Source organism: Streptomyces caniscabiei, assembly GCF_014930365.1.
In the GTDB taxonomy this organism is placed as follows: Bacteria; Actinomycetota; Actinomycetes; order Streptomycetales; family Streptomycetaceae; genus Streptomyces; species Streptomyces caniscabiei.
This window is the reverse complement of the sequence record NZ_JABXWI010000012.1, coordinates 352,600-408,731: the sequence shown is the minus strand read 5'-3', so window position 1 is coordinate 408,731 and position 56,132 is coordinate 352,600. Positions and strand designations below refer to the sequence as shown.

Annotated in this window: 52 protein-coding genes (2 of these 52 only partly in view); 19 read left to right on the top strand and 33 right to left on the bottom strand. The window is 71.0% G+C overall.

What is annotated here, in order from left to right; translation table 11 throughout:
- Both HW837_RS32220 and HW837_RS32215 read right to left on the bottom strand, forming a co-directional pair.
- Positions 1-241, bottom strand: partial view of a response regulator gene (locus HW837_RS32220; RefSeq protein WP_060884149.1) — the 5' portion only. It extends 431 nt beyond the left edge of the window; 241 of the gene's 672 nt are visible here — the first part of the coding sequence; its start codon is at positions 239-241; its stop codon lies off the left edge, out of view.
- Positions 238-1,533, bottom strand: a complete 1,296-nt coding sequence (locus HW837_RS32215) for a sensor histidine kinase (RefSeq protein ID WP_193381515.1) — start codon at positions 1,531-1,533, stop codon at positions 238-240. Before HW837_RS32215 ends, HW837_RS32220 begins: the two co-directional genes overlap by 4 nt.
- Before the next feature lie 93 nt (positions 1,534-1,626).
- On the opposite strand from HW837_RS32215, the gene HW837_RS32210 reads away from it, so the two are divergent.
- Both HW837_RS32210 and HW837_RS32205 read left to right on the top strand, forming a co-directional pair.
- Entirely contained in the window at positions 1,627-2,202 is a 576-nt protein-coding gene (locus HW837_RS32210; RefSeq protein ID WP_045555891.1) for a GNAT family N-acetyltransferase, read from the top strand.
- A gap of 38 nt (positions 2,203-2,240) precedes the next feature.
- Positions 2,241-2,684: a cupin domain-containing protein gene (locus HW837_RS32205; RefSeq protein WP_093792926.1), complete on the top strand. Its 444-nt coding sequence runs from the start codon at positions 2,241-2,243 to the stop codon at positions 2,682-2,684.
- Positions 2,685-2,690: 6 nt separating this feature from the next.
- Here HW837_RS32205 and HW837_RS32200 read toward each other — a convergent pair whose 3' ends face one another.
- The 6 genes from HW837_RS32200 to HW837_RS32175 form a co-directional block, all read right to left on the bottom strand.
- Positions 2,691-4,337: a type IV secretory system conjugative DNA transfer family protein gene (locus HW837_RS32200; RefSeq protein ID WP_045555892.1), complete on the bottom strand. Its 1,647-nt coding sequence runs from the start codon at positions 4,335-4,337 to the stop codon at positions 2,691-2,693.
- A gap of 92 nt (positions 4,338-4,429) precedes the next feature.
- Positions 4,430-5,863 carry an ATP-binding protein gene (locus tag HW837_RS32195; RefSeq protein ID WP_045555893.1) on the bottom strand — a complete coding sequence of 478 codons (1,434 nt, stop codon included), beginning with the start codon at positions 5,861-5,863 and terminating at the stop codon, positions 4,430-4,432.
- Positions 5,864-5,929: 66 nt separating this feature from the next.
- Entirely contained in the window at positions 5,930-7,486 is a 1,557-nt protein-coding gene (locus tag HW837_RS32190) for an SCO6880 family protein (RefSeq protein ID WP_045555894.1), read from the bottom strand.
- Positions 7,483-8,820, bottom strand: coding sequence for an energy-coupling factor transporter transmembrane component T family protein (locus HW837_RS32185; protein ID WP_193381468.1), 1,338 nt, complete (start codon positions 8,818-8,820; stop codon positions 7,483-7,485). Before HW837_RS32185 ends, HW837_RS32190 begins: the two co-directional genes overlap by 4 nt.
- Complete coding sequence (locus HW837_RS32180) at positions 8,810-9,676, bottom strand: DUF8175 domain-containg protein (protein ID WP_193381469.1); 867 nt, start codon at positions 9,674-9,676, stop codon at positions 8,810-8,812. Before HW837_RS32180 ends, HW837_RS32185 begins: the two co-directional genes overlap by 11 nt.
- Before the next feature lie 204 nt (positions 9,677-9,880).
- Positions 9,881-10,189: a hypothetical protein gene (locus HW837_RS32175; RefSeq protein WP_033525053.1), complete on the bottom strand. Its 309-nt coding sequence runs from the start codon at positions 10,187-10,189 to the stop codon at positions 9,881-9,883.
- Between the two features lie 599 nt (positions 10,190-10,788).
- On the opposite strand from HW837_RS32175, the gene HW837_RS32170 reads away from it, so the two are divergent.
- Entirely contained in the window at positions 10,789-13,329 is a 2,541-nt protein-coding gene (locus HW837_RS32170) for a hypothetical protein (RefSeq protein WP_193381470.1), read from the top strand.
- Positions 13,326-14,189, top strand: coding sequence for an immunity 49 family protein (locus HW837_RS32165; protein ID WP_193381471.1), 864 nt, complete (start codon positions 13,326-13,328; stop codon positions 14,187-14,189). Before HW837_RS32170 ends, HW837_RS32165 begins: the two co-directional genes overlap by 4 nt.
- A gap of 5 nt (positions 14,190-14,194) precedes the next feature.
- Here the strand turns inward: HW837_RS32165 and HW837_RS32160 are convergent, their stop codons facing one another.
- Entirely contained in the window at positions 14,195-14,632 is a 438-nt protein-coding gene (locus tag HW837_RS32160; RefSeq protein WP_193381472.1) for a hypothetical protein, read from the bottom strand.
- A gap of 90 nt (positions 14,633-14,722) precedes the next feature.
- Between HW837_RS32160 and HW837_RS32155 the strand changes: the two genes are divergently transcribed.
- Complete coding sequence (locus HW837_RS32155; RefSeq protein ID WP_193381473.1) at positions 14,723-15,343, top strand: S1 RNA-binding domain-containing protein; 621 nt, start codon at positions 14,723-14,725, stop codon at positions 15,341-15,343.
- Between the two features lie 143 nt (positions 15,344-15,486).
- The gene (locus HW837_RS32150) at positions 15,487-16,128 is read left to right on the top strand and encodes a hypothetical protein (protein WP_193381474.1); all 642 of its coding nucleotides are present in this window, start codon (positions 15,487-15,489) and stop codon (positions 16,126-16,128) included.
- A gap of 15 nt (positions 16,129-16,143) precedes the next feature.
- Here the strand turns inward: HW837_RS32150 and HW837_RS32145 are convergent, their stop codons facing one another.
- Positions 16,144-21,024: a hypothetical protein gene (locus tag HW837_RS32145; RefSeq protein WP_196789301.1), complete on the bottom strand. Its 4,881-nt coding sequence runs from the start codon at positions 21,022-21,024 to the stop codon at positions 16,144-16,146.
- A 39-nt stretch (positions 21,025-21,063) separates the two neighbouring features.
- Positions 21,064-21,330, bottom strand: coding sequence for a DUF397 domain-containing protein (locus tag HW837_RS32140; protein ID WP_045555902.1), 267 nt, complete (start codon positions 21,328-21,330; stop codon positions 21,064-21,066).
- Between the two features lie 105 nt (positions 21,331-21,435).
- On the opposite strand from HW837_RS32140, the gene HW837_RS32135 reads away from it, so the two are divergent.
- Together HW837_RS32135 and HW837_RS32130 are read left to right on the top strand one after the other, a co-directional pair.
- Positions 21,436-22,443, top strand: a complete 1,008-nt coding sequence (locus HW837_RS32135; RefSeq protein WP_177261865.1) for a C40 family peptidase — start codon at positions 21,436-21,438, stop codon at positions 22,441-22,443.
- Positions 22,444-22,677: 234 nt separating this feature from the next.
- Complete coding sequence (locus HW837_RS32130) at positions 22,678-23,406, top strand: phosphatase PAP2 family protein (RefSeq protein ID WP_045555903.1); 729 nt, start codon at positions 22,678-22,680, stop codon at positions 23,404-23,406.
- A 180-nt stretch (positions 23,407-23,586) separates the two neighbouring features.
- Here the strand turns inward: HW837_RS32130 and HW837_RS32125 are convergent, their stop codons facing one another.
- Complete coding sequence (locus HW837_RS32125) at positions 23,587-25,158, bottom strand: FAD-binding oxidoreductase (protein WP_193381475.1); 1,572 nt, start codon at positions 25,156-25,158, stop codon at positions 23,587-23,589.
- A 672-nt stretch (positions 25,159-25,830) separates the two neighbouring features.
- On the opposite strand from HW837_RS32125, the gene pstS reads away from it, so the two are divergent.
- The 4 genes from pstS to pstB all read left to right on the top strand — a co-directional run bounded on the left by pstS (position 25,831) and on the right by pstB (position 30,039).
- The gene (pstS, locus tag HW837_RS32120) at positions 25,831-26,961 is read left to right on the top strand and encodes a phosphate ABC transporter substrate-binding protein PstS (protein ID WP_045555905.1); all 1,131 of its coding nucleotides are present in this window, start codon (positions 25,831-25,833) and stop codon (positions 26,959-26,961) included.
- A gap of 137 nt (positions 26,962-27,098) precedes the next feature.
- Complete coding sequence (gene pstC, locus HW837_RS32115) at positions 27,099-28,106, top strand: phosphate ABC transporter permease subunit PstC (RefSeq protein WP_045555906.1); 1,008 nt, start codon at positions 27,099-27,101, stop codon at positions 28,104-28,106.
- Entirely contained in the window at positions 28,103-29,158 is a 1,056-nt protein-coding gene (gene pstA, locus HW837_RS32110) for a phosphate ABC transporter permease PstA (RefSeq protein WP_045555907.1), read from the top strand. The genes pstC and pstA overlap by 4 nt, the downstream gene beginning before the upstream one ends.
- A 104-nt stretch (positions 29,159-29,262) precedes the next feature.
- On the top strand, positions 29,263-30,039 hold the full coding sequence (pstB, locus tag HW837_RS32105) for a phosphate ABC transporter ATP-binding protein PstB (RefSeq protein WP_045555908.1): 777 nt from the start codon (positions 29,263-29,265) through the stop codon (positions 30,037-30,039).
- A gap of 320 nt (positions 30,040-30,359) precedes the next feature.
- Here pstB and HW837_RS32100 read toward each other — a convergent pair whose 3' ends face one another.
- Together HW837_RS32100 and HW837_RS32095 are read right to left on the bottom strand one after the other, a co-directional pair.
- Positions 30,360-31,358: an inorganic phosphate transporter gene (locus HW837_RS32100; protein WP_045555909.1), complete on the bottom strand. Its 999-nt coding sequence runs from the start codon at positions 31,356-31,358 to the stop codon at positions 30,360-30,362.
- Positions 31,359-31,365: 7 nt separating this feature from the next.
- Entirely contained in the window at positions 31,366-31,986 is a 621-nt protein-coding gene (locus HW837_RS32095; RefSeq protein ID WP_045555910.1) for a DUF47 domain-containing protein, read from the bottom strand.
- A 188-nt stretch (positions 31,987-32,174) separates the two neighbouring features.
- On the opposite strand from HW837_RS32095, the gene HW837_RS32090 reads away from it, so the two are divergent.
- A complete protein-coding gene (locus HW837_RS32090) occupies positions 32,175-32,552 on the top strand; it encodes a metal-sensitive transcriptional regulator (RefSeq protein WP_045555911.1) in 378 nt (125 codons plus the stop codon).
- A gap of 172 nt (positions 32,553-32,724) precedes the next feature.
- On the opposite strand, the gene HW837_RS32085 is transcribed toward HW837_RS32090, so the two are convergent.
- From HW837_RS32085 to mshD, 10 genes are all read right to left on the bottom strand, one after another.
- A complete protein-coding gene (locus tag HW837_RS32085) occupies positions 32,725-32,910 on the bottom strand; it encodes a hypothetical protein (protein WP_045555912.1) in 186 nt (61 codons plus the stop codon).
- A gap of 106 nt (positions 32,911-33,016) precedes the next feature.
- Positions 33,017-33,850, bottom strand: a complete 834-nt coding sequence (locus HW837_RS32080; RefSeq protein WP_045555913.1) for an SCO4651 family lipoprotein — start codon at positions 33,848-33,850, stop codon at positions 33,017-33,019.
- Positions 33,851-34,311: 461 nt separating this feature from the next.
- Complete coding sequence (locus HW837_RS32075; RefSeq protein ID WP_045555914.1) at positions 34,312-34,755, bottom strand: NUDIX hydrolase; 444 nt, start codon at positions 34,753-34,755, stop codon at positions 34,312-34,314.
- Positions 34,752-35,825 carry a CHAD domain-containing protein gene (locus HW837_RS32070; RefSeq protein ID WP_045556363.1) on the bottom strand — a complete coding sequence of 358 codons (1,074 nt, stop codon included), beginning with the start codon at positions 35,823-35,825 and terminating at the stop codon, positions 34,752-34,754. The genes HW837_RS32075 and HW837_RS32070 overlap by 4 nt, the downstream gene beginning before the upstream one ends.
- Entirely contained in the window at positions 35,806-38,040 is a 2,235-nt protein-coding gene (locus HW837_RS32065) for an RNA degradosome polyphosphate kinase (protein ID WP_177261870.1), read from the bottom strand. Before HW837_RS32065 ends, HW837_RS32070 begins: the two co-directional genes overlap by 20 nt.
- A 479-nt stretch (positions 38,041-38,519) precedes the next feature.
- Positions 38,520-39,500, bottom strand: coding sequence for an ABC transporter permease subunit (locus HW837_RS32060; RefSeq protein WP_045555916.1), 981 nt, complete (start codon positions 39,498-39,500; stop codon positions 38,520-38,522).
- Positions 39,497-40,501, bottom strand: a complete 1,005-nt coding sequence (locus HW837_RS32055) for an ABC transporter permease (protein WP_193381477.1) — start codon at positions 40,499-40,501, stop codon at positions 39,497-39,499. Before HW837_RS32055 ends, HW837_RS32060 begins: the two co-directional genes overlap by 4 nt.
- A complete protein-coding gene (locus HW837_RS32050; RefSeq protein WP_045555918.1) occupies positions 40,498-41,445 on the bottom strand; it encodes an ABC transporter ATP-binding protein in 948 nt (315 codons plus the stop codon). Before HW837_RS32050 ends, HW837_RS32055 begins: the two co-directional genes overlap by 4 nt.
- Positions 41,442-41,846: a GntR family transcriptional regulator gene (locus tag HW837_RS32045; protein ID WP_045555919.1), complete on the bottom strand. Its 405-nt coding sequence runs from the start codon at positions 41,844-41,846 to the stop codon at positions 41,442-41,444. Before HW837_RS32045 ends, HW837_RS32050 begins: the two co-directional genes overlap by 4 nt.
- Before the next feature lie 112 nt (positions 41,847-41,958).
- Complete coding sequence (mshD, locus tag HW837_RS32040; protein WP_045555920.1) at positions 41,959-42,888, bottom strand: mycothiol synthase; 930 nt, start codon at positions 42,886-42,888, stop codon at positions 41,959-41,961.
- 305 nt (positions 42,889-43,193) lie between these two features.
- Between mshD and HW837_RS32035 the strand changes: the two genes are divergently transcribed.
- Entirely contained in the window at positions 43,194-45,008 is a 1,815-nt protein-coding gene (locus tag HW837_RS32035; RefSeq protein ID WP_045555921.1) for a bifunctional metallophosphatase/5'-nucleotidase, read from the top strand.
- A 131-nt stretch (positions 45,009-45,139) separates the two neighbouring features.
- Here the strand turns inward: HW837_RS32035 and HW837_RS32030 are convergent, their stop codons facing one another.
- A complete protein-coding gene (locus tag HW837_RS32030; RefSeq protein WP_196789302.1) occupies positions 45,140-45,847 on the bottom strand; it encodes a TioE family transcriptional regulator in 708 nt (235 codons plus the stop codon).
- A gap of 123 nt (positions 45,848-45,970) precedes the next feature.
- Between HW837_RS32030 and HW837_RS32025 the strand changes: the two genes are divergently transcribed.
- Positions 45,971-47,101 (top strand): erythromycin esterase family protein, encoded by a 1,131-nt coding sequence (locus tag HW837_RS32025; protein ID WP_143110718.1) that lies wholly within the window; start codon positions 45,971-45,973, stop codon positions 47,099-47,101.
- Here HW837_RS32025 and HW837_RS32020 read toward each other — a convergent pair.
- Positions 47,098-47,406: a hypothetical protein gene (locus tag HW837_RS32020; protein WP_045555923.1), complete on the bottom strand. Its 309-nt coding sequence runs from the start codon at positions 47,404-47,406 to the stop codon at positions 47,098-47,100. The two genes, HW837_RS32025 and HW837_RS32020, sit on opposite strands and share 4 nt — an antisense overlap.
- Positions 47,403-47,630 carry a hypothetical protein gene (locus HW837_RS32015; RefSeq protein WP_193382467.1) on the bottom strand — a complete coding sequence of 76 codons (228 nt, stop codon included), beginning with the start codon at positions 47,628-47,630 and terminating at the stop codon, positions 47,403-47,405. The genes HW837_RS32020 and HW837_RS32015 overlap by 4 nt, the downstream gene beginning before the upstream one ends.
- A 150-nt stretch (positions 47,631-47,780) precedes the next feature.
- On the opposite strand from HW837_RS32015, the gene HW837_RS32010 reads away from it, so the two are divergent.
- Both HW837_RS32010 and HW837_RS32005 read left to right on the top strand, forming a co-directional pair.
- Positions 47,781-48,620, top strand: a complete 840-nt coding sequence (locus tag HW837_RS32010; RefSeq protein WP_045555925.1) for a helix-turn-helix domain-containing protein — start codon at positions 47,781-47,783, stop codon at positions 48,618-48,620.
- Positions 48,604-48,804: a DUF397 domain-containing protein gene (locus HW837_RS32005; RefSeq protein ID WP_045555926.1), complete on the top strand. Its 201-nt coding sequence runs from the start codon at positions 48,604-48,606 to the stop codon at positions 48,802-48,804. Before HW837_RS32010 ends, HW837_RS32005 begins: the two co-directional genes overlap by 17 nt.
- 31 nt (positions 48,805-48,835) lie before the next feature.
- Here HW837_RS32005 and HW837_RS32000 read toward each other — a convergent pair whose 3' ends face one another.
- From HW837_RS32000 to HW837_RS31985, 4 genes are all read right to left on the bottom strand, one after another.
- Positions 48,836-50,296, bottom strand: coding sequence for a sensor histidine kinase (locus HW837_RS32000; RefSeq protein ID WP_045555927.1), 1,461 nt, complete (start codon positions 50,294-50,296; stop codon positions 48,836-48,838).
- Positions 50,293-51,033, bottom strand: coding sequence for a response regulator transcription factor (locus HW837_RS31995; protein WP_045555928.1), 741 nt, complete (start codon positions 51,031-51,033; stop codon positions 50,293-50,295). Before HW837_RS31995 ends, HW837_RS32000 begins: the two co-directional genes overlap by 4 nt.
- A 180-nt stretch (positions 51,034-51,213) precedes the next feature.
- A complete protein-coding gene (locus HW837_RS31990; RefSeq protein ID WP_045555929.1) occupies positions 51,214-51,396 on the bottom strand; it encodes a hypothetical protein in 183 nt (60 codons plus the stop codon).
- An 88-nt stretch (positions 51,397-51,484) separates the two neighbouring features.
- Positions 51,485-52,600, bottom strand: a complete 1,116-nt coding sequence (locus HW837_RS31985; protein ID WP_045555930.1) for a S1C family serine protease — start codon at positions 52,598-52,600, stop codon at positions 51,485-51,487.
- A 157-nt stretch (positions 52,601-52,757) separates the two neighbouring features.
- On the opposite strand from HW837_RS31985, the gene HW837_RS48995 reads away from it, so the two are divergent.
- Positions 52,758-53,270: a hypothetical protein gene (locus HW837_RS48995; RefSeq protein WP_234442430.1), complete on the top strand. Its 513-nt coding sequence runs from the start codon at positions 52,758-52,760 to the stop codon at positions 53,268-53,270.
- Positions 53,271-53,408: 138 nt separating this feature from the next.
- Here HW837_RS48995 and HW837_RS31975 read toward each other — a convergent pair whose 3' ends face one another.
- The gene (locus HW837_RS31975) at positions 53,409-54,431 is read right to left on the bottom strand and encodes a LacI family DNA-binding transcriptional regulator (RefSeq protein ID WP_045555933.1); all 1,023 of its coding nucleotides are present in this window, start codon (positions 54,429-54,431) and stop codon (positions 53,409-53,411) included.
- Between the two features lie 94 nt (positions 54,432-54,525).
- Positions 54,526-55,305, bottom strand: a complete 780-nt coding sequence (locus HW837_RS31970; RefSeq protein ID WP_045555934.1) for a winged helix-turn-helix transcriptional regulator — start codon at positions 55,303-55,305, stop codon at positions 54,526-54,528.
- 159 nt (positions 55,306-55,464) lie between these two features.
- Here HW837_RS31970 and HW837_RS31965 point away from each other — a divergent pair, with 159 nt between their 5' ends.
- On the top strand, positions 55,465-56,132 hold the 5' portion of the coding sequence (locus HW837_RS31965) for an alpha/beta hydrolase (protein WP_193381482.1). 262 nt of this gene lie beyond the right edge of the window; only the first 668 of its 930 coding nucleotides appear in the window; it begins with the start codon at positions 55,465-55,467; its stop codon lies off the right edge, out of view.

Genomic DNA, 56,132 nt, shown 5'->3' with positions numbered 1-56,132 from the left:
GGATCAGGACGCGGGTGCGGTCGCCTGCCGAGACGATGCGGCGGGTGGCCTCGATGCCGTCCAGGCCGGGCATGCGGACGTCCATCAGGACCACGTCGGGATGCAGCTCGGCCGTCATACGGACCGCCTCGCTGCCGCCCGGGGCCTCGCCGACGACCGTCATGTCGTCCTGGCTCTCCAGAAGCATGCGGAAGCCGAGCCGCTGGAGGGGTTGGTCGTCGGCGATGAGGACGGTCGTCACTGCGGGGATTCCTCCGGGAGGTGTAGGTGGACTCGCCAGCCGCGTCGCGGGTGGGGGAGAGGGCCGGCCTCAAGTGTGCCGCCGTACAGGGCAGTTCGCTCGCGCATGCCGGGGAGGCCGCGGCCGCCGTTCGTCGAGGAGGGCGGGGCGGGGGCGGTGCGTGAGGTGTCGGTGAGGGTCAGGGAGACGGCGCCGGATTCGGCGTAGGAGATGAGGAGGTGGGCCGTGGCGTCGGGGCCCGCGTGTTTGAGGGTGTTGGTCAGGCCTTCCTGGATGACGCGGTAGACGGTGAGCTGGCGGCCGGGGGAGAGGGCCGGGACGCCGCGGACGGTGCTGTGCACGGGAAGGCCCGCGGACCGTACGCCGGTGAGGAGGCGGTCGAGGTCGGTGAGGGTGGGCTGCGGGGTCAGATCGGGCGGTGGGTTGGGGGCGGACGTGTCCTCGGGGTCGTCGCGCAGGACGTCCAGGAGGCGGCGTAGTTCCGCGAGGGCCTGGCGGCTGGTGGTGGAGATGGCGTGGAGGGCCTCGGTAGCACGGGCGGGGTCCTTCGGCGCGGCGTAACGGCCGCCGTCGGCGAGGCCGGTGATGACGGAGAGGTTGTGGCCGATGATGTCGTGCATCTCCCGGGCTATGCGGGCGCGTTCGGCGGCCGCGGCGAGGCGGAGCTGCTGGTCGCGTTCGACTTCGAGCTGACGGGCGCGTTCGACGAGGGAGGCGAGGTACTCCTTGCGGGTGCGCACGGCGATGCCGGCGACCGCCGCGAAGGCCAGGGCCGTCGCGGCGGGGCCGATGTTCTGGTTGAGGCCCTGTTCGGCCGGGTAGCGGAAGCCGCCGACGACGTAGGGCAGGAGAGCCAGGGCGTAGGACCAGAGCAGGGTGCGGTGGCGGGTGCGCAGGGCGACGTGGAAGACGGTGAGCAGGCAGAGTTCCCCGGCCTGGAGGGAGGCGCCGGTCCAAGTGTTGACGAGGGCGAACGGCAGCGTCGTCAGGAGCACCGCGAAGGGATGGGTGCGGCGCCGGAGGAGCGGGAGGGTGAAGCCGAGGGAGAGCGTGACGATCAGCCAGTCGGGGAGGGTGGGGTCCTCGGCGACGTTCTGCCAGCCGTCGCTCGTGTAGTCGATGAGGGCGGCCGTCACGAAGAAGCCCGTGACGAGCAGGTCCCAGAGCAGAGGGCGGCGGCGGTCGAGATCCCGCGCTCGTTCGGTGACGTCGCGGAAGTGGTGGGTGAGGGGCTGGGGGCCCGTCGGCCGCCGGTCGCCGTCGGTGTCGGGTGTGGTGCCGTCGCTCGTCACGTGGGCATCCTCGTACGTGGGCGGGGCCGGGGCGTGCGACCGGGGCCGGAAATCCGGTGAAGGGTGTAGTACCCAGGTACTACCTTGGCCCGCATGAAGCTGCCTGCGCGTGCTGAGAGTCCTGCTGTTCCCGAGGGGTACCGGATCCGGTCGGTCCGTGCCGGGGAATGGCGTGAGGTGCGGGAGCTGAGGCTGGCCGCGCTGCGGGATCCGGTGGCTCATCTCGCGTTTCTGGAGACGTACGAGCAGGCCGCGGCCCGGCCGGACGGGTTCTGGCGGGAGCGGGCGGAGGGTGCCGCCGACGGGGTGGGGGAGCGGCGGCAGTTCGTGGTGCTGAGCGGGGCCGGCGAGTGGGTCGGGACGGTGACCGTGCTCGTGGAGGAGGCCGGGACCCGGGACTTCTTCGGCGAGGTCGTCGAGCGGCGGCAGGCGCATCTGGTGGGCGTGTTCCTGCGGGACGGGCACCGGGGGAAGGGCGTGGGCGAGGCGATGTTCGCGGTCGCGGTGAGGTGGGCGCGGGAGGCCGGGGTCGAGCGGGTGCGGTTGTACGTGAACGAGGGGAACGGGCGGGCCGCGGCCTTCTACCGGCGGGTCGGGTTCGTGGGCAGCGGGGTGTCCGTCGAGGGGGACGAGGGGCGGGAGTTGGAGTACGTGCTGCGGTCGGCGTAGGCGTGGGGCGCGGCGGCTCGGGTGTTAGCTTCGGCGGCATGGACGACAGCGTGTATGTGGGCAATGCGGGCAAGGACGCGGCGCTGGACCGGGGTTGGCTGCTCGGGCACTTCAAGGCGGAGGGGGATCCGCGGCGGAGTGAGGCGGTGGAGATCAAGTGGGGGGTGCATCCGCGGGGCGACACGCGCGCCCAGTGGGTCCGGGGTGAGGAACGGACCGCCCTTCAGGTGCTGATCAGCGGGCGTTTCCGGGTCGACTTCCCCGGTCGTAGCGTGGTGTTGGAGCGGCAGGGCGACTACGTCGTCTGGGGGCGCGGGGTGGACCACTCCTGGGTCGCGGAGGAGGAGTCCGTGGTGCTGACCGTGCGGTGGCCGTCCGTGGCGGGGTACGCGGTGCCGGACTTGGCCGCGGATACGACCCGGGGTGCGACCGGGGATTCGGGCTCGGCCACGGACTCGGCTGCGGGCGGGGACGCTCGCTGACGGTTGTCAGGGCAGCGGGAGTTCGGTGTTGGGCCAGCGGGATCTGGCCTGTTCACGGGAGCGTAGGAGCGCAAGAGTCGGGAGGCCCTGGTCGGCGCCGTCGGTCAGGAGGGCCGGGAGCTGGGGGAGTGGGGCCACGGCCGCCACGTCGTCCAGGACCAGGGTGAGTGGTGGGTCGAGGCGGCCGGAGGATGACCGTTCGGCCATGCGCCGGCCGCGCTCGACCACGCTCGAGGCGAGGGCCGTCAGGAGAGGCATCGCCGAGGGGTTCGCCTTGGGGTCCTCGATGGGGTCGCCGACCACATAGAGCGTTCCCCCCTCGTGCACGAAGGAATCCAGCGCCAGGGAGTCGGCTCGGTTCGGGGCGCAGGCTTCCCGGACGTTGACCGTGGAGAGGGCCGAGAGGGCGCGGGCCGTCAACTGCTGGGCGATGTCGCGGCGTTCGGGGTGCGAGGTGAGCGCCGACTCCAGTTCGCCGGCCGCGCCGGGGGCCGCCTTCGGGTTCGTCCGCAGGGTGCGGACCGCTTCCTGGACGTTGCTGCCCTGGGCCCAGCGGTGCAGGTGGCGGATGGTGCGGGTGTCTATGGCGGCGGCGTGCAGATAGCTGCGCAGAAGCGTCTCCGCGGTGTCCGCCACCGCTTGGTCGATCCTGGCGGTGGGGCGGACGGGAGCGAGGAGGGCGATGGCCCTCGCCAGTGCCGTCGGCTTGTCCTCGCAGCCGGAGATCGGCGACCAGTGCAGGCGGGCCGGGGTGTCACAGCGGTGTGAGGGGTCGTAGAGGAGGACCGGGCCCAGCTTCGCGCGGGCGTCCTTGGTGTCCGACCAGAGCGTGGGGTCGGAGGTGACGACGAGGGCCGGTCCTTCGGCGTCCCGTACGGCCTGCGCGGCCACCGGGCGACGGGACTCGGCGGGGCCGAGGACGACCGTGGGGGCGGGGTCCGCCCAGCCGGTGCCGGCGCCGGTTCCCGGGTGGGTGCCGGTGGGTGCCGTACCGCCGGTTGCGGACGGCAGGGGGGTGGTGGCGTACGCGCCGGCCGGGGGCGCGAGGGACGTGGCCGGCGAGCCGGCGGGGGTGGGGGCGGCGCCGACCTCGGCCGCCGCAGGGGTGGACGGAGGGGCGGGCGTGTGGGGCGCGCTGTGACGTGGCTCGGGGACGGAGGGAGAGGCCGGGGGTGCCTGCTCCACGGAGGTGGGGGCCGTGCTCTGGACGTGGTCGGTGGCGGGGCCGGGGTGCTGGAGCGGGGCGCCTGTCGTCGGTCCGCCATGCTTCTGGGCCCGTGTGGCCTTGTCCCTGGCGCGTACGGCGCGCCAGCGGGCCAGGGTGCCCATCGTGAATACGGCCAGGACGAGCAGGACCATGAGCTGGCTGATCAAGAGGCCCCAGAAGAGGCCGTAGCCGGAGAGCTGGGCGGCGGGGGTGTCCGGCCAGGCGCCGGGGAGGTCCTGGGGAGCGGAGACCAGGCTGCGTACGGCCAGGGGTGTGCGGGTGAAGGTGACGCCGTCGGGCCAGGCGCCGTGGGCGAAGAGGCCGGCCAGGCCGGTGGCCGTCCACACCAGCAGGGTCAGGCTCACCAGGAAGCCGAGGAGGGCGACGAGCAGCCCGTCGGGGATGCCGCCTCCGCCCTGCTGGGGGTGCCGGTCGTCCGGTCTCATCGCTCGCCGCCGTGCATGCCGTGTGTCCTGTCGCCGTGCATGTCGCCGTCCATGCCGTTGCCCTGCTCGTTCCCGGTCATCGATGGTGCCGCTCAAGCCACCGTCGACTCGGAGGAGCCGTATCCGTCGACCTCGCTCAGCCGGTGTTCGACGAACGCGGCCGCCCGTTCCTCCGCCTCCAGTTCGGCGGCGTGCAGCGCGTCGTCGTCCAGCAGGTGGTCGACGGAGGACTCGGTCATCGCGCGGTCGGTGAAGACGAGGGGGCGTTCGGTCTCGGTGATGAGGTGTTTGACCACCTGCACATTGCCGTTGACGTCCCAGACGGCGATGCCCGGGGTGAGGGTGGGGATGATCTCCACCGCCCAGCGGGGCAGGCCGAGGACACGGCCCGTCGCTCTGGCCTCGTCCGCCTTCTGGGCGTAGATCGTCCTGGTGGACGCCATCTTCAGGATGGCCGCGGCCTCCTTGGCCGCGGCGCCGTCGATGACGTCCGACAGGTGGTGGACGACGGCGACGAAGGACAGACCGAGCCGTCGGCCGAACTTCAGCAGGCGCTGGAAGAGCTGGGCGACGAAGGGGCTGTTGATGATGTGCCAGGCCTCCTCGACCAGGAAGATGCGCTTCTTCCGGTCGGGGCGGATCCAGGTGTGCTCCAGCCACACGCCGACGATCGCCATGAGGATGGGCATGGCGATGGAGTTGCGGTCGATGTGGGACAGGTCGAAGACGATGAGCGGCGCGTCGAGGTCGATGCCCACGGTCGTCGGGCCGTCGAACATGCCGCGCAGGTCACCGTCGACCAGGCGGTCCAGGACCAGCGCCACGTCCAGGCCCCAGGCCCGTACGTCGTCTATGGCGACGTTCATCGCCTCCGCGGACTCCGGCTCGGGGTGGCGGAGCTGGTCGACGATGTCGGTGAGGACCGGTTGGCGGTCGACGATGGTCTCGTTGACGTAGGCGTGCGCGACCTTCAGGGCGAAGCCGGAGCGTTCGTCCAGGCCGTGGCCCATCGCGACCTCGATGATCGTGCGGAGCAGCGCGAGCTGGCCCGTCGTGGTGATCGAGGGGTCGAGGGGGTTGAGGCGGATGCCCATGTCGAGGGCGGCCGTCGGGTCGAGGCGGATGGGAGTTATTCCCAGCTCCTCCGCGATGAGGTTCCACTCGCCGACGCCGTCCTCGCCCTGGGCGTCGAGGACGACGACCTGGCGGTCGCGGAAGCGCAGCTGCCGCAGGACGTACGTCTTCTCCAGGGCCGACTTGCCGTTGCCGGACTCGCCGAGGACGAGCCAGTGCGGGGCGGGGAGCTGCTGGCCGTAGAGCTGGAAGGGGTCGTAGATGTAGCCCTTCCCGGAGTAGACCTCGCGGCCGATGATCACACCGGAGTCGCCGAGGCCGGGCGCGGCGGTCGGGAGGTAGACCGCCTGGGCCTGTCCGGTGGAGGTGCGGACGGGGAGGCGGGTCGTCTCGACCTTGCCGAAGAGGAAGGACGTGAAGGCGTCCGTGAGGGCGGACATCGGGTCCCGCATCAGTGCCTCACCTCCAGGTGCGGTTGGGCTCCAGGGGCCCTCGGGTGGTCCCGCATCGCGATGGCCCTACCTTCGGATTCCGGTGGCGAACGGGAGCGTGTTGACGAAGGCCCGGTGGTGCTCGCGGTCGCACCACTCCAGCTTGAGGTACGACTTGCCGGCCGAGGCCCTTATCGTCCGCTTGTCGCGCGCCAGGGCCTCCGGGGAGCGGGAGGAGACGGTGATGTACCCGACGAGGTTGACGCCGGCGGCGCCGCTCGCGAGGTCCTCGCCGCGCTGGTCGAGGCGGGAGTGGGAGGCCACGTCGCGCGGGTCGACGGTGCGGTTCATCTTGGCGGCGCGGGACGCCTCCGCCTCGTCGTTGGTCTTCTCCGTCAGCATGCGTTCGATGGCGACCTCGGTGGGTTCGAGGTCCATCGTGACGGCGACGGTGCGGATGACGTCCGGGGTGTGGACCAGCAGGGGCGCCAGGAAGTTCACGCCGACCGGGGTCATCGGCCACTCCTTCACCCAGGCCGTGGCGTGGCACCAGGGGGCGCGGGTGGAGGACTCGCGGGTCTTGGCCTGGAGGTAGTCCGGTTCCATCGCGTCCAGTTCGGCCGGCCAGGCGTTGCGCTTGGTCATGGCCTGGATGTGGTCGATGGGGTGGTCCGGGTCGTACATGGAGTGGATGAGGGAGGCGAGGCGGCCCTGGCCGAGCGGCTGCCGTACACGGATGTCGGCCTCCTGGAGGCGCGAACAGATGTCCGTCAGCTCACGGGCCATGACGACGGCGAGGCCGGCGTCCTTGTCGAGCTTGCGGCCCTGGGGGCGGGCGGCGCGGGCCATGGCGTGGCCCTCGGCGGCCAGTTCGCGGGAGTAGTGCATACAGGCGACGAGGTACGCGCGGTGCTGCTCGCTGCTGGTGGAGACCATGGACTGCAGCTGGTCGTACGACTGCTGGAGCCAGCCGGGGGAGCGGTCGTCGCCGCGCTGGGCGACGTCCTTGGCGTGGGCGTCCGGGTCGGCCGGGAGCGTGCGGGCGAGCATCTGGAGGCGGGTGACGAAGCCGTCGCCGTTGGCCACGTGCTTGAGGAGGGTGCCGAAGCGGTCGACGAGGGCTTCCTGGTCCTCGGAGTCGCGCAGGCCGACGCCGGGGCCCTCGATCTCGATGGCGGCGGTGACGGTCCGGCGGTCGGCGTGCAGCAGGACGGCGATCTCGTCGGGGCCGAAGGGCGCGGCGAGCCAGGTGATGCGGCCGATGCCGGGCGGGGGGCCGACCTCGACCTCACGGCCGTCGATGTGCGTGCCGGCCTCCATGTTGGCGGAGCGGTATGTCGTGCCCCTGCGCAGGCTGCGCTTGTAACTGCGGTTGATCTCGAACCACTTGTAGAACGTCCGCCGCTTGTACGGGACGTACACCGCGGCGAGCGCCAGCATCGGGAAGCCGGTCAGCAGGGCGATGCGGGGGACGAGCACCGGGACGAGGAGGCCGCACATCATGCCGAGGAACGCGCCCGCGATGATCAGCGCGATCTCGCCGGACTCGCGGTTCCGGCCGATGATCGCGTTCGGCCGGGCGCGGCCGATCAGATATGTACGGCGGGGCGTGACCGGATGGAGATGGTGGGACTCGGTCGTCAACGCCCTTCACCTCCCGTGCGGTTGCTGTTGCGGGTGTTGCCGGCGTGGGGGGTGTTGACCGGGCTCGTACGGGGCGGGGGTGCGGCGGAGGGGACAGTTCCGCCGCCTCCGCTCGCGCTGCGCGAGCTGTGGGCGGCCACGCCGCCGGATGCGGGGTTGGACGGGCGGGGGGTGCTGCTTCCGCCGCCGCCCGAGCCGTTGTTGTCGGCCCGGGAGCTGTGGGTCTTGATGCCCTGGGCGACGAGGGTGGCGGGGGAGCTGATCACGGCGGCGGCCTTGCCTTCGGCGCCGCGCATGATGCGGTTGTTGCGGGAGTTGGCGATCTCGTCGCCGAAGCCCGGGACGAAGCGGTAGATCATCGCCGAGGCGAAGATGGCGAGCAGGATGATGGCGAGGCCGGAGACGACCGCGGCGAGGGAGTCGGGGCCGTCCTCGGTGGTCAGGGCGCCGGCGAGGCCGAGCACGATGACGATGACGGGCTTGACCAGGATGATCGCGATCATGATGCCCGCCCAGCGGCGGACGTGGCCCCAGAGGTCCTTGTCGACGAGGCCGGCGTAGACGACGACGCCGAGGAGGGCGCCGACGTAGAGGAGGACGGCCCTGAGGTACAGCTCCAGGTACAGCACGCCGGCGGCGACGATGGAGACCAGCGACACCAGGATCAGCATGATGGGGCCGCCGCCGATGTCGTTGCCCTTCTTCAGGGCCTCGGAGAACGTGCCGAAGAACGTGTCCGTCTGGTTGCCGGTGGTCTTGGCGATGATGTCGCTGACGCCGTCGGTGGCGGAGACGATGGTGTAGAGGATCAGCGGGGTGAAGGCGGACGCGAGCACGGTCAGCCAGAGGAAGCCGACGGCCTCCGAGATCGCCGTCGTGAACGGCACGCCGCGGACGGCTCGCTTGGTGACGGCGAGGAGCCACAGCACGAGCGTGAGGATGGCGGAGGCCGCGAACACGACCGCGTAGTGCTTCAGGAACGTCATGTTCGTGAAGTCGACGCTCGCGGTCTCGTTGACGGCTTCGGAGAGCTTGTCGACGGTCCAGGAGGCGGCGTCGGCGCAGCCTTGGGCCAGGGAGGAGAGGGGGTCGAGGGTGGTGGTGAGGTCTTTGGGGGTGGTGCCCGACCCGCCACCTCCGCCGCCACCTCCGCTGTCGCTCTCGCAGAATTCCCTGGCTGCTCCGGAGAGCAGCGAGCAGGAGTCGCCACTGGGCGAGGACGAGGGGGATGGTGTGGGTGCGGCGACGGCACGCGTCGCCAGCAGCACGACTGCGGTCTGTACGGCTGTGAAGGATGCGGCGACCTTGAGTACGCGGCGTGGCCTACCGGGCATAGGTGAACCCTCCGTACTCCTCGACGGCCTTCGAGATCTCGTCGGACGTGGAGACCTTGTTGTCGCCGTTGACCGGCGCGGGGCCTTCCTTCTGCGCGAAGCTGTCGACCTTCCAGTCGTCGTCCTCCCAGCGCAGTTGGAGGGCCATGGTGAACCAGTCGCTGGTGACCGGGGTGGTCGTGTTCTCCGACGCCATGCCGAACACGCCTGTGCACCAGACCTCGACGGTCGCGGTGCTGTCCGAGTAGCTCGTGGTCGTGGTGCCGACCGGCATGGTGCGTGAGACGTATGTGCTGCCGGACGGTGCGTTGCCGTCCTTGTCCAAGCCGACCTTGTCGAGGAAGTCCGTGCTGTACACCGTGTTCAGGCGGTCTTCCAGTTCGGCCGACTTGTCGGCGGCGAAGACCTGCCGCACGATCTCGCTGCGCCGAACGGGCTTGAGGATGTCCGCCGAGACCAGCACCACGGAGTAGTTTGCCGCCGCGGACTCGGCGCCCTGCTGGTCGTGGGCGAAGCCGGAGGGGATGCCGCCGGTCTTCGTGGTGACCGGTCGCTCCCCCGAAGCCGCCGTAGGCGCAGTCTCCGGCTTGTCGGCGGTGGAGCCTCCGGAGGTGTCGGAGCCCCCGCCTCCCCGGTTCGCGAAGGCGATCGCGGCGATGAGGAGGACGACGACGCCGACGACGGTGACGAGGCTTCTGGAGGAGGAGCGGGGGCGGCGCGGGGCGCCGCCGTAGGGGTCGCCGCCGCCCTCGGGGAGGCGGGTCCGGGTCTGGCCGGTGCCGGCGTACCCCCCGTACGTCCCGTCGTCCCCGGAGCGCGAGGACTCGCGGTACCCGTGCTCGTCGCCGAGACTCATGCCGCGGTCGCCCCTTCAACTTCGACGTCGTATTGAAAGGCGTAGCAGTACGACGGTAGCCGCGCTGGTTCCCGCGCGGGCGCGGTGTGGAGACTCGACATCAGGGAAACGCAACCTCAGCCGGTGGGCACGACGGACGGATGGGGTGGGAGGGGAACCGGGCGAGGCCGGTGGACCGGCCGGGGCGGGTGCCGGCGGCCGCGGCTACACGGCCATGCCGTACACGATGGTGAAGAGCGTGCCCAGTGAGCCGATGATGAAGACGCCGGTGAGGCCGGCGATGATGAGGCCCTTGCCCTGTTCGGCGCTGAAGGTGTCGCGGAGGGCGGTCGCGCCGATGCGCTGTTTGGCCGCGCCCCAGATCGCGATGCCGAGGCAGAGGAGGATGGCGACCGCCATCACGACCTCGATCATCACGCGTGCCTCGTTGCCCAGGTCGCCGAAAGGCCCCCAGTCCGGGGCGATTCCGCCGATGATGGTGGTGATGTCGCCCTTGTCGGCCGCAACGAACATGTAAGTCACCGCCCCTAGTGGGTAGTTCTGTCGTCCTGTGTGGTGTGCGGCACGTGCGCCGCCTCGGCGTCCGCTCCGCACGCCTCCGCGCGGGTGCGCAGAGGTCGGGCCCATTCTCGCCGACAATGAGGCTGTCGTATGTCGACTTGGCGTCATTGATTGGCGGGTTTCGTACGGATCCCTTGCCTCCGGCCCACGCGGGACCCTAACGGGGGGCGCGGAACGGTAAACGAAGGGTCGTATCGTCACTCTGTGTATCACGGCAGGTCACGCCGGGCAATGAGGATCAAGCGGAACCTGTGGTGTGGTTCCGTCGTTATTCCCCTCTTGTGGCCTCAGGGGGCCGGGCCTGTCCCGCTTCTGACGGGGTGTCGGCTCGGTGTGGTCCGTGGGTTCGAGTGTGCCTGATGTGGGCGTAAGGGTCGTGTGTGGGGCCCGGTCCTCCCTGAGGGGCGAGCTTTGGCCAAAAGCGCGTGGGATCGCGATCGCAATTTTGGTACAAATGATCGAGTGGTGCCTCTGTGTGTCCTGGCGTCAGGCGTGAGGGCTGGGCGCCCGGTTCAGGGAGCGAATCCGCGAGGGCGTCCACGGGGGTAGGCGTGAGCGAGGACAGGCCCGTTGTCTCGGCCGAGATACCGGAGTTCACGGGAAATCTGGAGCAACTGGAGACGGACGCCGGGGACATCGCGTTCGACGGGATGGCGATCGGTGCCGCCGGGTTGCTGATCGACGCCAACTTCCATCTGCTGGAACCTTTCTACAAGGCTCCCGAGGCCGATCAGCTCTTCGCGACGACCGCGCCGGTCGCGGCGGCCGGGTACGACCTCCAGACCGAGCTGGGCACGGTCTCCAAGGCGCTGCTCGACTACGCGGCCGAGGTCCGGCCCCTGGTCGACCGGCTCAACACACTGCGCGCGGAGGCGGCGGCGTTCGAACGACGCGTCGCGGACGACGAGGACTGGGTCGCGGACGGCGACCTCATCGACGAGAACACGGCCCGGCGCAACGCGGTGAACGCGGCCTGGGCCGCCTTCCAGGCCGCGGAACGGGCCTGTTACAACAAGATCGTCGCGCTGGTCGGCGGGGAGCCGCTCGTCGTCGGCGACGGTTCGAACAAAGAGAACATGTACGGCTACCGGGGCGAGGATCTGAACAACGCCGGTGGTCTGCCGTGGGGGGACGTCGTCGAGGAGTCGAACCCCTGGTACTACTTCCACGAGCATGCCTGGGACTTCACGGTCGGCTTCGTCGTGGACGGCGTGTGGGGCACGATCAAGGGCCTGGGCACGCTGGTCGGGTTCAGCGGCTGGGACGCGGCCGGACAGGCGTGGGTCGGCCTCGGCAAGCTCGCCACGGGCATCGTCATCACGGCCGTACCGGTGGTGGGCGCCGCGTACTGGCTGGCGCCCGACGACAAGCTGCCGTCCTGGCTGCGTGACTCCCGTACGGCCGTCGTGGAGACCGGCAAGGCGCTGATCGCGTACGACGAGTGGGGGAAGAACCCGTCGCGGGCGGCGGGAGCGGTGACCTTCAACGTCGTGACCACCATCTTCACGGGTGGGGCGGGTGGTGCGGCCGCGGCGACCGGCAAGGCCGGTGCGATCGCGAAGGCCATCTCCTTCGCGGGCAAGGCGGGGCGGATCGTCGACCCGATGACGTACATCGCGAAGGGCATCGGCGGGACGGCCGTCAAGATCAGTGACGTCATGGCCGGGCTGCGGGGGATCACCGACGGCACACACATCAGGCTCGGCGAGGGCACGTACCAGATCGCCGACGTGCCGAACATCGCCGACGACCTCCCGGCCGGCCTCACCCCCGAGAACTCCGTCCGCATGACCACCCCCGAGGGCGAGATCGTCTACCTCGACACCAAGACCCTCGTCATGCACAACGCCGACGGGACGATACGGGAGTCCCTGGACGACATCCGGCATGAGGGGACTGCGGAGCAGCGGGCGGGAGATGGCGCGACTCGAGGGGATCAGCCCGCGAGCGCGTCGAGCGGGCGGGAGCCGGTGGGGGTCGGGGCGGGCACACGAACGGGGGACGAGGCCGCGGTCGGCCGGGGCGGAGGGTCCGCCCCCGCGGGTGGTGGGCGGGGCGGCGACCCTCTGCCGCCGCGGGTGACCGGCTCAGGCGGCTCGGGCTGGCTGGACGACCTGGGGCGGGTCGGTGACGACGCGACCGGGCCGAGTGGCCGGACGGGTGCGGGGGACTCCGGTGGAGGCGAGCCGGAGACTCCACGCCCCGACCGGGCCGACGCGCGAGCTGTCATGCAGCGGCATGTGGATCTCGCCAACAACGATCCGCGCTGGTTCAAGGAGCATTACCGGTCCAACGGGTACCGCAGGTCCGCCTCTGCGGAGGTGTTCGGGCAGCGGTTGCCTGTTCTGGTCCGGGATCCGGCGGACCCCTCCAAGTGGATTTCCAAGAGCGACCTGCCGCCTGCCATCCAGGCGAAGTACATGGACCCCAACCCGCACGGGAATGGGCTCCGAAAAGGCGTCGAGAGCAGCGTTCTGAAGCGTCTCGACGAATGGGCCTTGTCTCGGCGCGACGCCGTCGCGGCCGACACGGCAGCGGAAAGGGAGCTGGCCCGCGCGGAGAAGGAGTACGCGGCCAACCGCACGCCCGAGGCGGAGGCGGCGATGGATGCCGCCGAGGCCAAGCACTCTCCGCTGCACGGGGCCAAACTCAAGCAGAGCGAGCTGTTCGGTGAGCGGGTGGCGGAGCATCATGCCGTACCGGAGCGCTACTCGGGGGCGAAGCGGGTCGACGACGGAGCCTTTGGGAACAACCGGTTCGATCAGATCTATGAGAAGCGCGGCGGCGGTTATGTCGTCGTCGAGGCAAAGGGGTCGCTGACCGCGAAGACCGGTGAGCGAACGAGTCACCTGGGAAATCGTGTCGAGCAGGGCACCCGGGAGTACTTCGAGACGATTCTGCAAGAGATGGACAAGCGGGCCGCCCGAGCAGGGGACCGTGCCGAGGCAGAACTCGCGAGCAAGCTCCGAAAGGCGTTTGTCAGGGGCAAGGTGGACTATGTCCTGGTCCGGGCGGATGCCGCTCCGGACGGCAAATATGCTGGCTATGAGATGAAGCAGTTCCAGATCGGCAAGCCCAGGAGCAATCGATGATCACCCGAGTGCCACGAGCCGAAACGCCGCCGCCCGGGGATCCGACGAGCTTCATCGCGTCGTCCGACCGGATCCTGCTCGATGACATCGCCGACCTCTCGGAGTATCCCGACGGTTTCGGACTGACGTTCAGCAGCGCCGTGAGCAATGCGGAGCTGCACTGTCTCCACGACCCGACCGCCGACAAGTCCGAGACCTGGGAGGCCTGGGTGGCCGCCATGCAGGTCGGCTCCGCGCTGTTCGCGGCGGCCGTCACTACGGAGGAATCCGTGGAGTGCAGGATCGCCCACGAGTCACGCACACTGCCGGCCATCGGCCCCCAGCACTTCACCGACGCGGGTAACTGGGTCACGGCGTTCTGGCTGGCGATCGTCTGCCGTGACCAGGAGCGGATGACGAGCCTCTGCGAGGTGCCGGTCGCCATCCTGCGGGCCTCGGGAGCGGTGTACGACGACTACGTCTACGACTGGGTGGACGCGTTGCAGGCGTACTGGCTGGAACGACCGGGGCTGGGGGACAAGTTCACGGCGGCGTTCGAGGGCACCGACCCGGAGCGGGTGCGGGTCGCTGATCGAGAGCTGATGCTGCAGATCCTCTACCCGCCGCTCAACCTGTTTCTGCAGTTCCTCAAGCGGGACGAGGAGCAGTTCAACGCCGCGCTGGTGCAGGCGCTCCGTCTCCACAAGGAGTACTGGAACGCCGACCAGGACAGGCGGGAGTCCATCAGCGGCACCGTCGCCCTCGGCCCGCTTGCCGTCGCCTGCCTCGCCTACGACGTGGGCATGCCCATCCAGGTCGAGTCCGAGTACCTGCCCAGGCACCTCCTGGAGCGTTCCTGGGTGGGCGAGTTCGAGACGTGAGCCGGTTACGGCAAACAGGGGCGGCTGAGCTTCGTTTCCGGCAGGCGGCTCAGGGGTGCCTTCATCAGGTCCCCCGACCTGTTGAGGAGCAGTTCGGGGATCTCGTCCTCGTAGAACCGGATCTGGCCGATGGTGCCTTCGGTGGTCGAGTGGAATGCCAGCATCTCGATCAGGGAGACGACCTGCGGCATGGTTTCGGCGTGTACTTCCTGGCGGACCGTCAGGGCCCAACCCTGTTCCGTTCGGATCAGCTCGCCGGTCAGGACGCCACCGATGCGTCTGGCGAGGCCTCGAGCGGCCCAGACGGGGTGGTCGTCGAGGTTGTCCGCGTGGCCGTCGCCCGGTTCTTCGAGGCCGAGGTGCCGGCGCAACTCGGAGAGCACCGCGTCCGGCACTGTGGCTGCCAGGTTCATGGAGACGTCGACTGTGTAGAGGTCGGCCATGAGGCTCAGGGTACTGAGGGGGTCGGCCGAGCCGCCGGGCGAGTTCGCGGCCTGAGCCGACGGGGCCGAAGGTAAGGGGCAAGGGGCGAAGTGGGCGGGGAGAGCGGTGGGCCCGTGCGGTTGGGGGCTGAGGGGGCTCCGGAGTTGTGGGCGTTTCTCGGGGGGCTTCGGGTGGGGGACGTGCTTGGGGGGACCGTTGCGGCGGTGGAGCGGTTCGGGGTGTTCGTCGCGCTCGATGACGGGCCGGAGCATCCGTTGTTTCCGGGGGTCGGGTTCATCACCGTTCCGGAGTTGTCCTGGCGGCGCGTCGGGGACGTGTCGGAGGTCGTGAGGGTCGGGCAGCGGGTCGACTGCGAGTTCCTGCAGTTCGACACCTGGAACGGGGAGGCCCGGCTGTCGTTGCGGGCCTTGCAGCCCGATCCCTTGCAGGAGTTCGCCGACCGGGTCGGGGAGGGGCGGAGGCTGTCCGGGCGGGTCACGAAGGTGGTGCCCTTCGGGGTGTTCGTCGAGGTGGGCGAGGGGATCGAAGGGCTGGTCCACCTGAGTGAGCTGACCGTGGAGCCCGTGGAGTCGCCGGACGGGGTCGTCCGGGTCGGGGACGAGATCACGGTGGTCGTCACCGAGGTCGACCGGGTGCGGCGGAGGGTGGCGCTGTCCCGCGTGCGGGCCATGGGCGGCCCGGACACCGGGACGCCGGGCTCAGGCGCGTGAGGCGGGCCGGGCGTCGGTGAACTGACTCGTGGGGAGGGCGAGATCGACGTGTGAGTCGGTGGGCGGCGGACCGCCGAGAACCCGCGAGCCGATGTGGCACCACTCCGGCAGGGGCAGCTCTCGCGACGGATACGCTGCCCGGCATGATCACCCGCATACGACGTCTGTCGGCGCCGCGCGTGGCCGCGTCTCTTCTTCTGCTCACCCTTGTCGGCTGCGGTTCCGGCGGTGGGGCGGGGCCCTCCGACGACAAGCCTGTGGCGAGTGCTTCCGCTTCTCCTCGGGCCTCGCCGTCGCCCACGTCCAGTGTGAACGAGGACGGTACGGCGAAGGCGGGGAGCAAGGCGAAGCTCGGGGAGCCGGTTCTGCTCCGCTATGAAGGGGGGACGAAGTCGGGCGTTCTCGAGGTCACCGTCACCGGCATCGAGAAGGGTGACAAGGCGGATGTGGCCTCGCTGGGGCTGGAGGGCGACGCCAAGAAGATGACGCCGTACTACGTGCGGGCGACCATCAAGAACGCCGGCAAGAACGATCTCTCCCATGCGGCTGTCGACCCGCCCGGCGGGCTGCTCGGCGATGGGACCGCGGCCCGGCAGCTCCTGGTCATCGGAACGTTCGCCCCCTGCGACTCCTACCCGAAGACCAAGAAGTTCCCGCCCGGTGCCTCGTACGAGACGTGCGCACCGGTCTTCGCCGACCCCGGCACCGAGGTCACGGGTGCGGCTTGGACGGGTCAGGGCTACCCCGACTTCCCTCCCTCCGCGGGAGTGACCTGGACACCGTGAGGCGATACGCCGGGCTCAGGCGCGTGCGGCTGTCCAGGCGGCGGTGAACAGTTCGTGCGGGGGGACCGGGGGCAGCAGGTGGGTGAAGGGGCCCTGCAGGCGGGTCGTGGTGGAGTGCGGGGCCCGGTGGAGGGCGAGCTTGGGGGTCTCCAGGGGGAGGTGGGGGGACTTCAGGGCGGTCCACGGGCCCGGAACGAACACCGTGCGGCCCGCCCTCGGCCGCTTGTCCCGCTGCACCGCGCCCACGGCCAGCAGCTCCGACTGGGCGGCCCTGTGCCGGGCGGGCGTCCAGTCGTTCCAGCGGCGGATGTTCTGGTCGGTGGGGCGGGCGAGGGCCAGAAGCTGGAGGTGGAGCGCCGCCGCGTCGCCGCTGACGCCCAGGGTGTCGGCGGCCTCCTGCACCAGGCCGGGTGTGCTCAGGGCCGGGTTCAGCTCGTAGCCGCCCGGCGGTACGGGGGTCGTGGAGACGCGCTCGGTCATCCGGACGAGGCCGCCGGTGAGCAGCTCCTCGATCTCGCGGATCCTGCTCAGCAGCCAGGGCAGGGTCAGTTCGGCGCAGAGATGCTCCGCCCGCTCCAGCCGGGCCGGGGCGGCGAGCGCCGACGGCCGCAGGAACACGTCGCCGTGCGGGACGGAGACCACGAGGAGGCCGTCGTCGTACACGGCGGTCGTCGCGGTGGCGTTCACCCGCAGAGGGTGCGGGCAGGGGAGGACCGGGGCGGCGTAGGGCGCGAAGCCGGGGGTGTCGGGCGCCGCGGTGGCGAGCCCCTGGTGCCGGGCCAGCGGCACGAGCGTGCCGGGGGCGTCCAGCAGGGTCCGCAGCAGGTCGAACAGCCGCACCGCCCCCGCCGCCACGGGGTCGCCGACCGGGCGCTCCGTGAGGGCCCAGGCCACGAGGGTCAGGAGTCGCCGGTCCGGGAGGGTGTAGAGGCCGACCCGAGCACCCGCCGTGCCGTCGGGGCCCTCCTCGTGCAGGTCGAGGCCGCCGCCGGTGGTGCCGGCCAGGACGAAGCCGGGGGCGCCGAGACCGGTTCCCTCGGCGGGCACCTGGGCGGTGGTGAGGGCGCGGGCCCAAGGGGCGGGGAGACCCAGGTCCGCGTCCAGCGCGTCGGCCAGGGTGTCGTCCACGTACGGGGTGGCGCCGAGCAGGTGGACCCACACCTCGGCCATGCGCTCCGCGGCCGCGACCGTGCCGCCGTCCTCCCACAGCTCGGCCGGGTTCTCCGGGACGCCCGCCGCGAGGACGGCACGGCGGCCCGCCGGGCCGAGGCGGTGCCAGAAGGAGTGGTACGCGTCGGCGACCGGCTTGCTCGCCTTGTACGGCTTCGAGCGCAGCATCCGCCTGTCGTCGTCGTTCCGCTGCCGCCGGGGCAGCCCGGCCAGGACCAGCATCGCGATCGGGGCCCGCACCCCCGTGCGCCACGAGAAGGCCTCCAGCGCCCGTGTGGGCAGCGACAGTGGACCCCGCCGCTCCAGCAGGTCCAGCAGCTCCGGCAGCCGCGAGGCGTCGTCCCGCTCGACGGCGACCGTGTCGTGGGCGTCGCCCGGCTCGGAGGCTGAGGCTGAGGCTGAGGCGGGGGTGGCGGGTTCCGGCGACGGCGCCGGATCCGCCGCCCGTTGGACGAAGCGGGCCGTGCCGCCGCGTTCGGCGGCCGTGGTGATCAGGTGGCCGGCGGAACGGGACGCGCTCAGTGCCGGCAGCGGTGCGCGGCCGGTGCGCCAGCGCCCTCCCCGCTCGGCGAACGGCTGCCCGCTCCAGGTGCGCAACAGCCCGGCCAGGGAATCCCGTTCCTCGGCGGAGGTGGTCTCCATCGCGGCGCGCCAGGCCACCGCGTCGATACGGCCGAGCAGGGCGGGCCAGTCCAGCGGCTCGGCGGGCAGGGCCAGCCGCCGGGTCTCGTCGTCGATCTCGCCCCGCAGATACCGGCCGTCCGCCGCGACCGAGGTCAGCGTCGCGGGGCGGGGGCCGGGCACGGGGGCGTCGTAGGCGCGGAGTTCGGGCAGGAGGCCGTAGAGGGCGGGGGCCAGGGCGGTGTCCGGGATCTCGGCCGGCAGGGTCACCACCGGGCCCGACCGCATGATGCGCACCCGCCGGGACAGCTCCTCGCGCCGCCGGAGCACGTCGGCGGCGAGCAGCGCCACCCGCACGACGCCGTCCACGACCCTCGGGTCGGTCACCTCGGGCAGCAGCCGGGCCAGTCCGGCACGTACGGCCGCCTCCGCGGTCCCCTCACCGGCCGCCTCCGCCGGGCCCTCGCCTGCGGTCGTCGGTGCCGCCTCGCGTGCCGCTGCCGCTGCCGTTCCACGGCTCGCCCCCGGCTTCCCGACGCTCGCCCCCGCCGTCCCCCCGGCCGCCGTGTCGAGCAGCGCGCGTACGACGTCGGCGTGGGTCGTGCGGAGGGACTTGGAGGACTGCTCGTCGCGTGGGGTGAGGAAGTGCCAGTACGCGGGCGGGGGGAGGGGGCCGACGCTGTGGGCCGAGGGTGTGCGGCCCCGGTGGCGTTCGGTGGCGGGGAAGCCGTGGGTCTCCCAGAGCAGGGAACCGTCGGTCACGGCGTGCACCCGGACATGGCGCGGCTCCACCAGGACGGCGTCCTCGCCGCCCGCGGGCAGCCGGAGGATGCCCCACGGGTGCAGGCCCGGCCGGGTGCTCACGAACCGGCCCTCGCGGCCGTCGACGGTCCGCAGCAGGAAGTCGGTCGGGGACGGGCCCGCGTACGGGGTGCGGTACGCGATGTGGCAGCCGGTCAGGCGGCCGCGCCGGCCCAGGGGCGACGGCGGCGCGTCGTCGGGCAGGGCCGCCAGGGAGAGCGAGTCCATGAACACCGCCCGGCCGGGCGGTACTTCGGTGTCGCGGTGGAAGTCGGGCAGCGTGCGGTCGCCGGTGCGGGCGCCCGTCGACGGGTCCACCCGCTCCCAGTTGCCCCGGAAGACATCGGCGCTCCAGAACCGCTCGCCGTCGCTCATCTGCAGTTCACGGTGGCCGATTCCGGACCGGTCGCCCGGCCGCAGCACGCGGTCGCCGTCGTGGCGGCCGCCGCCGTCGGGGCTCGCGAACTGGAAGCCGAAACCGCCGTCGATGAGCCCGTCGTACGGGCGCAGACCGATGCGCTGCTCCGGCTGGAAGACCTCCTCGGGCCGGTCGGCCCAGTAGGCGTGGCCGCCGAAGGAGTCCCGCCGCGTGGTCGTCCAGGCCACCAGGAACCGTCCGCCCGCGAAGTGCACGGTGTGGCTCGTCGTGCCCTCGGGGAGCGTGAAGGCGCAGTCGCCGCGCCGGCCGGTGTGGTCGACGGCCACGGCCCGGTCGTCGCCGTAGACGGTCAGCACGGGCCAGGTGCAGGTCACGCCCCGCACACCGCCACCCCCGCCGTCACCCCGCCGGGCACCGCCCTCGGCCCCGCCTTCGACGGAACCCTCGGCACCGCCCTCGACCGACCCCGCGACCCCGTCGCCCGTCCCCGTGCCGAACTCTGCCAGGGCCTCCTCCAAGGCCGGCCAGCCCAGTTCCTCCGGCAGTCCGGCGGTCAGCGCTCGGGAGAGCGGGCCGGTCAGGTCCAGGTCGGCCAGGGCCTCCTCGATGCCGTCCAGGGCCGTCGCCGTCGGACGGTCGAGGAGGCCGGTCAGTTCGTCCACGGCCTCGTCGGCCGCCGCGATCCCGCCGCCGCGCAGCTCGTCGATCAGCTTCTCGATCCGGGTGCGCACCTCGGCGGCGATGGCCGTGTTCTCGGGGAGCCGGGTGATGGCCGTGCCGCCACCGCGCCGGCCGGCGTGGACCGTGCCCTCCAGCCGGGAGCCGAACACCGGATCGGCCGCGAGGGCGGACAGATCGCGCCGTGAACCGCTGCCCCAGAACCGCAGCCCGATCGAGTCGCCCGGGTCCTCGACCGCGATGCCCTCCGCGAGGCAGGCGTCGAGCAGATCGGCGTCCAGCTCCGGATAGCGGTAGCGGTCCTCGTGCAGGCGCACGGGCGCCTGCGCCGCGCGCAGCCGGGGCGCGAACAGCGTCAGCAGCTCGAACAGCTCGGGTGGCATCGGCTGCGAGGTCACACCTCCGGACACGCGCGCGTGCTTGTACATCCGGGCGTACCGCGCGAGCCAGCCGTCGACCCCGCCCTCCGGTGCGATGTGCCCGGTGACCACGGCCTCGGCCGCGCCGGAGCGCAGCAGCACCCGCAGCCAGGCCGCCGCGTCGCCCCGGGAGTCCGGGAAGACGTCCAGCAGGGCGGCGTTCACCTCGTCGCCCTGGGGGTGCTCGGCCAGCAGCGCGGCGACCGCGTCCAGCAGCGCGTCCGGTACGGCCTTGTCCCGGGCCGCCCCCACCAGCGCCGCCAGCACCCGGGCGTCCTCGTCGCGGCCCAGCCCGGCCGCCTTCGCCGACGCGCGCACCCGTCCCGCGAGCGTCGCGGGCAGTTCGCCCGGTGACGCCGCCCAGGCCGTCAGCACCCCTACGTACTCCGTGTGGGCCTCCCGCGCGTCCAGCGTCTCGGCCAGTCGGCGTTGGTGGTCCGTCAACTCCTTGGCCGGGAGGGCGCCGTGCCGTGCGAACAGCAGGACGTTGGCCCGGTACCACGCGTCGTCCACCGGCAGTGAGTGGTCCCGCTCCGCCTTGCGCGCCAGCGCGAACGCCTTTCCCGCGTACCGCGCGCTGCTGCCCGTCAGCCGGTGGCCCACGGTGTCCCAGAACCACGGCAGATGCGCGACCGGCAACGTACGCGCGTGCCGCTCCATGTCGGTCAGGAAACGGCCCGGCTTGCCGTACGTCACCCGCAGCCGCGTGTCGGCCGCCCGCAGGGCGTCGAGCGCGACGGGCTCGCCGGCCGGGTCGTGGGCGCGGGCCCAGTCGACGTGCACGGTCGAGCGGTGCGGCTGGGTGGGAAGTGGGACGTCGACCTTCATGACGAGATCCTGGCACGCCCCACTGACAACGCCGCGGGCCTACCGGTCGGTCGGCCCGTATCCCTCCACACCCTCCACGAAGTGGTCGAACTCGCCTGCCTGGACGCCCAGTACGAAGGCGTCCCACTTTCTGCGGTTGGTGGTGACGACGGTGGCGGGGTCGCTCGTCTCGCGGAGGTAGACGGCGGCCTCGGGGTCGTCGGGGCCGTCGCCCTCCGCGAAGGCCAGCTCGATCCAGGGGCCGGGGCCGGTCGCGCCCTCGGGGGCGGCGCGGATCCAGTCGAGGTCCGGGGGGATGTCGGACACGGGGCGGCTCCTTCTGCGTCGTCGTGGTCGTTCGAGTGATCATTCCTAAGAAAGCGGGCCGCCTCTACACTGACCGTCGGTGGACTGGCGCGCGGTGAGGGGCGGTTGACGGTGCGTAAGGCGTGGATCGTGGTGATCGCTGCCGGCAGTGCCGGGCTCGCCTTCGTGATGGTGCTGGTCGTGGGTGTCTATCTGGTCGCCGGGAATCTCGCCGCCGGGATCGGCGGAAAGTCGGTCGGGCTGGCCAAGGGAGCTGTTCCCGCCGCTTATCAGTCGCTCGTGCAGAAATGGGGCAATCTGTGCGAGGCCATCAATCCGGCCCTGCTCGCCGCGCAGCTGTACCAGGAGAGCGGGTTCAATCCGAAGGCGCAGAGCCCCGCCGCCGCGCAGGGGATCGCGCAATTCATTCCGGGGACCTGGGCCGCGCACGGACTGGACGGTGACGGGGACGGCGACCGTGATGTCTGGGACCCGAATGACGCGATTCCATCGGCCGCGTCGTACGACTGCTCGCTCGCGAAGTACGTGAAGGACGTACCCGGCGATCCGACGGCGAACATGCTCGCTTCCTACAACGCGGGGGCGTACGCCGTGATCAAGTACGGGGGTGTTCCGCCGTACAAGGAGACCCAGAACTACGTCAAGACGATCACGACGCTGTCGGAGAGTTTCGCGGCTCCCACGACCCGGGTCGATCCCAGCGAGCAGGCGGCAGGGGCCATCGCGTACGCGCAGAAGAAGCTCGGGACGCTGTATCTGTGGGGCGGTACCGGTACCGCTGAGCAGGGCGGACGCTTCGACTGCTCGGGTCTGACGCAGGCCGCGTACGAGAGTGTGGGGATCACGCTGCCGCGGGTCGCGAACGATCAGTACAACGCCGGGCCGCACCCCTCGCGCGAGGAGCTGCTGCCCGGGGATCTGGTGTTCTTCTCCGACGACCTCACCAACTCGCGGGCCATTCGGCACGTCGGGATCTATGTCGGAGGTGGATACATGATCGACGCGCCGCGGACGGGGGCGGTGATCCGGTTCGACCCGATTGACACCCCCGACTACTTTGGTGCGACCCGGGTCACCGAAGATGGCGCGAAAGCGCTGCCTACGGCGGTCTGACAACGCCGTAATTCTCCGTGAACCACTGCCCTGAGCTGCGCAGACGTGTCTCTCTTCGATAACGTCTGCGTGATCATTCAGTGGAGGGTGGAACGCATTGAGAAGGAGTGTGCGTTCCTATTTGACGTAGCGCGTCGACGCACACGCGGAAGCACTACGTACACCACGGGGGTGGCAAAGCGCGGCGCACGAACGGTGCGGTCGCGAGAACGATGACGAAAGGGCCGCAGCACGATGGCTGGACTCGCCGCGCATGCCGCTACCTCACTGGCCGCTGAATCCGGATCGAATCCCGACGTCGAGCTGCTCTACGACATCAATGGTCTGGCCAAGGACGCGCCGACCTGGCTCGACCGGGTGATGGAGTTCGTGGGGGAGTACGGGCTCCTCTTCGCGATGGTGCTGCTGATCCTGTGGTGCTGGTGGGGCGTGCGGAAGCGGGGCGGGGAGGATGCCGCCGCGTCCGTGGCCGCGTTGGCGTGGGCGCCGCTCGCCGCCGGGATCGCCGTGCTGGTGAACGTGCCGATACGCGGGTTCGTGGAGCGGCCCCGGCCCTTCCTCGATCACGAGGGGTTGGAGGTGCTGGTCTCCGGCAAGACCGACTACTCGTTCGTGAGCGATCACGCGACGCTGATCATGGCGATGGCGGTGGGGCTGTTCGTCGCCAACCGGAAGTTCGGGATGGTCGGGCTGGTCATCGGGCTGCTGGGCGGGTTCATCCGGGTCTACATGGGTGTGCACTACCCGACCGATGTGATCGGCGGGTTCGCGCTCGGGACGGCGGTCGCGCTGTTGCTGTCGCCGCTCGCCATGGCTCTGCTCACGCCGCTGATGAAGGCGGTGGAGCGGTCGCCTCGGGTGGGGTGGCTCGTGCGGGCTCGGGGGCGTGATGGGGGGCGTGCGGTGATTCCGGGGGCGCGGGTGGAGTCCGCGTCCGTGGAGGAGCGGGATCTGGCGGCCTGAGGGTTCGCCCGGGATTTCTTTCGCCCCCGCCGCCCCTACCCGTCCCGTCCCCAGGGGCTGTGCCCCTTCGACCCCCCTTGAGCGCCCGATGACTCGGGGGGGCTTGTTTGGCGGGTGCGGGTCCGTGGGGGCTTCTCGCGCAGTTCCCCGCGACCCTTACGGGGCACTCCTCACGGGAACCTACAGAGCCTGCGGGAACGTGAAGAAGCGGTTCGGGTCGTACTTCTTCTTCAGGGTGGTCAGGCGGGGGGCCGCGTCCCCGTAGTACGACTTCTTCCAGTCCTTGAGGGTGGGGTCGGTGTAGTTCTGGTAGGCGGCGCCCGAGGCGTGGCGGGTCATGGACTTGTGGGCCCCGGTGAGCCAGGACTGGGCCGCCGTGCCGGCGGTGCCGGCCTTCCAGGAGGCGAGGTACTGGGCCAGCATCCGGGAGCGGCGGTGGACGAACGCCGTGGCCGTGGGGGAGACCCGGTTGACCTGGCCGCCGAGGGCGGTCAGGGCGATGCTGCCGGCCCCGCCCTTCACGCCCGCGATCTGGGTCAGCAGGGTCTGGATGCCCGCCGGGGCGATCGAGCGGTCGAAGAAGTCCGAGCGGGCGGCGTACGTCTCCCGGCGCAGGGCGCCCTGCGGGTTGCGGCCCGGGGTCGAGCCGGGCAGATGGCACTTGGCGTCGGTCGAGAAGGAGCCACAGCCGGCGTAGCCCTCCATGGCGTCCTCGTACGAGCGGCGCTTCAGGGAGACACTGCGGGCCGGGGTGCCTACGCGGTCGGCGAGGCGGTCGAGGGCGTTCTCCAGGTCGCCGTAGGAGCCGAGGGAGAACGCGGCGACGGCGACGGTCGGGCTGCCGCCGTTCTCCAGGTGGCAGGAGGACCAGATCTCGTCGGCCTGCGTCGGGCCCCACTCCTGCCAGGCCTTCAGTACGGCGGCGGCCTTCGACCACGGCCAGGTGAGGTAGGCGGTGACGCCCTGGCGGGCCGGGTGGGTCCGGAAGCGGAGTTCGGTGACCACGCCGAAGTTGCCGTTGCCCGCGCCTCGTAGGGCCCAGAAGAGATCTTTGTTGGTGGTGGCGTTCGCTGTGAGTTGCTTGCCGTCGGCCGTGATCAGCGTGGCCTGGGTGAGGCTGTCGCAGGTCAGGCCGTAGGCGCGGGAGGTGACGCCATGGCCGCCGCCGAGGGTGAGGCCGGAGACGCCCACGGTCGGGCAGGAGCCGGCGGGGATGGTGACGCCCTTCGCGGCCAGGGCGCGGTAGACGTCGATGAGCTTGGAGCCGGCGCCCACGACCGCCTCGTTCGCGGAGGCGCGGACCTTGTTCAGCTTCGAGACGTCTATGACGAGGCGGCCGTTGCCGGAGGACCAGCCGGCGTAGGAGTGGCCGCCGTTGCGTATCGAGACCTTGAGGGCGTGTGCCCGGGCGTAGGCGAGGGTCGTGCGGATGTCGTCGGGGTGGGCGACGTAGGCGACGGCGGTGGGCTTCAGGGTGTCGAAGCGGGTGTTGTAGAGCTGGCGGGCTGTGGACCAGGCCTTGTCGCCGGGGCGGACGAGGGGGCCGTCGAGGTCTCGGGCGAGGGCGGACCAGTTGGCGGTGGTGGGGTTCTTGGCGGTGCCGCTGGTCGTGGTGGTGGTTGTCGTGGTGGTGCGGAGGGAGGTGTCTGTGGCGCGCGTGCCGGGGGTGGGGGTGGGGGTGGGGGTGGTGCAGGCGGATGCCGTGAGGGTGGTGATCGCGGCCGCGCCGCCGAGGAATGTGCGCCGTTCCATGTGGGTCTCCCGGTGCGCCGTATGTGGGTTCGTGGAACGAGACGGGGTGGGTGGGGTGCGGGTTCCCAGGATCTGCCGCTCGGCTCCGCGCTCGGCTCCGCGCTCGGCTCCGCCGTGGAGCGCCTGAGGGGGCGGGGGTGCGTGTGCGTCGGCGGCCGTCCGTTCGTTGTGGCTGGTCGCGCAGTTCCCCGCGCCGGTGCGGTTCGTGGAGACGGTGCGTGTTCGTTGTGGCTGGCTGGTCGCGCGGTTCCCCACGCCCCTGGGGGGCCTGCGGGCCTCGGAGGCGGTTCTTCCGTCCCGTGGGGGGCGTGGAGTGGTGGGGAACTGGGGATGGTTTCTCTCTGTAGCTGATTGGGTGCGGAGAGTTAGATGGTTGAGGGGGAGGTGGTGAGGTGTCGGGACCCTCGCGTGTTCTGGCCGTGAGCGTTCCGTTACCTCACCGCACTGTCGGCAGGGGTTCACTCGCCGTTCACTTCCGTCCATTGGCGGCTTCACCTGATCTGCCTAATTTCGGCCTTACCCGGTGCGGGATGTGGACCGAAATGCGGCCTCACAGCCCGTGACGACAGCAGTCTGAGGGACCGAAGGCATCAGCGGAACGGTTCCCGAGGCTGATACGACGACTTCGCACGCCGCCACGTGGACGGCGGCTCCTGGAAGGAACCCCCGAAAGTGAAGCTTCAGCGCAAGAACCGGCTGCGCGCCCTTTCTCTCGGTGCTGTCGCCCTCACCGGCGCCCTGACCCTCACCGCGTGCGGGTCCGACGACACCAGTGGTGGCGCGAGCGGCACGGGCGAGAGCACGGCCGCCGCCGGCAACATCGACTGCGGCGACGCCAAGGGCCAGCTGCTGGCCGATGGCTCCTCCGCGCAGAAGAACGCGATCGACGCCTGGGTGGCGCAGTACCAGAGCACCTGCAAGGACGTCGTGATCAACTACAAGGGCAGCGGTTCGGGCGCGGGCATCACCGCGTTCACCCAGGGCCAGGTCGCCTTCGCGGGCTCCGACTCGGCGCTCAAGCCCGAAGAGGTCACGGCCTCCAAGGAGATCTGCAAGGGCGGTCAGGGCATCGACCTGCCGATGGTCGGCGGTCCGATCGCCGTCGGTTACAACGTCCCGGGTGTCGACAACCTGGTCCTGGACGCCAAGACCCTCGCCCTGATCTTCGACAGCAAGATCACCAACTGGAACGACAAGGCCATCGCGGCGCTCAACCCCGACGCCAAGCTGCCCGACCTCAAGATCCAGGCCTTCCACCGCTCGGACGAGTCCGGCACCACGGACAACTTCACCAAGTACCTGATCGCCGCGGCCCCCGACAACTGGAAGTACGAGGGCGGCAAGGCCTGGCAGGCCAAGGGCGGCCAGTCCGCGCAGGGCTCCTCCGGTGTCGCGCAGGGCGTGAAGGAGACCAAGGGCGCCATCTCCTACATGGAGCTCTCCTACGCCAAGGACGGCATCACCACGGTCGACGTCAAGACCGAGGCCGCCGAGCCGGTCAAGGCGACCGTCGAGAACGCCACCAAGGCCATCTCCGAGGCCCAGGTCGTCGGCACGGGCAAGGACCTGGCGCTGAAGCTGAACTACAAGCCCACCGCCGAGGGCGCCTACCCGATCACCCTCGTCACCTACGAGATCGTCTGTGACAAGGGCAACAAGGCGGACACCCTGCCCGCCACCAAGTCCTTCCTCACCTACATCGCGTCCGAGGACGGCCAGGCGCTGCTCTCCGAGGCCGGGTACGCCCCGATGCCCGAGGAGATCATCACCAAGGTCCGTACGACCATCTCGGAACTGAGCTGACCCGAGTGCGGTCCGGTCCCCACCGGGACCGGGCCGCACCGTCCGGTGCACCGCCGCCAGGAGTCTCCCGCCACCGCGGACGGCTCCGCCCCGAGCCGCCGCCCCCACGGCGACGGCTCCGCAGACCGGAGAACCTGATGGACATATCGCTCAAAGACACTCCCGCACCCCACACCCCACCGCCTGCCGAGACGGCAGAGGACAAGCGTGCCGCCCGTGGCGTCACGCGCCTCGGCGACCGCGTCTTCCTCGGCCTGTCCCGCGGGTCCGGCATCTTCCTGCTGGTGCTCATGGCGGCCATCGCCGTGTTCCTCAGCTACCGGGCCGCGCTCGCCATCAGCAAGGACGAGGCCAACTTCTTCACCACCTTCGAGTGGAATCCCACCGCCGTCCCGCCGGTGTTCGGCATCGCGGTCCTGGCCTTCGGCACCGTCGTCTCGTCGGTCATCGCGATGGCCATCGCGGTCCCGGTCGCGGTCGGCATCGCGCTCTTCATCACGCACTACGCCCCGCGCAAGCTGGGCGGCCCCATCGCGTACGTGATCGACCTGCTCGCCGCCGTGCCGTCCATCGTGTACGGCCTCTGGGGCATCCTGGTCCTCGTACCGCAGCTCGACGGGCTCTACGGCTGGCTGAACGACTACCTCGGCTGGACCGGCATCCTCGACTGGCAGGGCGGCGCCCCCCGCTCGATGCTCACCGTCGGCATCCTGCTCGCGATCATGATCCTGCCGATCATCACCAACGTGAGCCGTGAGGTCTTCCGGCAGGTCCCGCGGATGCACGAGGAGGCCGCGCTGGCCCTCGGCGCCACCCGCTGGGAGGTCATCCGCATGGCGGTGCTGCCCTTCGGGCGCTCCGGTGTCATCTCCGCCTCGATGCTCGGCCTCGGCCGCGCGCTCGGCGAGACCATGGCCGTGGCGATGGTCCTGTCGTCCAGCTTCGAGATCAACCTCAGCCTGCTCGACCCGGGCGGCGGCACCTTCGCCCAGAACATCGCCAGCAAGTTCAGCGAGGCCACCGAGATGGGCCGGGACGCCCTCATCGCCTCCGGTCTGGTCCTGTTCGTCATCACCCTGCTGGTCAACGGCGCGGCCCGGCTGATCATCGCCCGCCGCAAGGAGTTCTCGGGGGCCAACGCATGAGCAACGCATCTCTCTCCCCGAAGGGCCCGAGCACCCTGCGTGCCGCGTCCCTGCCCAAGTGGTTCCCCTGGGCGGTCGCCGCCGGCTCGGTCGTGCTGGGCCTCGGCATCAGCGCCGCCGCCGGCCTCGAGAGCTCCATCCAGTGGGCCCTGATCGCGGGCATCCTCTTCGTCCTCGGCTCGTTCGCGATCGCCGCGCGCGTCGAGGGCAAGCGACAGGCCAAGGACCGGGTGGCGACCAGCCTGGTCTGGGTCGCGTTCCTGCTGGCGGTGCTCCCGCTGGCCTCCCTCATCTGGGAGACCGTCAGCCGTGGTGTGAAGGTCCTCGACGTCTACTTCCTCACCCACTCGATGGGTGTGGTCGCCACCTCCCAGCCCGGCGGCGGCATCTACCACGCCATCCTCGGCACCCTGGAGCAGGTCGGCATCGCCGCCGTCATCTCCGTGCCGATCGGTGTGCTGACCGCGATCTACCTGGTCGAGTACGGCCGGGGCAGGCTCGCCAAGGCGGTCACCTTCTTCGTCGACGTCATGACGGGCATCCCGTCGATCGTCGCGGGTCTGTTCATCCTCAGTACCTGGATCCTGATCCTGGGCATGGGCCCCTCCGGCTTCGCCGGCGCGATGGCGCTCACCATCCTGATGCTGCCGGTCGTCGTCCGCTCCACCGAGGAGATGCTCAAGCTCGTCCCGAACGAGCTGCGCGAGGCCTCGCTGGCGCTGGGCGTGCCGAAGTGGCGCACCATCCTCAAAATCGTGCTGCCCACCGCGATCGGTGGTATTACGACAGGTGTGATGCTCGCGGTCGCCCGTATCGCCGGTGAGACCGCTCCGGTCCTGCTGCTGGTGTGGGGTTCGAACTACATCAACGCGAACCCCTTCTCCGACCCGCAGGCCTCGCTGCCGATGTACATCTATCTGCAGTTCCAGCAGAGCGGCGGTTCCGGAGCGGCCTACGACCGTGCCTGGGCGGCCTCGCTGACGCTGATCGCCTTCATCATGATCCTGAACCTGGCGGCCCGCGGCATCGCCCGCTGGAAGGCCCCCCGATGACAATCACGCGGCTGCGACGCCGCGCGCCCGGTCGCTGACGCGGCCACCAGCGACCAGATCCCCGAATTCCCCGCGAATTCCTCGCGAAAGAAGCAATGATTCACATGGCCAAGCGAATCGACGTCAGCGGCCTCAACGCCTACTACAGCTCCTTCCGCGCCATCGAGGACATCTCGATGGCCATCGAGCCCCGCACCGTGACGGCCTTCATCGGCCCCTCCGGCTGCGGCAAGTCCACGTTCCTGCGCACGCTGAACCGGATGCACGAGGTCACGCCCGGCGGCCGTGTCGAGGGCAAGGTCATGCTCGACGACGAGAACCTGTACGGCGCCGGGGTCGACCCGGTCTCCGTGCGGCGCGAGGTCGGCATGGTCTTCCAGCGTCCGAACCCGTTCCCCACGATGTCGATCTACGACAACGTGGCGGCCGGCCTGAAGCTGGTCGGCGGCAAGAAGAAGTCCGAGCTGGACGACATCGTCGAGAAGTCCCTCAAGGGCGCGAACCTCTGGAACGAGGTCAAGGACCGTCTGGCCAAGCCGGGCTCCGGTCTCTCCGGTGGTCAGCAGCAGCGGCTGTGCATCGCCCGCGCGATCGCGGTCGAGCCGAAGGTGCTGCTCATGGACGAGCCGTGCTCCGCGCTCGACCCGATCTCGACGCTCGCCATCGAGGACCTCATCGGTGAGCTGAAGGAGCGCTTCACGATCGTCATCGTGACGCACAACATGCAGCAGGCGGCGCGTGTCTCGGACCGTACGGCGTTCTTCAACCTCGCCGCCGTCGGGCAGCCGGGCAAGCTGATCGAGATAGACGACACGGAGCGGATCTTCTCCAACCCGTCCGTGCAGGCCACGGAGGACTACATCTCCGGCCGCTTCGGCTGAGCCGCGCGCCGGGCGGTGTCCCGGCCGGCCTCCCCGAACCCCTCGCGGTGCTGCATGGCGGTGCCGCCGCGAGGTAGATAAAGGGCCCGCCCCCGGCTCCCGGGGGCGGGCCCGTCTGCTTCCCGGTGCGGTGCCCCGGCGGGGTGCGGGTGCGGGGCGCCTCATGGCTCGGGGGTGCGGGTGCGTCGGCGGGTGCGGGTCCCTCGTGGTCGCTCGCGCAGTTCCCCGCGCCCCTGAAAAGCAGGAGCCGCGCCCTCTGCTTTCAGGCCCGCCTGCCTGTCGTCCGTGGAGCCCGTCTGCTCGTATCTCCTGGCCGCCGCCTACAGGAACGCCAGGTTCACGATCCAGAAGCTCGTCGCGGCGACCAGGGCCGCTGCCGGCATCGTGATGAACCAGCCGAGGATGATGTTCTTGGCGACGCCCCAGCGGACGGCGTTGATGCGCTTGGTGGCGCCGACGCCCATGATCGCCGAGGTGATGATGTGGGTCGTGGAGATGGGGGCCTTGAAGATGAAGGCCGTGATGAACATGATCGACGCGCCCGTGGTCTCGGCGGCGAAGCCCTGCGGCGGGTCGAGTTCGATGATCTTCCGGCCCAGGGTGCGCATGATGCGCCAGCCGCCCGCGTAGGTGCCGAGGGAGAGCATGACCGCGCAGGCGATCTTCACCCAGACCGGGATCGGGTCGCCGTAGTCCTCGACGTCCGCGATGACCAGGGCCATGACCACGATGCCCATCGTCTTCTGGGCGTCCTGGAGACCGTGGCCGAGGGCCATACCGGCCGCCGACACGGTCTGCGCGATCCGGAAACCGCGCTTGGCCTTGTGCGGGTTGGCGCGGCGGAAGATCCACATGATGGCCGCCATCACCAGATAGCCGACGACCAGGCCGACCACCGGGGAGATGAACATCGGGATGACGACCTTCTCCAGCACGCCGGACCAGTAGACCGTCGTACCGCCGGCGAGGGCCGCGCCGACCATGCCGCCGAAGAGGGCGTGCGAGGAGGACGACGGGAGGCCGAAGTACCAGGTGATCAGGTTCCAGGTGATCGCGCCGACCAGGGCCGCGAAGAGGATGCCCATCCCCTTGGAGCCCTCGGGCGTGGAGATCAGGCCCTCGCTGACCGTCTTGGCGACGCCGCTGCCGAGGAACGCGCCGACGAGGTTCATCACCGCGGCCATCGCGAGGGCCGCGCGCGGCGTCAGCGCGCGCGTCGACACCGAGGTCGCGATGGCGTTCGCGGAGTCGTGGAAGCCGTTGGTGTACGTGAAGAAGAGCGCGACGCCGATGGTCACGACCAGAGCGAAGGTGTCCATGAAGGGTTCAGGACTCCTTGACGGCGATCGTCTCCACCGTGTTGGCCACGTGCTCGAAGGCGTCCGCAGCCTCCTCCAGCACGTCCACGATCTGCTTGAGCTTCAGGACCTCGATGGCCTCGTACTTGCCGTTGAAGAGCATGGCCAGCAGCTTGCGGTGGATCTGGTCGGCCTGGTTCTCCAGACGGTTGACCTCGATCCAGTACTCGGTGAGGTTGTCCATGGTGCGCAGGTTGGGCATCGCCTCGGCCGTCAGTTCGGCGGCGCGCGCCAGGACCTCGATCTGCTGCTCGACGCCCTTGGGGAGTTCCTCGACGTTGTAGAGGACGACCAGGTCGACGGCCTCCTCCATGAAGTCCATGATGTCGTCGAGGGAGGACGCGAGGTTGTAGATGTCCTCGCGGTCGAAGGGCGTGATGAACGAGGAGTTCAGCTGGTGGAAGATCGCGTGTGTGGCGTCGTCACCGGCGTGTTCCGCTGCCCGCATCCGCTCCGCGATCTCGGCCCGGGCGGACGCGTCCGCTCCGAGCAGTTCCATCAGGAGCTTCGAGCCCGTGACGATGTTGTCCGCGGAGGCGGCGAACATGTCGTAGAAGCTCGTCTCCCTGGGGGTCAGACGAAAGCGCACGTGGGGTCCTCGGTATGCATGGGTTTCGGTCAGGCTGATGCTAGGCGCATCATCCGGCCACGGCTAACGGGCCGTCCCCCAGTGTCGCCCATCAGGAAGACGGGTCGGCATGGGGGCTGCCCGCAGGGCGTATACCCGCCAAAGTTCGATACGATATACCCGGTAGGGGTATATGTCTGGAGGCTGCGATGACGACCACAGGGGCCGGAGCCGAGGTGCCCCCCGCCGTCGACGGTGTGGAGCCGGGCGTGGAACCGGGTGTGGTGACCGACCACGACCGTGGAATCCACGGGTACCACAAGGAGAAGGGCGAACACCTGAAGCGCCTCAGGCGCATCGAGGGGCAGATTCGCGGGCTCCAGCGGATGGTCGACGAGGATGTCTACTGCATCGACATACTCACCCAGGTCTCCGCCTCGACCAAGGCCCTGCAGTCCTTCGCGCTCCAGTTGCTGGAGGAGCACCTGCGGCACTGCGTCGCCGACGCCGCGCTGAAGGGCGGCGCCGAGATCGACGCGAAGGTGGAGGAGGCCACGAAGGCGATCGGCCGGCTGCTGCGGACCTGAGGGGCGAGGGGGCGAGGGGGCGTGCGCGGGGGGCCCGTCGGCGGGGGCGATTTTCGGCCACCGGGTGCGGGCTTCGGGCGCGGGGGGTGCCGGGGCCGGTCGGACGCGGTCGGCGGGTCGGTGCCAGGGCCTGTCTGGACGCGTACGGGTACCGGGGTCCGGCGGGCCGGAGTCAGCGGGGCGGGTCGCTCTCGTGGGAGCGTTCTTCCCAGACGCGCAGGACCTCGTCGATGCGGTCGGGGCTGAGGCGGTCGCCGTCGGTGGCGGAGGCCGCGATGATGAGGTCGCCGCAGAGTTCGATCTCGGCGAGAGCCACGTGGTCCTGAACCGCCGTACCGCCTGCCGGAGCCACGCGCATCACCTCTTCTCTGCCGTCACCGACTCCTAGGGTAGGCAGCGGCCCACAGCCCGCGCATGGCACCAACGGACCATTTCCGGCCCCGCGCGGTCCACCGCGTCCGGGGCTACTCCTCCGCGATCTTCCCGGCGTAGATGTCCTCCGGCCGCGGCAGGCGTACGGCGACGGGGGCGCCGAAGTCGAACAGCAGGGTCGTCGAGGCGACCGCGACGGTGCCCTGCCCGCCGCCGTTGACGAAGCTGAACCGGTGGCGGACCTTGCGGACGCGGCCGTCGTCGTCGAGGTAGGCGTCGAAGGGGACGCGGGCCGTGGCGAAGCCCCGGGCGGCGGCGCGCAGCGGGGCCCGGTTGCCCTCGGAGGCGGCGCGCGAGGCGGTCGTGAGGTCGGCGGTGCCGCGGTAGTGACGCACCCGGACGCCGTCCACCTCGGTCTCCCCGATGAACTGCGCCGTGCGCGCCCCGCGCAGCACCTCGACCGCCGCGAACGGGTCGGTGGCGCCGCCGGTGACCAGATTGCCGTCGGAGAGGGTGCCCGTGTCGACGCGGACCCATTTGTCGGCGGGGACGCCCGCGCCCCGGTTCTTCATGAACAGGGCGCCCGGGGCGAGCAGTTCGGTGATCGGGCGGTGCTCGCTGCGGCCGGCGGGGTCGTGCGGCAGGGACACCTTGAGCCGGCCGAGCTGTCTGCCGTAGTCGTAGACGCCCTCGCCGTGGATGGTGACCCGGGTGCCGCCGGTGGCCATCTCCATCTCCGTACGGGCCTTGGAACTGCCCGCGCGGACGAGGGTGGGGGCGGCGCGGTGCATGAGGTCGACGGGGTCGGAGGGGAGGGAGTCGTCAGTGAGGCCGGGGGCGGCGCAGCCGGTGACGCCGGTCGCGCCGGCGATGAGTCCCGCCGCGACGAGTGCCGCGCCCGTCCTGCTGTGCCGCCGCGTCACCATCGCCTGCCGATCCCCTGCCGGGTTTGCCGGGTTCCTGTGGTCGTTTCGGATAACGACGGCCGGGGGAGGTCGTCACGCCGGGCGCCTGAGGGGGTGGGGGTGCGTGGTGCGTCGGCGGGTGCGGGTGCGTCGGGGTTGCTCGCGCAGTTCCCCGCGCCCCTTGACGGGCTCCGCCCGGTCAAGGCGCCAGGCTCCTGGGGGCTTGAAAAAGCCTGTGGGGCGTGGGGTTGGGTGCCTTGGGTAGCGTTGTCGGTGTGGTGCATCAGGACGAGCCGGAACCGCAGCAGCACCGTACGACCACCGTCGATCAGGGCCGCTTCTGCGTGGCGCGCTGTACCTGCGGTTGGCGCGGGCCGGCCCGGCGGGCGCGGAGTCTGGCGCGGACGGACGCGGAGGGGCACGCGCTGAGCGGGGTGTAGCGGTGCGTGGCGGGGCGCGCGGCGGCGCTCGGGGCGGGAGCCCTACGCGTGGCGGAGGGTCGCCAGGAACTCGTCGACCAGTTCCCGGTCGCGCGGCTGGGTGAGCCGGTCGCGGGCGGCGTCGGGGGCCAGCCAGAGGATCCGGTCCACCTCGGCGGTGGGGGCGAAGCGGCCGCCGGTCGCCCGGGCCGCCCAGTAACGCACCGTCTTGGCGCGGCCGTTGACGAAGTAGTGGGCTGTGGGCAGCCGGGGTCCCGGCGCGCACCGGTGGCCGGTCTCCTCCTCGACCTCGCGCAGCGCGCCCGCGAGGGGGTCCTCGGCGCGTTTCAGCTTGCCCTTCGGGTGCGACCAGTCGTCGTACTTCGGCCGGTGGACCAGGCAGATCTCGAGGTCCCCACCCTCGGGGGAGTGGCGCCACAGGACGCAGCCGGCTGCCCGGACGACGGTGTGCGCGGCCTCCGGGGCGTTGTCGGGGTTCTCGGTCACGACGTGCTCACCGCCTCCTTCTGCCAGCACTGCTGGAACGCGAACCGGGATGCCTCCACTTCGTGGCGCTGGTCGGCGTGCAGGACGCCGAGGGCGTAGGCCGTGGCCGGGGCGATACGCGGGGTGCGGGCGGCGGCCGCCGCGGCGGAGGCGGCCTCGCCGGCGTCGCGGTGGCGGTTGAGGGCCTCGCCGGCCGCGAGGAGGCGTACGTCGACGGGGACGGCCTCGGGGTGCAGGACCTCCAGGGCGTACCGGTGGAGACGCAGCAGGAGCCGTACCTGGTGCCACGGGGCGTCCTGGGGGTGGGGCGCGGTGTCGGGGGAGAGGCCGTGGATGAGGGCCTCGGCGTTGTAGGGGTGGCCGGCGGTGTGCAGCGGCAGGCCGGTGACCGCGTCGTGGAGGCGGTCGTGCGCGGCGGCGGCGAGGGGGCCGAGGTCCGCGGCGGCGGCGCCGGGGGTGAGCGGGACCTCGCTGGCGAGGACGGCGACGCTGTCGGCGACGGCGTGGAAGCGGCTGGAGCCGAGGGCCTGGAGGGCGGCGGAGTGGGCCCGGGTGCGGGCGAGGGTGAGCTGGCGGTCCAGGAGGGCGCCGGCTTTGGCGGCGCCGACGGTGAGGTTGCCGCGGTCGGGGGTGGGGTGGGGGTGCGGGGCGGCCGACCCGGCGGCGCGACCGCCGGCGGCGGCGTTCCGGGGGCCGCCCTGGGCCGGGAACGGGGTCGCTCCCGACAGGCGGTTCAGGGCGGTGACCAGGCGGTCGAGGCGGGCCGCGTAGGCGTGTTCGCGGCCCAGCACGCCGGAGAGCCAGGCGAGTTCGGGGCGGAGGGACTCCGACCAGTCGGCGTCCAGCAGGGGCCGGAAGGTGTGCAGCGTGCCGCTGATGCGGCGGGCCGAGCGGCGCAGGGCGAGCGCCGCGTCGGTGGACTCCTCGGCTCCACACGCCGTGCCCCCACCGGTCTCCCGGTGGGTGCGCAGCGCGCGGAGGAACTCCGTGGCCCGCGCCCGCAGATAGCCTGCGACGGCGTCCGCGGGTGCGGCCGTGGGGTTCGTGGGGTCAAGGTGTCGCTGTGCCACGCCGGCGCCTCCGGGCGTCAATGAGCATCTCCTGGACGTTGCGCAGGGGCTGTCCGTCCGCGTCGGTCGAGTGCCGGGTCCACTCGCCGTCGGGACCGAGGTGCCAGGAGGAGGTCGTTTCGGACATACCGGTCTCCAGCAGGCGGTTGAGTGCCGCCCGGTGGGCCGGGTCGGTGATCCGGATCAGGGCCTCGATCCGGCGGTCGAGGTTGCGGTGCATCATGTCGGCGCTGCCGAACCACACCTCGGGCTCGCCGCCGTTGCCGAAGCCGAAGATCCGGGAGTGTTCGAGGAAGCGGCCGAGGACCGAGCGGACCCGGATGTTCTCCGACAGGCCCGGGACGCCGGGCCGTATGGCGCAGATGCCGCGCACCCACACGTCGACCGGGACCCCCGCCTGCGAGGCCCGGTACAGGGCGTCGATGAGCGCCTCGTCCACGATCGAGTTGACCTTGATGCGGACGTACGCCGGACGTCCGGCGCGGTGGTGCTGGACCTCCTTGTTGACGCGGGCGATCAGCCCGTCGCGCAGGGACTTGGGCGCGACGAGGAGGCGGCGGTAGGTCTCGCGGCGCGAGTAGCCGGAGAGCCGGTTGAAGAGGTCGGAGAGGTCCGCGCCGACCTGCGCGTCGGACGTCAGGACACCCAGGTCCTCGTACAGCCGTGCCGTCTTCGGGTGGTAGTTGCCGGTGCCGACGTGGCTGTAGCGGCGGAGTGTGTCGCCCTCCTGACGGACCACCAGGGACAGCTTGCAGTGGGTCTTCAGGCCGACCAGGCCGTAGACCACGTGGCAGCCGGCCTCCTCCAGCCGCTTGGCCCACTTGATGTTGGCGTGCTCGTCGAAGCGGGCCTTGATCTCGACCAGGACGAGGACCTGCTTGCCGGCCTCGGCGGCGTCGATGAGCGCGTTGACTATGGGGGAGTCGCCGGAGGTCCGGTACAGGGTCTGCTTGATCGCGAGGACGTCCGGGTCCTCGGCCGCCTGCTCCAGGAAGGCCTGCACCGACGTGGAGAACGAGTCGTACGGGTGGTGCAGCAGCACGTCGCGGTTGCGCAGGGCGGCGAAGATGTCGGGCGCGGACGCCGACTCGACCTCGGCGAGGTCGCGGTGGACGCCGGCGACGAACTTGCGGTACTTCAGCTCCGGCCGGTCCAGGGAGGCGATGCGGAAGAGGCCGGTGAGGTCCAGGGGCCCGGTCAGCGGGTAGACCTCGGACTCCTTGATCTTCAGCTCGCGCACCAGCAGGTCCAGGACCTCCTGGTTGATGTTCTCCTCGACCTCCAGGCGCACCGGCGGCCCGAAGCGGCGCCGCATCAGCTCCTTCTCCAGGGCCTGGAGGAGGTTCTCGGCGTCGTCCTCCTCGACCTCCAGGTCCTCGTTGCGGGTGACCCGGAAGGCGTGGTGCTCCAGCACCTCCATGCCCGGGAACAGCTCCTCCAGATGCGCGCCGATCACGTCCTCCAGCGGGACGAACCGGCCCGGGGAGGCCTCCAGGAAGCGGGACAGCAGCGGCGGCACCTTGACCCGGGCGAAGTGCGAGGTGCCGGTGACCGGGTTCTGGACGCGCACGGCCAGGTTCAGCGACAGACCCGAGATGTACGGGAAGGGGTGGGCCGGGTCGACGGCCAGCGGGGTGAGGACCGGGAAGATCTGGTGGCGGAAGAGCGTGAACAGGCGGGCCTGCTCCTTCTCGGCCAGTTCGCTCCAGCGGACCAGGTGCACGCCCTCCTCGGCCAGCGCCGGTGCGACGTCCTCGTGGAAGCAGGCGGCGTGCCGGGCCATCAGCTCGCGGGAGCGGGCCCAGATCATCTCCAGCACCTCGCGCGGCTGGAGGCCGGAGGCGGACCTGGTGGCGACGCCGGTGGCGATGCGGCGCTTGAGACCGGCCACCCGGACCATGAAGAACTCGTCGAGGTTGCTGGCGAAGATGGCCAGGAAGTTCGCTCGTTCGAGCAGCGGCGTATTGGGGTCCTCGGCCAGTTCCAGGACGCGCTCGTTGAAGGCGAGCCAGCTGCGCTCCCGGTCGAGGAAACGGCCCTGGGGCAGCCGTTCGCCGCCCTGTTCGTCCTCGTCGTACGCGTCGAGGTCGGCGTCGATGTCGGGTTCCAGGTCGGACACCACGGCCGACACCGTGTGAGGACGGTGACCGGTTATGGAGCCGACGGACGGCTGCGCGTGCTGGACCTGGGCTGCCTGGGCGTTGGACTGGCTCATGGAACCATTGTTCCGCGCCGCGAGCATCACAGGCGCGTCGGACAGGGCCGGTGGGAGTGTGGGGGCGCGCGAGGAGGCGTTCGCGGCGGTGTTCTCGGCGATGTCGGCGTCGATGCGGGCCACGACGTCGACGGCGTCGGCGGTGTGGCGGGGCGCGACGGGCGCGGGCGTGCGGGGGGCGTCCCCCGTGCTGTTCCCGTTGCTTGGGCCGCTGCGTGGGGGAGGCGAGGGCTCGGGCACGACGGGGTTCATTGCGGAAGCGTCGCAAGGTCGTCTGAATCGCCGGTTACGGAGACCTTACGTGCGGGATAGCGCGGGGAGGACCGCCGGTTCCGTGACGGTGTGCGCGGCGCCCCCGTGTACGCCTTCTCGCGATCACGCGCCGTTCACCGGATGTACGCCGTCGGCACGCCCCTCCCCCCGTAGGAAGGGCGTGCCTGGTCCGGAGGCCCGGGTCGGGGCGCGGGCGGGGTGCGGCGTCAGTGGGGGCGGCGGCGCAGGAGCCAGAAGGCGGCGGCGCCGGCCAGGACCCCGACGGCGAGGATGATGCCGGTCGCCACGAGGTGCAGGGGCCAGAAGTGGGACGCCGGATGCACCTCGGCGTACAGATCGGTGAAGCCCTTCCCGCTCATGCACGTGGTGTAGTCGATGTCGGCATCGGCGTCGAAGCAGCTCAGGTCGTTGACGCGGGCGCCGGAGCCGGTCACGGCGCCCAGCTCCAGCTGGTCCGCCGTCATCGGCAGCCTGCTGGCGGCGGTGCCGCGGAGCGTCGTGGAGGGCCACAGCTCGTCGAACCGCACGTCGAACCAGAGGTGGAACGCGACCATGAAGCCGAGGGCCACGGTGAGCGCGGGCAGCGCGCGCCTGAGGACGATGCCGGCCAGGGCGCCGACGGCCAACGCGCACAGGGCGTACGCCAGGACCGCGGGGCCGCGGTTCAGGAAGGGGTCGGTGTTGTACCAGTCGTCGCCGTGCAGGTCCCGGTCCGTGGACCAGGCCCAGCGGTAGACCAGCACCAGGACGGCCATGCCGATGGTCAGCGCGGCGGCGGGCACCGCGAGCTTGACGGTGAGCCAACGGACCGGGGTGACGGACTGGGTCCAGGCCAGCTGGGCCGTGCCCCGTTCCAGCTCACGGCCGGTCAGCGAGGCCCCCGCCCAGGCGGCCACGGCGTAGGAGGAGTAGGCGATCAAGGTGCCGATCGTGCTCATGGCCGAGGCGTAGTCGAAGGCGGATGCGAGGTCGATGCACCCGTTCTCCAGCTTCCGGCAGGCAGCTTCCTCCGCGCGTGCCTCCGCGCCCGTGACGAACCGCAGCCAGAGCATCCACCCGACCATGAGCAGCACGTACGCGCTCCACACCAGCAGTGCCGAGCGGTGCACGCGCCACACGGTCCAGGTCAGGCCTCCGCGGGCGGCGGTGCCGGCCGGGGGCGTGGTGGTGAGGGTCTCGGTGCTCATACGGTCCCTCCCGTACGGCGGCGCAGCAGGACGAAGGCCGCCAGGACCAGCAGGGCGGCGGCGGTCAGGACGATGGCCGTCTCGACGAGCTGGAGGGGCCAGAAGTGCGAGGAGGGGTGGAAGTCGGCGTACTGGGCGGCGATGTCCGTGCGGCCGCAGGTGATCTCCTCGCAGCCCACCTCCGGGACGCGCTCGCCCGAGGTGGTGACGAGTCCGCGGTCGACCAGCTCGCCCGTCCAGCCGCGATCGGCGGACGGGGAGACGAGGGTCTCCACCGGCCACAGGTGGTGGCGCACATTCCGCAGCGTGCCCATGACGACGGCGACGCCCATGACCGCGGCGGCGAGCGCGGGCAGCGAACGGCGTAGCAGCAGACCCGCGACGGCGCCGAGCGCCAGGGCGAGCAGGGCGTGGGCGGTGGCGACGGTGCCGTGGCCCAGGAAGGTGCTGTACGCGAACCAGTCCCGGGTCCCCAGCGCGTGCCGCAGCCGCTCCTCGCGCCACCACACCAGACGGTTCAGCAGGGTCAGCAGGACCGTCCCGGAGACGATCACGGCGGCCGGGACCACGAGCGTGGTGGCGAGCCAGCGGGCCGGGGTGACGGACTGGGTCCAGGCCAGCTTCGCCGTACCGCTCTCCAGCTCGCGGCCGATCAGGGAGCCGCCCGCCCAGGCGCCGATCAGGGCCGGGGCGATGGTGAGGATCGCGGAGCCCAGGTTGACGACCAGTCCGTAGCGGGAGTACGCGGGGCCTGTCGGGCAGTAGTCGATGGGCTCGCAGCCGCGCCTGACGTACTCGGCCCAGGCCGCGTCGAGCCCCGGTCCGGCGGCCCACAGCAGTCCGGCGGAGACGAGGCCCACCAGCAGCCCCCAGAACCACAGGGCCGACTGGTGCACGCGGAACGTGGCCCGGATCAGTCCGCGGCCCGGGGTCAGGGCCGGAGCGGCGGCGGGGTCCCCGGAGCGGGCGGCCCCGATGGTCTCCGTGCTCACGGCGCTCATACGGCCGCCCCCCGGCTCTCGGCCCCGTTGGTGTCGTCCGACCCGTCGGTGTCGCCCGCGTGGTCGGCGTCCGCTGCGTCGTCGATCGTGAGAGGCGGAGCTTCCGGCGCCCGCAGATGGGCGAGGACCAGCTCCTCCAGGGTCGGCTCGGCGGTCTGCCGCTCGGCGCCGACGGGGCCCTGCGGGCGGATCAGCGCGGTGAGCTGGCGTCCCGTCGTGCGGGACTCGATCACGGTGTGCGGGGCGAGGTCGCCCACCGGGCCGGTGACCAGGGTGTGCGCGGCGAGGAGTGCGTCCAGCGGGCCCGCGAGCCGGACGCGCCCGGCGCCCAGCAGGAACAAGTGGTCGCAGGAGCCCTCCAGTTCGGCCACCACGTGCGAGGACATGACAATCGTGGTGCCGCGCTCGGCGGAGTCCGCCAGCAGGGTGCCCATCAGCTGGTGCCGGGCGAGCGGGTCGAGGTCGGCCATCGGCTCGTCCAGGAGCAGCAGTTCGGGCCGCTTGCCGAGGGCGAGGGCGAGCGCGACCCGGGTGCGCTGACCGCCGGAGAGGGAACGGATCTTCGCGTTCCGGTTCAGGTCGCCCTCGTCCACCACCCGCTCCGCGGCGGCCTGGTCCCAGCGCCCGGTGTTGAGCTCGCGGCCCAGCCGCAGGGTCTCGGCCACGGTCAGCTGGGGATACAGGGGCTTGTCCTGGGCGACGTAGGCGATGCGCTCGCGGGCCGCCGCCGGGGTCGTGCCCAGCACGCTGATCGTGCCCTCGGTGGGGGCGAGCAGACCGGCCGCGTGGGCCAGGAGCGTCGACTTGCCGGCGCCGTTCGGTCCGACGAGCGCGCACACCCGCCCCGCCGGCAGCCGCAGCGAGCACTCGCGCAACGCCCAGCCCCCGGACCGCCACCCGAACTTCTTGCCGAGCGCGGCCGCCTCCATCGCGGTCCCCGTCATGCCTCGTCCCCCTGATCTCGCTCGTCTGCTGTGAAGTGTTCGTCCAGTACGGCTGTGAAGAGGGCCTCCACGTCGTCCCGTGCGAGCCCGCTCTGCCGGGCCCGGACGGCCCAGCTGTCCAACTCGGCCCGCAGCGGGGAGTCGGCGGGCGTCGTGCCCAGTGACTTCCGTACGAACGTGCCGAGGCCGCGGCGGGCCTCGACCAGGCCTTCGCGCTCCAGCTCGCGGTAGGCCTTCAACACGGTGTTCGGGTTGATCGCGGTTGCCTCCACGACCTCACGGGCGGTGGGGAGCTTGTCGCCGGGCTCCAACAGCCCCATCCGCAGGGCCTGTTTGGTCTGCTGGACGATCTGGACGTAGGTGGCGACACCGCTGCGCCGGTCGATGCGGTACTCGACCACTCGAACAACCACCCTTTCACTAATTGAGTAGTGAAAGGGTGGTGCAAGAGAGGGGGCGGTGTCAACAACACCGCCCCCTGCCTGTGGAAAACTCCGCGTACGCGCGGCTCTGTCAGGTTTCGCTGCGGTACATCAGATCCGTCTCGTACGTCACGAAGCCGAGGCGCTCGTAGACCGTGACCGCCGCCTTGTTGTCCGCGTCGACGTAGAGCATCGCGGTGGGCAGGCCCTGGGCGGCGAGGTGGCGCAGGCCGATCGTGGTGAGGGCCTTGCCGAGGCCGCCGCCCTGGGCGCCGGGGCGCACACCGACGACGTAGACCTCGCCGAGCTGCTCGGCGGCGTGCGCCTTCGTCCAGTGGAAGCCGACCAGTTCCTCTCCCCTGAAGGCCAGGAAGAAGCCCGCCGGGTCGAACCAGGGCTCGGCCTTGCGGTCGTCGAGGTCGCGCTGGGTGAGGGAGCCCTGCTCGGGGTGGTGCGCGAACGCCTCCGCGTTCGCGGCGAGCCAGGCCGCGTCGTCCGTGCCGGGGACGAAGGCGCGGACGGTGACGCCCTCGGGGAGCACCGGCTCGGGCGGGTCGAAATCGGTCAGGGAGCGGCGCATCTGGCGGAGTTCGCGGAAGAGGGTGAGGCCGAGGACCTGGGCGAGGTGGCGGGCGGCCGAGTGACCGCCGTGCGCCCAGACGCGCAGCCGCTTGCCCGACTCGGCGAGCAGGGCGGAGCCGAGGGCGCGGCCGTGGCCGTGGCCCCGGTGGGAGGGGTGGACGACCAGCTCGGCGGCCGGGGCCTCGACGGGGTCGTTGTCCTCCAACTGGGCGTAGCCGACGAGGGTGTCGCCGACGGTGAGGAGGAGGTGGGCCACGCCTTCGCGGGGGCCGCCGCGGAGCTGGAGGCGGCCCTGCTCGGACACCGCCTGCTGGCCGTCGACCTGGGCGGCCTCGTCGAGGAGGGCGAGGACGGCTGCCTTCTGGTCGGGGGTGAGTTCCAGGCGGGTTTCGATACTGCGAGCTGCTGCGCTGGCCCGGGCGGTGTCGTCGCTGGTCATGGGTTCGAGGTTAACCGGGGGGTGCGGTGGGGGGCGCCTATGAGCTCGGTCGGTTCCGTGGTCGTTGCGGGTGCGGCCTGAATGTGGCTGGTCGCGCCCCGCGGCGGAGCCGCAGGTGTCACAGCCCCGCGCCCCTCAGGGGCGCGCTGTTCGTCCCCTTTCGCTATGAGTCCTCCTCGATGGCAATCAGGTCGTAACCATGAACCCCCTGTCGCGCTACGCGCGTTGACCCTACGCTTCGGGCCGACGGGGCCGTTCTCACGTTTCCCTTACTTCTCTTACCTCTCACGAATCCAGGGGGGCACATGTCAGCCACACCCCAAGCGCAGCGCCGTAGAAGCCGCCGCAACCGGATCCTCGCCGCCGCGGCCGGGCTGGCGACCGTCGGGGCGCTGGCCGCCGCGATCCCGGCGAGCGCCGGTGAGGCGAAGCCGTCCAAGCCCGGCAAGGAGAAGCCGGCCCGGTACCAGGACGTGCAGCTGCTGTCGTTCAACGACCTGCACGGCAACCTGGAGCCGCCGGCCGGTTCCTCGGGCCGGGTGACCGAGCTGCACGAGGACGGCACGACCACCACGATCAACGCCGGTGGAGTCGAGTACCTCGCGACGCACCTGCGTGAGGCCCGCCGGGCCGACGACTACACGATCACGGCCGCCGCCGGCGACATGGTCGGTGCCTCCCCGCTGATCTCGGGCCTGTTCCACGACGAGCCCACCATCGAGGCGCTGAACGGGCTCGACCTCGACGTCACGAGCGTCGGCAACCACGAGTTCGACGAGGGCGCGAAGGAACTGGCCCGCCTCCAGAAGGGCGGCTGCCACCCGACCGACGGCTGCTACGTCAAGGGCAAGAAGTTCAAGGGTGCCGACTTCCCCTACCTCGCCGCGAACGTCATCGAGAAGAAGACCGGCAAGCCGCTCCTGAAGCCCTACTGGGTCTGGAAGAAGAACGGCGTCAAGGTCGGCTTCATCGGCGTGACGCTGGAGGACACGCCGGGCGTCGTCTCCGCCGAGGGCGTCAAGGGCCTGAAGTTCAAGGACGAGGTCCAGACGATCAACAAGTACGCCAAGGAGCTGGAGCGCCAGGGCGTCAAGTCGGTCGTCGCGCTGATCCACGAGGGCGGTCTCCCGGCCTCCCAGTCGTACAACTACGACTGCGACTCGCCCGGCGCCGGTGACGGCATCTCCGGCCCGATCGTCGACATCGCCAAGAACATCACGCCGAAGGTCGACGCCGTCGTCACCGGTCACACGCACGCCGCGTACGCCTGCACCATCAACGACCCGGCGGGCAAGCCTCGCATGGTCACCTCGGCCGCGTCCTTCGGCCGCCTCTACACCGACACGACGCTGACGTACGACCGCAAGACCGGCGACATCTCCCGTACGGCCGTGGACTCCGCGAACCACGTCGTCACCCGTGACGTCGAGAAGGCCGCCGACATGACGGCCCTCATCAGCCGGTGGAACACCCTCGCCGCGCCCATCGGCAACCGCGCCATCGGCCACATATCCGCCGATGTGCCCAACGCCGGCACCGAGTCCCCGATGGGTGACCTGATCGCCGACGCGCAGTACTGGTACGGCAAGACTCTCGACCCCGAGGTCGACCTCGCGCTGATGAACCCGGGCGGTGTGCGCGCGCCGCTCACCTACGCGGCCAAGGGCACCGAGGGCGACGGCGTGGTGACCTACGCCGAGGGCTTCACCGTCCAGCCGTTCTCCAACACGGTCAACCTCCAGAACTTCACCGGGGCCCAGCTCATCCAGGTCCTCAAGGAGCAGGTCAGCGGGACGAACGCCGCCGTGCCGAAGGTGCTGCTGCCGTCGTCCGGCCTGACGTACACGCTCGACCTGACGAAGTCCGGCGCGGACCGCGTCGTCACCGGCACCATCAAGCTCAACGGTGCCGCGATCGACCCGGCCGCCACCTACCGGGTCGCGACCAACAGCTTCCTCGCGGGCGGCGGCGACGGCTTCCCGACGCTGGGCCAGGGCACGAACGACCTGGTCGGCGCGGACGACCTGGCCGCTCTTGAGCAGTACCTGCTCGCCAACTCCTCGGCCGCCAACCCGATCGCACCCCCGGCGGCCAACCGGATCACGATCATCAACAACTAGTCGGGCGACCGGATCGCCGAGGGCCGGTCGTTCGGCCCGGGTGGTTCAGTTCCGGTTCCGATCAGTTCATGGCTGGTCGAGCGGTTCCCCGTGCCCTTTCCGGGCGCGGGGAACCGCTTTTTCATGTCCCGCTACGCGTGGTCCAGGTGTGTCAGGTACCGGCTGAGGTGGGCGGACGCGTCCAGCATGGCGAGGCCTCGTACGGTCAGACGGCGCCGCCAGTCGTCCAGTGCGGCGGAGAGGGCGTCGGTGCCGCCGGCCGTGCGGATCTGCCGGACCACGGTGGCGATGTGGTCCAGGGGGTGGTCCCCGCGCCGGAGGAGGTGGGCGAGCTCCGCGTCGCGGACGTCGGCCGGGCGGTAGAGGCGGTAGCCGGTGAGGGGGTCCCGCGCGGGGGTGAGGATGCCGGCGTCCTCCCAGTTGCGCAGGGTCGCCGGGGTGACGTCGAGCCGGTGGGCGAGTTCGCCGACGGTGAGGGGGTGGGCGGTGTGAGTGGCGCGGGTGGTGTGGGTGGGCTCGGCCGTCAGGTGGTCCACCGCGTCGCGTACCGCGTCGAGGGTCTCCCGGTCGCGGAGCAGCTGGGCGTGCCCACGGTCGACGATCGTCAGGGCGTCGTCGAGGGCGTCCTCGTGCACGGCTCGCATGATTCGTCCGGCGGCGGAGTGGCCGTACGCCGGGACGAGGGCGAGGAACGCGCGCAGGGCCGCCGCGTGCGCCGCGGTGTAGACCCGGTAGCCGCTGCGCGTCCGCTCGGCGGCCGGGAGGAACCCGTCGCGCTCGTAGTTGCGGACAGCCTGGGTCGACAGCCCGTGCTCGCGGGCGAGGTCGGAAGGACGCATGCTGATCACCGCTTTGAGACTTTACGCGACGGGAGCCGACCGATGGGCGGCTCCCGAAGGGATACACCCCTCGCAGGCGCCGCCCGAGTATGAACCGTACTTTCAAGGTTACGATTGAGGCTCATGAGTCTGGACCTGCGAGACCTCGTGACCCCGTCGTGCGACCTGCTGGCCCTCGGTGAGCCGACCCATCTGGAACCGGCGTTCGGGCACGCCCGCAATGAACTCTTCGCCCGCCTCGTCGAGGAGCGCGGCTTCCGGTCGATCGCGCTGGAGACCGACCGCATTCCCGCGCTCGCCCTGGACGACCACGTGCGGGACGGCACGGGCGACTTCGACGAGGCGATGCGGGAGGGCATCGCGTTCGGCCGTGGCGATCTGGCCCCCAACAGGGAGCTGATCACCTGGATGCGGGAGTACAACCGGACCCGCCCGCCAAAGGAGCGCCTCGCCTTCCACGGCTTCGACGCCGAGATGGAGAACATGAGCGCGCCCAGCCCGCGCCGCTGCCTCGAAGCCGCCCGCGCCTACCTGGCCCGTGACGAGGGCCTGGCCTCGCCCCTCGCGCTCGCCGCCGACCCCGCCGTCGACATCGCGAGCCTCGCCGGCGACGACGAACGGTGGAGCCGTACGGAGGCGGTGCTGGACGCGGCCTGCTCGATCGGGGCCACACCGGAGGCCGAGGCGCTGCGCTGCCTCGCCGACGACATGCTCACCGAGTTCCACGCCCGCGCGCCGCAGTTGATCGCGGCGACCTCACGGGCCGAGTGGTACCGGGCGAAGGCCCACCTCATGGCGGCGATCGGTCTCCTGCGCTACCACCGGCAACTGGCGCGCCCCGCCGAGGAGCACGTCCGGATCTCCCGCATGCTCGCCACGCGGGACGCGCTGATGGTCGAGAACCTGCTCGACATCCGCGCCGTCGAGGCCGACCGGGGGCCGACCCTGGTCTTCGGCCACAACGTCCACCTCCAGCGCGGCCCCAGCCATATGCGCATGCGCGACCTGGACCTCGACTGGCACGGCGCGGGAGCGATCCTGGGCCCGCTGGTGGGGGAACGGTACGTGTTCGTGGCGGGGAGCCTGGACGACGGCGCCGCCTCCGACCCGGCAGGGCCCACGCCGGACCCGCACGGGGGTGCGGTCCGGCCCCGCGCCACGACGTGGACCCTGACCCCGGCCCCGGCGGACGGGTCGGACGAGGCTGCGCTGAAGGGCGCCGACGGGGTCCTGCACATCAGCGCCCATGCCTAGCGGCGGTCCTCGGGGGCTTCGGTGCCGCCGCCGATCCGCAGCCCCCTGCTGACGGCGATCCGCAGCACGTCCTCCAACGACTCCACGGCCCGCGTCAGCGCGAACCGCACGGCTCGCTCACCGGCCGCCGCGTCCCCGAGCACAGCCCTGCTGCCGGCCAACACCTCGTCGGCCGAACCGAGTTGGGAGGCCTCCACACTGTCGGCCAACAGGGAGAGTGCTCCAGGGTGCGCGGTGTCCGGGTCGAGATAGCAGGGTTTGCCGTCGGGGTTGGTCCACGGCAGCAGACGCAGACCGACCATCATGCGGGGACCTCCACGCTGTGCATTCCACTGGTGTACAGCTCCTCGGGGCTGAGCACGTAGGGCCGTACGAGGTGGTCGTAGGACTCGAAGGGCCAGATGTCGTCGAGGGCCCTGGGCGGGGATGGGGGAGGGGCGGGTTCCGGCGCTTCCTCCGCCTCGGGCACCGGGCCGGGCGCGGCCCAGCGGAGCAGTACCTCACAGAGCCGTACGACGAGCGAGCGCATACCGGTGCCTCAAACTTTCGTCTCAGGGTTTTTTCAGGGTCGTCCTGACGAGCGGTGATTACCGTTCGTGCCCTGATCGTCACGGGTGCGCCGTACGTTGGGGAAGGGGGTAGCCGTTGTCTGGCGCCCCAGACAACGGCGAGGGGTGACATGGGCGAACTGGTTGACGCGGAGGGCGAGTCGGGGCGTGCTGTGCTCGGCCGGACGCTTCGGTTTCTGCGGGAGAAGGCGGGTAAGTCGCTGGGGCAACTGGCCGACGAGACGGGGTACGACAAGAGCTACTTGAGCCGTCTGGAGTCGGGTGAACGACTGTCCAAGGTGACGGTCATGGAGGACTTGGACGCGTACTACGAGGCCGGTGACCTGCTGGTAAGCCATTGGCGGGCGGCACGGCTCGACGCGTTCAAGGACCAGTACAAGCGGTTCATGGAGCTGGAGGCGACGGCCCGCATCATGCGGGTGTTCACGCCGGCGGTGCCAGGCCTTCTGCAGACGGAGGATTTCTGCCGTGAGGTGTTGTCTGGGGCCCAGACAACGGCCGACGGCGACGTCTGGGTCGAGGAGCAGGTCGCGGCCCGGCTGGGGCGCCAGTACCTGCTGAGGCGGAAGCCGGAGCCCAGCGTCCGCATCGTCATCGACGAGATCGCACTTCGGCGCACAGCGGCCACCCCCGAGACCTGGCGCGACCAACTGGTTCACTTGGAGACCGCCGCGACGCGGCCCAACATCGTGCTCCAGGTGCTGCCGATCGCCGCAGGTGTTCATCACCACATGACCGGGTCGCTGACGCTGCTCTGGCAGGAAGATGGAAGCGCCGTCGCCTACAAAGAAGGCAACGGTTGCAGCCAGTTGGACGAGGATCCGAACGAGGTTCTGCGGCGCCGACTGTCCTACGATCGGCTCCGCGATATGGCACTGTCACCGACCGACTCGCTCGCGTTCATCAGGGCCGTACTGAAGGAGCAGACTCACCATGACGCACACCCCTGATCTCGGCACCGCTGTCTGGCGCAAGTCGAGCTACAGCGAAGGGGGCGCCAACGACTGCCTCGAAGTCACCGACGACCTCCCCGGCATAGTCCCCGTCCGGGACAGCAAGGTCCCGGACAGCCGCCCGCTCCTGTTCACCGCCGGGGCGTGGTCCGCCTTCGTCAAGGTTGTCGCGGCCGACTGAGCACCAACCGCGAACAGAACCCCCCCGGCGCTCAGGCACTCTCCGGCGGCGGAACCGCCGCCCCCGGCAACCGCACCGTCGCCAGGGTGCCGCCGCCGTCCGCTCGGGACAGGGTGACCTCGCCGCCGGCCTGCTGCACCGTGCGGGCCACGATCGACAGGCCCAGGCCCGAGCCCGGGAGTGAACGGGCCGACGGGGAGCGCCAGAAGCGGTCGAAGACGTGGGGGAGTTCCTCGGTGGGGATGCCCGGGCCATGGTCGCGGACCGTGAGGACACCGCCGTCGAGGGAGACCTCGATCGTGCCGCCCTCGGGGCTGAACTTCACCGCGTTGTCGAGGACGTTGACGATGGCGCGCTCCAGCGCGGACGGTTCGGAGCGGACGTACCAGGGGTTCAGGTCCGCCGTGATCGTCAGCTCGGGGCCGCGCAGACGGGCCCGACGCAGGGCCGCCTCCACGGTCTCCTGGAAGTCGACGACCTGGAGGTGCCGGCCGCCCTGGTGTCCCGCGTCCGAACGCGACAGTTCCTGCAAGTCGCCTATCAGCGACGCCAGTTCGGTCATCTGGGCCTTCACGGAGGCGAGCAGGGCCTTGCGGTCGTCCGCCGGGATCGGGCGGCCCGTCTCCTCGCTGCGGGTGAGGAGTTCGATGTTGGTGCGGAGGGAGGTCAGGGGGGTGCGGAGTTCGTGGCCGGCGTCCGCGATCAGCTGTTGTTGCAGGTCGCGGGAGCTCGCCAGCGCGCTCGTCATCGAGTTGAAGGAGCGGGAGAGACGGGCGACCTCGTCCTCGCTCTCCTCCTCCACGGGGATGCGGATGCTGAGGTCCTCGGTGCGCGCCACGTGCTCGACCGCTTCGGTCAGCTTGTCGACGGGGCGCAGGCCCGCACGGGCCACGGCGAGCCCGGCCGCGCCGGCGCCGACGACTCCGATGCCGGAGACGAGGAGCAGCAGCAGCGCCAACTCGTTGAGCGTGGACTGGGTGCCCTTGAGGGGGACGGCGACGACGTAGGCGGCGCCCGGCAGCACTTCCTGGCCGTTGCCGGTGTCGACGACGAGTGCCGTGGCCAGTACGCGCACCGAGTTGCCCTCGCTGTCGGTGCCGTTGCGGACCGTCCCTTCCCCGCTCTTGGGGTTCGCGGCCACTTCCTTGTCGCTCTCGGCGACGTTCACCACGCCCGTGGAGTTGGGGAAGACGCACCTCGTGCCGTCCGTGGTCACCACCTGGGAGTAGCCCTTGCTCTTCGGCCCCCAGAAGGACTGTGACGGCGCCTGGGGGCAGGCACTGAGGACGGCGTCCTCCACCATCTGCGCGGGCAGCGCTCGGCTGACCATGGCCTCCAGGTCGTTGTTGATCTCCTTGTACAGCTTCCCCTGCACGATGAACCAGCACGTCACCGACACCGCCGCCACCGCGAAGGCCACCGCCGCCGCGACCAGCATCGACAGCCGGGCCCTGATCGGCAGGGACCGGTAGCGGCTCAGGAGCTTCTTCACTCCGCGCCGCCCTGTCGCAGGACGTACCCCACGCCCCGCACGGTGTGCACGAGCCGCGGCTCGCCGCCCGCCTCGGTCTTGCGGCGCAGGTACATGACGTACACGTCGAGGGAGTTGGAGGACGGCTCGAAGTCGAAGCCCCAGACGGCCTTCAGGATCTGCTCGCGCGTGAGGACCTGGCGCGGGTGCGCCAGGAACATCTCCAGGAGCGTGAACTCCGTGCGCGTCAGCTCCACCGGGCGCCCGCCCCGGGTGACCTCCCGCGTCGCCAGGTCCATCCGCAGGTCCGCGAAGGTGAGCGCCTCGTCCACCTCGGCGGTCGCGGCGACCGCCGCCGCGTACGAGCTGCGGCGCATCAGCGCGCGGACGCGGGCGAAGAGCTCGTCCAGCTCGAACGGCTTGACCAGGTAGTCGTCCGCGCCGGCGTCGAGGCCGGTGACGCGGTCGCCGACGGTGTCGCGGGCGGTGAGCATCAGGATCGGCGTGGTGTCGCCGGCCCCGCGGATCCGGCGGGCGGCGGTCAGCCCGTCCATGCGCGGCATCTGTACGTCGAGGATCACCAGGTCCGGCCGGTACGCGGTCGCCTTCTCCAGCGCGTCGGCGCCGTCCACCGCGACCTCGGTGTCGTAGCCCTCGAAGGCGAGGCTGCGCTTGAGTGCGTCGCGCACCGCCGGCTCGTCGTCGACGATGAGGATGCGCTGGGGTTCGGGGGCGCGGGCGCCTTCGGCGGAGCTCATGTGGTCTTCGTTCCTCGGAAGCGGTGGAGTGCGGGGGCCGGGGCGCCGTGGGGGTTCTCGTGCGTTGCCTGGTGCGGGTCCGGTGGGGCTTCTCGCGCGGTTCCCCGCGCCCCTGATGGGGCGCGCGCGGGTTCGCCCTAGCCTTGCACGTCCCCTGGCCGCGCAGTAGGCCGAACCGGATCAGCCGCGAACCGTACGTCGGCGCGGGCGCGCGGCCGTGTTGCGACGGGCCGGGGCATGGGTGGCCGCCACCTCGGGGGCCCGCGTCACCGCCGGGTGAAGTTCGGCCGCCACCGCGAGGGCGAGGCCCAGTCCGGCCGGGTCGACGGCGGTGGCGACGGTGTGGGAGACCTGGGTGATCATGTCGAACTCCTTGGACTCAGCGGGACTGACAGGACGGAGGGAAAAAGACCTGGTTGGAGGGGAAAAGACCTGGTCGGAGCGTCGGACCTCAGTCCGACCCGCCCGCCCGCAGCGTGCTCAGGTCGGCCTTGACCGTGTTGATCGGGATGGCGAAGCCGAGGCCGACGCTGCCCGCGCTGGAGGAGGTGGCGTCCGCGGCGGAGTACATCGCCGAGTTGATGCCGATGATGTTGCCGTTCATGTCGATGAGGGCGCCGCCGGAGTTGCCGGGGTTGAGGGAGGCGTCGGTCTGGAGCGCCTTGTACGTCGTCGTCGACGAGCCCGTGTCGCCGTTGAACTGCCGGCCGCCGAACTCGAACGGCCACTGCCCGCCGCCACCGCCCTGCTGCTGGCCCTGGCTCTCGTCCGTCGAGACCGTGACGTCACGGTCGAGCGCGGAGACGATGCCGCTGGTCACGGTGCCGGTCAGGCCCTCGGGGGAGCCGATCGCCACGACCTGGTCGCCGACCTTCACGCCGGCGGAGTCGCCGAGCGTGGCGGCCTTCAGCCCGGAGGCGTCCCGGAGCTTGATGAGGGCGAGGTCCTTCTTGCTGTCGGTGCCGACGACCTCGGCGGTGTAGGACTTGCCGTTGCTGGTCGTCACCTTGATCTGGGAGGCGCCGGAGATCACGTGGTTGTTGGTGACGATCTCGCCGTCGCTGGTGATGATCACACCGGAACCGGTGGACTCGCCCGCGTTCGAGGTGGCGTTGATCTCCACGATGCTCGGGCTGACCGCCGTGGCGACGCCGGAGACCGTGCCCTTCTGGCTGGTCGGCACCACGCTGGTGCTGGTGGAGCTGGAGGCCACGGTGCCCGAGCCGGTCAGCTCCTGGATGCCGTACGCCGTACCGCCGCCGATCGCCGCCGCGACGAACGCCACGGCCGCGAGCAGCGCGATCGGCCCCCGGGTACGCCTTCTCGGAGCGGGCGCCTGGGCCACCGGCTCGGTGAGGAGCGCGGTGGGGGCGGCCTGCGCCGAGGCCGCCGTCGCCGGGTCGTACGCCGGCGGGGGCGGCCACTCCGGGTTCACGGGGGCGGAGGCGTGCTGCTGCTGGAGGTACGCGGGCTGCTGCTGGGTCCCGCCCTCGGCGTACCCGGAGTGCTGCTGCTGCCCCTGGTAGGGGTTCTCGTACTCGCCGCTGCGGCGGAAGCTCTCGGTCATGACTCAGAGCCTGCCGCCCGACCATGAGACCTTCCTGAGCGCTCCCTGAGAACCCCACCAGAACCTCGTTCGCCCCATATAAAGGCCGCCCGCGAAGACTTCCAGAAGACCGGAGAAAACAGGCAAAGACCGAAGGGGAGTACTGGGAGACTTCCTCATGACCTCATCGCGGGCCAGAGGATGGCTCACCGCGTGCGCCGCAGTCGCGTCGGCCGCCCTGCTCACCTCCTGCACGTCGAACGGAAGTGCCGGGGCGGCCGCATCCACGCCGTCGAGATCATCGGGCCTGTCGGAGCCGACGCGGCCGTCGGAGCCGTCGGAGCCGTCGCAGTCGGAAGCCGAGCTCACCGAACAGGCTCAGGCCGCCCTCGCGGCCGTTCAGGGCGGGACCATGGTCGAGGCCGGGGCGGAGCGCGTGGGCGACGGTGTGCACGCCGAACCCCTTCTGAACGCGGGCGGCGGCGAGGTCTACCGTTTCCGGCTGGTCTGCGTCGGCAGCGGCAGCGTGCGGATGGTGGTCAGGCCTGCGGGCGCCGGGCAGAAGGCCACGGTGCCCTGTGACGGGGCGGTCACCCAGCAGCGTCTCCCCGGCAGCGAGCGGCTCCGTATCGATGTCGACGGCGGCAAGGGAGCGACCGGGATGATCGCCTGGCAGATCGATACCGTCTGATCCGTCTGAGGGGCATCGGCACGCGTCAAGCGCGCGCTTTTGAGGGGCGCGAGGAACTGCGCGACAAGCCACGACGAACCCGCAGCCGACAACGCACCACCCCAAGCCCCTACGGCGCCCGCGTGCGCTCCGGCGGAGCTAGCCGCAGCCGCACGACCGTCGGGCCACCAGCGTCGACGGGAACAGCTTCACGCGTTCGCGGCGGGAGCCGGCGACCCGGATGCCGTCGTCGAGGACCAGGTCCACCGCCGCCCGGGCCATGCCCGTACGGTCCGTCGCGATCGTCGTCAGGGGCGGGTCCGTGAGGGCCGCCTCCTTGACGTCGTCGAAGCCGGCGACGGCCAGCTCGGACGGGACCTCGATCCGCAGCTCGCGCGCGGCCCGCAGCACCCCGATCGCCTGGTCGTCGGTGGAGCAGAAGATCGCCGGCGGCCGGGTCGGCCCCGAGAGCAGCTCCAGCGCGACCTGGTACGCGTCGTACCGGTTGTAGAGCGCCTGGAACAGCCGCCCCTCCGTGGAGATCCCGGCCTCGTCCATCGCCTGCCGCCAGCCCTCGACGTGGTCGGAGACGGGGTCACCGATGAGCGGGGTCTCGGCGATGCCGCCCATACAGGCGACGTAGGCGTAGCCGTGCGAGAGGAGGTGCTCCACGGCGAGCTTCGCGCCGCCGACGTCGTCGGTCACCACGGCCACGTCGTCGATCGCCTCGGGCCGCTCGTGCAGCAGCACGACCCGAGCGTCCCACGCCTCTATTTCGGCGGCGGCGTTGTCGTTGAGGGCGTGGCTGACGAGGATCAGTCCGGAGACCCGCATCCCGAGGAACGCCCGCAGATAGTGGACCTCGCGCTCGGCGACGTAGTCGGTGTTGCCGACGAGCACCATCTTTCCGCGCTCGGCGGCGGCCTGCTCCACGGCGTGGGTCATCTCGCCGAAGAAGGGCTGGCGCGCGTCCGGCACGATCATGCCTATGAGATCCGTACGCCGGGATGCCATCGCCTGGGCGACCCGGTCGGGCCGGTACGACAGTTCCTTGATCGCGGCGAGGACACGCTCGCGCGTGGCCGGTGCGACCGGCCGGGGTCCGTTGTTGATGACGTAGCTGACGACGGCGGTCGACGTACCCGCCAGTCTTGCCACGTCATCCCGAGTCACCTTGGCCACGCGCGGAGTCTACGCGGATGGACCGGCCCTGGGCAGGGCGTACGACGGCGCACCTGGGAGTTACCAGTGCGTACGCCGCCCGGGGTGTCCGCCACTACGCCTCGGCCGCGATCTCCACGGCGTCCAGCGACGCCGTCTCGTCCGCATCCGCCGCCTTTGAGGGGGCGGCCTTGCTCTTCGCGTCGTCCCCGGCGCGCTCCGCCTTCTCAGGCGTAACGAATCGATAACCGACGTTCCGAACGGTCCCGATCAGCGACTCGTGCTCGGGGCCGAGCTTGGCGCGCAGCCGCCGTACGTGCACGTCGACCGTCCGCGTACCGCCGAAGTAGTCATAGCCCCAGACCTCCTGGAGCAGCTGGGCGCGGGTGAAGACGCGGCCCGGGTGCTGGGCGAGGTACTTGAGGAGCTCGAACTCCTTGAAGGTGAGGTCGAGGACGCGCCCCTTGAGCTTGGCGCTGTAGGTCGCCTCGTCCACCGAGAGATCGCCGTTGCGGATCTCCATGGGGGAGTCGTCGTTGACGATCTGCTGGCGGCCCATGGCGAGCCGCAGCCGCGCCTCGACCTCGGCGGGGCCCGCCGTGTCGAGGAGCACGTCGTCGATGCCCCAGTCCGCGGTGACGGCGGCGAGACCGCCCTCGGTCACGACGAGGATGAGGGGGCAGCCGGGCCCGGTGGAGCGCAGCAGCTGGCACAGGCTGCGGACCTGCGGGAGGTCACGGCGCCCGTCGATGAGGATGACGTCCGCGCCGGGTGTGTCGACGAGAGCCGGGCCTTCCGCCGGCGCCACGCGCACGTTGTGCAGCAGCAGACCGAGGGCCGGAAGCACCTCGGTCGACGGCTGGAGGGCGTTGGTCAGGAGCAGCAGAGAACTCATGCGTCTGGTTCCTCCTCGGTCCCTGCGAGGACGCGTGTGGCGGCGGCTCGTACAGCTGCGGTCACCTGGCGTTTTTCCGCTCGTATACAAGCTTGCCTAAAGCACGAAAGGACCCGGGGGCGACATTGCCCGAGTCCTCTGTCCAGCAGAATAGCCCACATGAGTGCTGGTCCGGCAGGCCATGTGACGCGATCTTTCGACATCCCGAACTCTGAGACGGCCCCTCGAACCGTTTCGGGACCTCCGCGAACCCCTTTGCGCAGGTTTCTGCGGACTGACGACGGGGTGAATATCGAGGCCGTATACGATCCGAAAGCCGTTGTATACAACGGCCCGGACGACACCGGAACTCCACCCTCCGGCCACCTGGCCGTCGTCGTCGCGCACGGCTTCACGGGCGACGTCGATCGTCCGTACGTTCGAAGGGTGGCGGAGGCGTTCGCCCGGTACGGGTCCGTCGTCACCTTCTCCTTCCGGGGCCACGGACGCTCCGGCGGCCTCTCCACGGTCGGCGACCGTGAGGTGCTCGACCTCGCGGCGGCGGTCCGCTGGGCCCGTGAACTCGGCCACACGCGCGTCGCCACCGTCGGCTTCTCCATGGGCGGCTCGGTCGTCCTGCGCCACGCGGCCCGACCGGACACGGTCGTCGATGTCGATGAGGCCACGGACGCCGTAGTCGGCCCAGACACGGACGCCGTCGTCTCGGTCAGCGCCCCGGCCCGCTGGTACTACCGGGGCACGGCCCCCATGCGCCGGGTCCACTGGCTCATCACCCGCCCCGAGGGCCGCCTCCTCGGCCGCTACGGTTTCCGCACCCGTATCCACCA

Excerpts from the sequence above, each read along its gene's own strand:
- HW837_RS48995 (WP_234442430.1), top strand. The coding sequence starts at position 52,758 with ATGACCTCATCGCGGGCCAGAGGATGGCTCACCGCGTGCGCCGCAGTC.
- HW837_RS31995 (WP_045555928.1), bottom strand. The coding sequence starts at position 51,033 with ATGAGCTCCGCCGAAGGCGCCCGCGCCCCCGAACCCCAGCGCATCCTC.
- HW837_RS31990 (WP_045555929.1), bottom strand. The coding sequence starts at position 51,396 with ATGATCACCCAGGTCTCCCACACCGTCGCCACCGCCGTCGACCCGGCC.
- HW837_RS32160 (WP_193381472.1), bottom strand. The coding sequence starts at position 14,632 with ATGGCCGACCTCTACACAGTCGACGTCTCCATGAACCTGGCAGCCACA.
- HW837_RS32065 (WP_177261870.1), bottom strand. The coding sequence starts at position 38,040 with ATGAGCCAGTCCAACGCCCAGGCAGCCCAGGTCCAGCACGCGCAGCCG.
- HW837_RS32195 (WP_045555893.1), bottom strand. The coding sequence starts at position 5,863 with ATGCGGGACCCGATGTCCGCCCTCACGGACGCCTTCACGTCCTTCCTC.
- pstC (WP_045555906.1), top strand. The coding sequence starts at position 27,099 with ATGGACATATCGCTCAAAGACACTCCCGCACCCCACACCCCACCGCCT.
- HW837_RS32175 (WP_033525053.1), bottom strand. The coding sequence starts at position 10,189 with ATGTTCGTTGCGGCCGACAAGGGCGACATCACCACCATCATCGGCGGA.
- pstB (WP_045555908.1), top strand. The coding sequence starts at position 29,263 with ATGGCCAAGCGAATCGACGTCAGCGGCCTCAACGCCTACTACAGCTCC.
- HW837_RS32100 (WP_045555909.1), bottom strand. The coding sequence starts at position 31,358 with ATGGACACCTTCGCTCTGGTCGTGACCATCGGCGTCGCGCTCTTCTTC.
- HW837_RS32205 (WP_093792926.1), top strand. The coding sequence starts at position 2,241 with ATGGACGACAGCGTGTATGTGGGCAATGCGGGCAAGGACGCGGCGCTG.
- HW837_RS31985 (WP_045555930.1), bottom strand. The coding sequence starts at position 52,600 with ATGACCGAGAGCTTCCGCCGCAGCGGCGAGTACGAGAACCCCTACCAG.
- HW837_RS32055 (WP_193381477.1), bottom strand. The coding sequence starts at position 40,501 with ATGAGCGCCGTGAGCACGGAGACCATCGGGGCCGCCCGCTCCGGGGAC.
- HW837_RS32035 (WP_045555921.1), top strand. The coding sequence starts at position 43,194 with ATGTCAGCCACACCCCAAGCGCAGCGCCGTAGAAGCCGCCGCAACCGG.
- HW837_RS32005 (WP_045555926.1), top strand. The coding sequence starts at position 48,604 with ATGACGCACACCCCTGATCTCGGCACCGCTGTCTGGCGCAAGTCGAGC.
- HW837_RS32165 (WP_193381471.1), top strand. The coding sequence starts at position 13,326 with ATGATCACCCGAGTGCCACGAGCCGAAACGCCGCCGCCCGGGGATCCG.
- HW837_RS32210 (WP_045555891.1), top strand. The coding sequence starts at position 1,627 with ATGAAGCTGCCTGCGCGTGCTGAGAGTCCTGCTGTTCCCGAGGGGTAC.
- HW837_RS32020 (WP_045555923.1), bottom strand. The coding sequence starts at position 47,406 with ATGATGGTCGGTCTGCGTCTGCTGCCGTGGACCAACCCCGACGGCAAA.
- HW837_RS32090 (WP_045555911.1), top strand. The coding sequence starts at position 32,175 with ATGACGACCACAGGGGCCGGAGCCGAGGTGCCCCCCGCCGTCGACGGT.
- HW837_RS32150 (WP_193381474.1), top strand. The coding sequence starts at position 15,487 with ATGATCACCCGCATACGACGTCTGTCGGCGCCGCGCGTGGCCGCGTCT.
- HW837_RS32185 (WP_193381468.1), bottom strand. The coding sequence starts at position 8,820 with ATGCCCGGTAGGCCACGCCGCGTACTCAAGGTCGCCGCATCCTTCACA.
- HW837_RS32060 (WP_045555916.1), bottom strand. The coding sequence starts at position 39,500 with ATGAGCACCGAGACCCTCACCACCACGCCCCCGGCCGGCACCGCCGCC.
- HW837_RS32010 (WP_045555925.1), top strand. The coding sequence starts at position 47,781 with ATGGGCGAACTGGTTGACGCGGAGGGCGAGTCGGGGCGTGCTGTGCTC.
- HW837_RS31970 (WP_045555934.1), bottom strand. The coding sequence starts at position 55,305 with ATGAGTTCTCTGCTGCTCCTGACCAACGCCCTCCAGCCGTCGACCGAG.
- HW837_RS32180 (WP_193381469.1), bottom strand. The coding sequence starts at position 9,676 with ATGAGTCTCGGCGACGAGCACGGGTACCGCGAGTCCTCGCGCTCCGGG.
- HW837_RS32050 (WP_045555918.1), bottom strand. The coding sequence starts at position 41,445 with ATGACGGGGACCGCGATGGAGGCGGCCGCGCTCGGCAAGAAGTTCGGG.
- HW837_RS32080 (WP_045555913.1), bottom strand. The coding sequence starts at position 33,850 with ATGGTGACGCGGCGGCACAGCAGGACGGGCGCGGCACTCGTCGCGGCG.
- HW837_RS32015 (WP_193382467.1), bottom strand. The coding sequence starts at position 47,630 with ATGCGCTCGCTCGTCGTACGGCTCTGTGAGGTACTGCTCCGCTGGGCC.
- HW837_RS32085 (WP_045555912.1), bottom strand. The coding sequence starts at position 32,910 with ATGCGCGTGGCTCCGGCAGGCGGTACGGCGGTTCAGGACCACGTGGCT.
- HW837_RS32130 (WP_045555903.1), top strand. The coding sequence starts at position 22,678 with ATGGCTGGACTCGCCGCGCATGCCGCTACCTCACTGGCCGCTGAATCC.
- mshD (WP_045555920.1), bottom strand. The coding sequence starts at position 42,888 with ATGACCAGCGACGACACCGCCCGGGCCAGCGCAGCAGCTCGCAGTATC.
- HW837_RS32145 (WP_196789301.1), bottom strand. The coding sequence starts at position 21,024 with ATGAAGGTCGACGTCCCACTTCCCACCCAGCCGCACCGCTCGACCGTG.
- pstA (WP_045555907.1), top strand. The coding sequence starts at position 28,103 with ATGAGCAACGCATCTCTCTCCCCGAAGGGCCCGAGCACCCTGCGTGCC.
- HW837_RS32125 (WP_193381475.1), bottom strand. The coding sequence starts at position 25,158 with ATGGAACGGCGCACATTCCTCGGCGGCGCGGCCGCGATCACCACCCTC.
- HW837_RS32200 (WP_045555892.1), bottom strand. The coding sequence starts at position 4,337 with ATGAGACCGGACGACCGGCACCCCCAGCAGGGCGGAGGCGGCATCCCC.
- HW837_RS32030 (WP_196789302.1), bottom strand. The coding sequence starts at position 45,847 with ATGCGTCCTTCCGACCTCGCCCGCGAGCACGGGCTGTCGACCCAGGCT.
- HW837_RS32025 (WP_143110718.1), top strand. The coding sequence starts at position 45,971 with ATGAGTCTGGACCTGCGAGACCTCGTGACCCCGTCGTGCGACCTGCTG.